The organism is Comamonas sp. FG99 (genome assembly GCF_057808605.1).
This window is the reverse complement of sequence record NZ_JBMDII010000002.1, coordinates 1-57,266: the sequence shown is the minus strand read 5'-3', so window position 1 is coordinate 57,266 and position 57,266 is coordinate 1. Positions and strand designations below refer to the sequence as shown.

The 57,266-nt window shown below is 67.1% G+C and carries 46 protein-coding genes, 1 pseudogene, 1 CRISPR repeat array and 1 riboswitch; of the genes and pseudogenes, 32 read left to right on the top strand and 15 right to left on the bottom strand.

Annotated elements, in window-relative coordinates:
• Nucleotides 1–22 precede the first annotated feature (22 nt).
• The 21 genes from cysE (at nucleotide 23) to ACODRX_RS01595 (ending at nucleotide 27,005) form a co-directional block, all read left to right on the top strand.
• Nucleotides 23–805 carry a serine O-acetyltransferase gene (gene cysE, locus ACODRX_RS01695; RefSeq protein WP_488869304.1) on the top strand — a complete coding sequence of 261 codons (783 nt, stop codon included), beginning with the start codon at nucleotides 23–25 and terminating at the stop codon, nucleotides 803–805.
• Between the two features lie 29 nt (nucleotides 806–834).
• Nucleotides 835–962, top strand: a riboswitch (TPP riboswitch).
• 235 nt (nucleotides 963–1,197) lie between these two features.
• Nucleotides 1,198–3,132, top strand: coding sequence for a phosphomethylpyrimidine synthase ThiC (thiC, locus tag ACODRX_RS01690; protein WP_488869303.1), 1,935 nt, complete (start codon nucleotides 1,198–1,200; stop codon nucleotides 3,130–3,132).
• Between the two features lie 171 nt (nucleotides 3,133–3,303).
• A complete protein-coding gene (cas3, locus tag ACODRX_RS01685; RefSeq protein WP_488869302.1) occupies nucleotides 3,304–5,550 on the top strand; it encodes a CRISPR-associated helicase Cas3' in 2,247 nt (748 codons plus the stop codon).
• A 75-nt stretch (nucleotides 5,551–5,625) separates the two neighbouring features.
• Complete coding sequence (locus ACODRX_RS01680; RefSeq protein ID WP_336694555.1) at nucleotides 5,626–5,790, top strand: hypothetical protein; 165 nt, start codon at nucleotides 5,626–5,628, stop codon at nucleotides 5,788–5,790.
• A gap of 83 nt (nucleotides 5,791–5,873) precedes the next feature.
• Complete coding sequence (cas5c, locus tag ACODRX_RS01675) at nucleotides 5,874–6,548, top strand: type I-C CRISPR-associated protein Cas5c (protein WP_488869301.1); 675 nt, start codon at nucleotides 5,874–5,876, stop codon at nucleotides 6,546–6,548.
• A complete protein-coding gene (gene cas8c, locus ACODRX_RS01670; RefSeq protein WP_488869300.1) occupies nucleotides 6,545–8,374 on the top strand; it encodes a type I-C CRISPR-associated protein Cas8c/Csd1 in 1,830 nt (609 codons plus the stop codon). Before cas5c ends, cas8c begins: the two co-directional genes overlap by 4 nt.
• The gene (gene cas7c / locus ACODRX_RS01665) at nucleotides 8,371–9,246 is read left to right on the top strand and encodes a type I-C CRISPR-associated protein Cas7/Csd2 (protein ID WP_488869299.1); all 876 of its coding nucleotides are present in this window, start codon (nucleotides 8,371–8,373) and stop codon (nucleotides 9,244–9,246) included. Before cas8c ends, cas7c begins: the two co-directional genes overlap by 4 nt.
• Nucleotides 9,247–9,313: 67 nt before the next feature.
• Entirely contained in the window at nucleotides 9,314–9,976 is a 663-nt protein-coding gene (gene cas4 / locus ACODRX_RS01660; protein ID WP_488869298.1) for a CRISPR-associated protein Cas4, read from the top strand.
• Nucleotides 9,961–11,001, top strand: coding sequence for a type I-C CRISPR-associated endonuclease Cas1c (cas1c, locus tag ACODRX_RS01655; RefSeq protein ID WP_488869297.1), 1,041 nt, complete (start codon nucleotides 9,961–9,963; stop codon nucleotides 10,999–11,001). Before cas4 ends, cas1c begins: the two co-directional genes overlap by 16 nt.
• 9 nt (nucleotides 11,002–11,010) lie before the next feature.
• Complete coding sequence (cas2, locus tag ACODRX_RS01650) at nucleotides 11,011–11,301, top strand: CRISPR-associated endonuclease Cas2 (protein ID WP_488869296.1); 291 nt, start codon at nucleotides 11,011–11,013, stop codon at nucleotides 11,299–11,301.
• Between the two features lie 180 nt (nucleotides 11,302–11,481).
• A CRISPR array of direct repeats spans nucleotides 11,482–12,776; the repeat unit is 32 nt; unit sequence GGTCGCGCCTTCACGGGCGCGTGGATTGAAAC.
• Between the two features lie 296 nt (nucleotides 12,777–13,072).
• A complete protein-coding gene (locus ACODRX_RS01645; RefSeq protein ID WP_488869295.1) occupies nucleotides 13,073–14,728 on the top strand; it encodes a DUF7933 domain-containing protein in 1,656 nt (551 codons plus the stop codon).
• A 112-nt stretch (nucleotides 14,729–14,840) separates the two neighbouring features.
• Nucleotides 14,841–15,506 (top strand): nitroreductase, encoded by a 666-nt coding sequence (locus ACODRX_RS01640; RefSeq protein WP_488869294.1) that lies wholly within the window; start codon nucleotides 14,841–14,843, stop codon nucleotides 15,504–15,506.
• Nucleotides 15,507–15,791: 285 nt separating this feature from the next.
• Complete coding sequence (locus ACODRX_RS01635) at nucleotides 15,792–16,448, top strand: RNA polymerase sigma factor (protein ID WP_488869293.1); 657 nt, start codon at nucleotides 15,792–15,794, stop codon at nucleotides 16,446–16,448.
• A gap of 23 nt (nucleotides 16,449–16,471) precedes the next feature.
• Nucleotides 16,472–17,521 (top strand): FecR family protein, encoded by a 1,050-nt coding sequence (locus ACODRX_RS01630; RefSeq protein ID WP_488869292.1) that lies wholly within the window; start codon nucleotides 16,472–16,474, stop codon nucleotides 17,519–17,521.
• A 275-nt stretch (nucleotides 17,522–17,796) separates the two neighbouring features.
• On the top strand, nucleotides 17,797–20,298 hold the full coding sequence (locus tag ACODRX_RS01625; protein WP_488869291.1) for a TonB-dependent siderophore receptor: 2,502 nt from the start codon (nucleotides 17,797–17,799) through the stop codon (nucleotides 20,296–20,298).
• A gap of 252 nt (nucleotides 20,299–20,550) precedes the next feature.
• Nucleotides 20,551–22,206 (top strand): PepSY-associated TM helix domain-containing protein, encoded by a 1,656-nt coding sequence (locus tag ACODRX_RS01620; RefSeq protein ID WP_488869290.1) that lies wholly within the window; start codon nucleotides 20,551–20,553, stop codon nucleotides 22,204–22,206.
• Complete coding sequence (locus ACODRX_RS01615) at nucleotides 22,203–22,505, top strand: iron transporter (RefSeq protein ID WP_488869289.1); 303 nt, start codon at nucleotides 22,203–22,205, stop codon at nucleotides 22,503–22,505. The genes ACODRX_RS01620 and ACODRX_RS01615 overlap by 4 nt, the downstream gene beginning before the upstream one ends.
• Complete coding sequence (locus ACODRX_RS01610) at nucleotides 22,502–23,344, top strand: DUF3325 domain-containing protein (RefSeq protein WP_488869288.1); 843 nt, start codon at nucleotides 22,502–22,504, stop codon at nucleotides 23,342–23,344. The genes ACODRX_RS01615 and ACODRX_RS01610 overlap by 4 nt, the downstream gene beginning before the upstream one ends.
• Entirely contained in the window at nucleotides 23,331–23,708 is a 378-nt protein-coding gene (locus ACODRX_RS01605) for a hypothetical protein (RefSeq protein WP_488869287.1), read from the top strand. The genes ACODRX_RS01610 and ACODRX_RS01605 overlap by 14 nt, the downstream gene beginning before the upstream one ends.
• Before the next feature lie 121 nt (nucleotides 23,709–23,829).
• Nucleotides 23,830–25,044 carry an efflux RND transporter periplasmic adaptor subunit gene (locus ACODRX_RS01600; RefSeq protein WP_488869286.1) on the top strand — a complete coding sequence of 405 codons (1,215 nt, stop codon included), beginning with the start codon at nucleotides 23,830–23,832 and terminating at the stop codon, nucleotides 25,042–25,044.
• Nucleotides 25,041–27,005, top strand: coding sequence for an ABC transporter permease (locus ACODRX_RS01595; protein ID WP_488869285.1), 1,965 nt, complete (start codon nucleotides 25,041–25,043; stop codon nucleotides 27,003–27,005). Before ACODRX_RS01600 ends, ACODRX_RS01595 begins: the two co-directional genes overlap by 4 nt.
• A gap of 45 nt (nucleotides 27,006–27,050) precedes the next feature.
• Here ACODRX_RS01595 and ACODRX_RS01590 read toward each other — a convergent pair whose 3' ends face one another.
• The 4 genes from ACODRX_RS01590 to imuA form a co-directional block, all read right to left on the bottom strand.
• On the bottom strand, nucleotides 27,051–28,253 hold the full coding sequence (locus ACODRX_RS01590) for an ABC transporter substrate-binding protein (protein WP_488869284.1): 1,203 nt from the start codon (nucleotides 28,251–28,253) through the stop codon (nucleotides 27,051–27,053).
• 137 nt (nucleotides 28,254–28,390) lie between these two features.
• On the bottom strand, nucleotides 28,391–31,510 hold the full coding sequence (locus tag ACODRX_RS01585) for an error-prone DNA polymerase (RefSeq protein WP_488869283.1): 3,120 nt from the start codon (nucleotides 31,508–31,510) through the stop codon (nucleotides 28,391–28,393).
• 9 nt (nucleotides 31,511–31,519) lie between these two features.
• Nucleotides 31,520–32,860 carry a Y-family DNA polymerase gene (locus tag ACODRX_RS01580; protein WP_488869282.1) on the bottom strand — a complete coding sequence of 447 codons (1,341 nt, stop codon included), beginning with the start codon at nucleotides 32,858–32,860 and terminating at the stop codon, nucleotides 31,520–31,522.
• Nucleotides 32,802–33,602 carry a translesion DNA synthesis-associated protein ImuA gene (gene imuA / locus ACODRX_RS01575; protein WP_488869281.1) on the bottom strand — a complete coding sequence of 267 codons (801 nt, stop codon included), beginning with the start codon at nucleotides 33,600–33,602 and terminating at the stop codon, nucleotides 32,802–32,804. Before imuA ends, ACODRX_RS01580 begins: the two co-directional genes overlap by 59 nt.
• Nucleotides 33,603–33,800: 198 nt before the next feature.
• On the opposite strand from imuA, the gene ACODRX_RS01570 reads away from it, so the two are divergent.
• Both ACODRX_RS01570 and ACODRX_RS01565 read left to right on the top strand, forming a co-directional pair.
• Entirely contained in the window at nucleotides 33,801–34,247 is a 447-nt protein-coding gene (locus tag ACODRX_RS01570; RefSeq protein WP_488869280.1) for a (2Fe-2S)-binding protein, read from the top strand.
• Between the two features lie 13 nt (nucleotides 34,248–34,260).
• Nucleotides 34,261–36,405: a xanthine dehydrogenase family protein molybdopterin-binding subunit gene (locus ACODRX_RS01565; RefSeq protein ID WP_488869279.1), complete on the top strand. Its 2,145-nt coding sequence runs from the start codon at nucleotides 34,261–34,263 to the stop codon at nucleotides 36,403–36,405.
• Between the two features lie 12 nt (nucleotides 36,406–36,417).
• Here the strand turns inward: ACODRX_RS01565 and trpB are convergent, their stop codons facing one another.
• From trpB to ACODRX_RS01545, 4 genes are all read right to left on the bottom strand, one after another.
• The gene (gene trpB / locus ACODRX_RS01560) at nucleotides 36,418–37,626 is read right to left on the bottom strand and encodes a tryptophan synthase subunit beta (RefSeq protein WP_488869278.1); all 1,209 of its coding nucleotides are present in this window, start codon (nucleotides 37,624–37,626) and stop codon (nucleotides 36,418–36,420) included.
• An 86-nt stretch (nucleotides 37,627–37,712) separates the two neighbouring features.
• Complete coding sequence (locus tag ACODRX_RS01555; RefSeq protein WP_488869277.1) at nucleotides 37,713–38,108, bottom strand: DUF3224 domain-containing protein; 396 nt, start codon at nucleotides 38,106–38,108, stop codon at nucleotides 37,713–37,715.
• Nucleotides 38,109–38,254: 146 nt separating this feature from the next.
• Nucleotides 38,255–39,127 (bottom strand): LysR substrate-binding domain-containing protein, encoded by an 873-nt coding sequence (locus ACODRX_RS01550; RefSeq protein ID WP_488869276.1) that lies wholly within the window; start codon nucleotides 39,125–39,127, stop codon nucleotides 38,255–38,257.
• A 3-nt stretch (nucleotides 39,128–39,130) separates the two neighbouring features.
• Nucleotides 39,131–39,271 (bottom strand): hypothetical protein, encoded by a 141-nt coding sequence (locus tag ACODRX_RS01545; RefSeq protein ID WP_488869275.1) that lies wholly within the window; start codon nucleotides 39,269–39,271, stop codon nucleotides 39,131–39,133.
• On the opposite strand from ACODRX_RS01545, the gene ACODRX_RS01540 reads away from it, so the two are divergent.
• The 3 genes and pseudogenes from ACODRX_RS01540 to ACODRX_RS01530 form a co-directional block, all read left to right on the top strand.
• A complete protein-coding gene (locus ACODRX_RS01540; RefSeq protein ID WP_488869274.1) occupies nucleotides 39,270–40,823 on the top strand; it encodes an MFS transporter in 1,554 nt (517 codons plus the stop codon). The genes ACODRX_RS01545 and ACODRX_RS01540 overlap by 2 nt on opposite strands.
• A 7-nt stretch (nucleotides 40,824–40,830) precedes the next feature.
• A complete protein-coding gene (locus ACODRX_RS01535) occupies nucleotides 40,831–41,523 on the top strand; it encodes an NADPH-dependent F420 reductase (protein ID WP_488869273.1) in 693 nt (230 codons plus the stop codon).
• 11 nt (nucleotides 41,524–41,534) lie between these two features.
• Nucleotides 41,535–41,645, top strand: a pseudogene (locus ACODRX_RS01530) (LysR family transcriptional regulator); the annotation flags it as partial.
• Nucleotides 41,646–41,647: 2 nt separating this feature from the next.
• Here the strand turns inward: ACODRX_RS01530 and mmsB are convergent.
• From mmsB to ACODRX_RS01500, 6 genes are read right to left on the bottom strand one after another with little or no spacing between them, the layout of a single operon-like run.
• Nucleotides 41,648–42,544 carry a 3-hydroxyisobutyrate dehydrogenase gene (gene mmsB, locus ACODRX_RS01525; RefSeq protein WP_488869272.1) on the bottom strand — a complete coding sequence of 299 codons (897 nt, stop codon included), beginning with the start codon at nucleotides 42,542–42,544 and terminating at the stop codon, nucleotides 41,648–41,650.
• Between the two features lie 31 nt (nucleotides 42,545–42,575).
• Nucleotides 42,576–42,995: a DUF488 domain-containing protein gene (locus ACODRX_RS01520; RefSeq protein WP_488869271.1), complete on the bottom strand. Its 420-nt coding sequence runs from the start codon at nucleotides 42,993–42,995 to the stop codon at nucleotides 42,576–42,578.
• 13 nt (nucleotides 42,996–43,008) lie between these two features.
• A complete protein-coding gene (locus tag ACODRX_RS01515) occupies nucleotides 43,009–43,452 on the bottom strand; it encodes a TfoX/Sxy family protein (RefSeq protein WP_488869270.1) in 444 nt (147 codons plus the stop codon).
• A gap of 7 nt (nucleotides 43,453–43,459) precedes the next feature.
• A complete protein-coding gene (locus ACODRX_RS01510) occupies nucleotides 43,460–44,626 on the bottom strand; it encodes an acyl-CoA dehydrogenase family protein (RefSeq protein WP_488869269.1) in 1,167 nt (388 codons plus the stop codon).
• Nucleotides 44,623–45,030, bottom strand: coding sequence for a lysozyme inhibitor LprI family protein (locus ACODRX_RS01505; protein WP_488869268.1), 408 nt, complete (start codon nucleotides 45,028–45,030; stop codon nucleotides 44,623–44,625). The genes ACODRX_RS01510 and ACODRX_RS01505 overlap by 4 nt, the downstream gene beginning before the upstream one ends.
• Complete coding sequence (locus ACODRX_RS01500) at nucleotides 45,027–46,550, bottom strand: CoA-acylating methylmalonate-semialdehyde dehydrogenase (RefSeq protein ID WP_488869267.1); 1,524 nt, start codon at nucleotides 46,548–46,550, stop codon at nucleotides 45,027–45,029. Before ACODRX_RS01500 ends, ACODRX_RS01505 begins: the two co-directional genes overlap by 4 nt.
• 129 nt (nucleotides 46,551–46,679) lie before the next feature.
• Here ACODRX_RS01500 and ACODRX_RS01495 point away from each other — a divergent pair, with 129 nt between their 5' ends.
• From ACODRX_RS01495 to ligA, 5 genes are all read left to right on the top strand, one after another.
• Nucleotides 46,680–47,567 (top strand): LysR family transcriptional regulator, encoded by an 888-nt coding sequence (locus ACODRX_RS01495; RefSeq protein WP_488869266.1) that lies wholly within the window; start codon nucleotides 46,680–46,682, stop codon nucleotides 47,565–47,567.
• Complete coding sequence (locus tag ACODRX_RS01490; RefSeq protein ID WP_488869265.1) at nucleotides 47,564–48,022, top strand: GNAT family N-acetyltransferase; 459 nt, start codon at nucleotides 47,564–47,566, stop codon at nucleotides 48,020–48,022. Before ACODRX_RS01495 ends, ACODRX_RS01490 begins: the two co-directional genes overlap by 4 nt.
• A gap of 185 nt (nucleotides 48,023–48,207) precedes the next feature.
• Entirely contained in the window at nucleotides 48,208–51,735 is a 3,528-nt protein-coding gene (gene smc, locus ACODRX_RS01485; protein WP_488869264.1) for a chromosome segregation protein SMC, read from the top strand.
• 33 nt (nucleotides 51,736–51,768) lie between these two features.
• Nucleotides 51,769–52,926 (top strand): cell division protein FtsZ, encoded by a 1,158-nt coding sequence (locus ACODRX_RS01480; RefSeq protein ID WP_488869263.1) that lies wholly within the window; start codon nucleotides 51,769–51,771, stop codon nucleotides 52,924–52,926.
• 71 nt (nucleotides 52,927–52,997) lie between these two features.
• Complete coding sequence (gene ligA, locus ACODRX_RS01475) at nucleotides 52,998–55,067, top strand: NAD-dependent DNA ligase LigA (protein WP_488869262.1); 2,070 nt, start codon at nucleotides 52,998–53,000, stop codon at nucleotides 55,065–55,067.
• Nucleotides 55,068–55,074: 7 nt separating this feature from the next.
• Here ligA and ACODRX_RS01470 read toward each other — a convergent pair whose 3' ends face one another.
• Nucleotides 55,075–56,304, bottom strand: coding sequence for an MFS transporter (locus ACODRX_RS01470; RefSeq protein WP_488869261.1), 1,230 nt, complete (start codon nucleotides 56,302–56,304; stop codon nucleotides 55,075–55,077).
• Between the two features lie 102 nt (nucleotides 56,305–56,406).
• On the opposite strand from ACODRX_RS01470, the gene ACODRX_RS01465 reads away from it, so the two are divergent.
• Nucleotides 56,407–57,186: an AraC family transcriptional regulator gene (locus tag ACODRX_RS01465; protein WP_488869260.1), complete on the top strand. Its 780-nt coding sequence runs from the start codon at nucleotides 56,407–56,409 to the stop codon at nucleotides 57,184–57,186.
• The last annotated feature ends 80 nt before the right edge of the window (nucleotides 57,187–57,266 follow it).

Genomic DNA, 57,266 nt, shown 5'->3' with positions numbered 1-57,266 from the left:
CTAGAACGGAAACTGCAGCCCCATGCTTGACCGCCTGCGCTCTGACATTCAGTGCATCCTGGACCGCGACCCCGCGGCCCGCAGCCGCTGGGAGGTCATCACCTGTTATCCCGGGCTGCATGCGATCTGGCTGCAGCGGCCCGCCCACTGGTGCTGGAACCATGGCTTCAAGTGGCTGGGGCGCTTTGTCTCGCACCTGGGGCGCTGGCTCACCGGCATAGAGATCCACCCCGGCGCCAAGATCGGCCGCAACGTCTTCATCGACCACGGCATGGGCGTGGTGATCGGCGAAACCGCCGAGGTCGGCGACGGCTGCACCATCTACCACGGCGTGACCCTGGGCGGCACCTCGCTGTACAAGGGCGCCAAGCGCCATCCCACGCTGGGGCGCGACGTGGTCGTGGCCGCGGGCGCCAAGGTGCTGGGCGGCTTCGTGGTGGGCGATGGCGCCAAGATCGGCAGCAATGCGGTGGTCATCAAGCCGGTGCCCGCCGGCGCCACCGCGGTGGGCATACCGGCGCGCATCATCCCGTCCAAGGCTGGGCACAGCGCCGATGTGACCGAAACCGGCCCGGGCGAGAGGAAGTTCACCGCCTACGGCGTCACCCAGGAGGACGACCCGCTGTCCAAGGCCATGCATGGCCTGATCGACAACGCCGCCGGCCACGAGCGCCAGATCGCGCTGCTGTGGGAGGCGATAGAGAAGCTGTCGGTGCAGGGCAAGGTGGGCGACTGCGTGCCTTGCGATGCGGCGCGCGAGGAACAGTTCGAGGCCGCCAGGCTGAACGATCTGGTGGGCAAATAGAGCGGCGGCGCCAGAACTGCCCTATACTTGCCAACGCTCCGGGGTGTGCTTATGCGCTGAGATGTGAGCGGCCTGGCGATGGAAATCGCCGTGGCCCCACGAACCCGACGAACTTGATCCGGATCATACCGGCGGAAGAAGAGCGGAACTTGATGCAGGAAACCCTGCGGTGAATGCAAGGCCCCAGGCAAGAGGGCGCGCAAACAGCACCGGCCAGGGCATCTCCTGCCACCACGGGCCGGCTCGCGCACCGTGGTGCGCGTACCTCATCGTGATGGCTGGTGATGGCAAAGTGGGCAGGCCCTGGTCTCCAGGCCTCTGACCAGCATCAGGCCCAGCCAGGCTTCTCGGAGCAACCACCTGTTGTGTGTTGACCTTCCAAGGAGCCATTCATGAACGCCCCCGAATCCATCTTCATCCCGGCCGCCGGCCATGCGCCCGACGCTCAGCGCTTCGCCGAGCTGCTGGCCCAGTCGCGCCAGCCTTTCCCGGCCTCGCAAAAGAGCTACCTCGCTGGCAGCCTGCACCCCGAGCTGCGCGTGCCGGTGCGCGACATCCAGCTTACCAACGGCGAGCAGGTCAGCGTCTACGACACCTCGGGGCCGTACACCGATCCGGCGGCGGCCATCGACGTGCGCAGTGGCCTGCCCAGCGTGCGCGGCGGCTGGATTGAGGCGCGCGGCGACAGCGAATACTACGCCGGCCGCCTGCGCGTGGCGCTGGACGATGGCGGCAAGCGCGGCGAGCAAGATACCCGCCTGGCCCAGCTGCGTGCCGAGGCCGCATCGCTGCAGCGCCAGCCGCGCCGCGCAAAGAGCGGTGGCAACGTCACCCAGATGTACTACGCGCGCAAGGGCATCATCACGCCCGAGATGGAATACGTGGCCCTGCGCGAGAACGGCCGCCGCGAATGGATGGCCGAGTACCAGCAGGACGCCGCGCGCGAGCTGCGCCTGGCCGGCAACAGCCTGGGCGCCGCCATCCCGAAGATCATCACCCCCGAGTTCGTGCGCGACGAAGTGGCGCGCGGCCGCGCCATCATCCCGGCCAACATCAACCACCCCGAGATCGAGCCCATGGCCATCGGGCGCAATTTCAAGGTCAAGATCAACGCCAACATCGGCAACTCGGCCGTCACCTCCAGCATCGAGGAAGAGGTCGAGAAACTGGTCTGGGCCATCCGCTGGGGCGCGGACAACGTCATGGACCTGTCCACCGGCAAGAACATCCACACCACGCGCGACTGGATCATCCGCAACTCGCCCGTGCCCATCGGCACCGTGCCCATCTACCAGGCGCTGGAAAAAGTGGGCGGCATCGCGGAGGACCTGAGCTGGGAGATCTTCCGCGACACGCTGGTCGAGCAGGCCGAGCAGGGCGTGGACTACTTTACCATCCATGCCGGCGTGCGCCTGGCCTACATCCACCTCACGGCCCAGCGCCGCACGGGCATCGTCTCGCGCGGCGGCTCCATCATGGCCAAGTGGTGCATGGCCCACCACCGCGAAAGCTTCCTGTACGAGCATTTCGAGGACATCTGCGACATCATGAAGCAGTACGACGTCAGCTTCTCGCTGGGCGACGGCCTGCGCCCCGGCTGCGCCTCGGATGCCAATGACGAAGCCCAGTTCGCCGAGCTCAAGACCCTGGGCGAGCTGACCCAGATCGCCTGGAAGCACGACGTGCAGACCATGATCGAAGGCCCCGGCCACGTGCCCATGCACATGATCCAGGCCAACATGACCGAGCAGCTCAAGCACTGCCACGAGGCGCCGTTCTACACCCTGGGCCCGCTGACCATCGACATCGCCCCCGGCTACGACCACATCGCCAGCGCCATCGGCGCGGCCATGATCGGCTGGTTCGGCACCGCCATGCTGTGCTATGTGACGCCCAAGGAACACCTGGGCCTGCCCGACCGCGACGACGTCAAGCAGGGCATCATCGCGTACAAGATCGCGGCCCACGCCGCCGACGTGGCCAAGGGCCACCCGGGAGCCCGCGCGCGCGATGACGCGCTCAGCCAGGCCCGTTTCGACTTCCGCTGGGAGGACCAGTTTAACCTGGGCCTGGACCCCGACACCGCGCGCGAGTTCCACGATGAAACCCTGCCCAAGGACAGCGCCAAGGTGGCCCACTTCTGTAGCATGTGCGGGCCCAAGTTCTGCTCGATGAAGATCACCCAGGAAGTGCGCGACTTCGCCAAGTCGCAAGGCGTGGCGGCAGAGCAGGGCATAGCCGCCGGCATGCAGGCCAAGGCCCAGGAGTTCAACCGCGCGGGTGGGGAGTTCTATATTCCGATAGCCAGCGATACGACGGCGCGCTGAAAGACTGCCCGATTCAGGCAGGAAATGCCGACAAAGGCTGGTGTTTCTTCTATAGTCGATCCAGCCTTGGATTGATTCCCGGACACCGCAGGCGTTGATGCGCCTGCGGTGTTTCTGCCTGGGGCAAGTCCGAGATTTCGAGGAAATACAACAAAAAATCAGACCAGTCCTATGGGAGACTTCTTCGCGCATTCCACGCCAGACGCCTCGAAGGCAGATTGGCAAAGCTTGCCGGATCACCTGAAAGGTGTGGGCGCGCTAGCCCGGCAGTTCGCCGACGTCTTTGGCGCAGGCGCGCTGGCCGAGGTGCAGGGGTGGTTGCATGATCTGGGCAAATACACGCAGCCCTATCAGCTGCGCCTGCAAGGCAGCGCCCTGCGCGTGGATCATTCCACCTGGGGGGCGCGCATTGCAGCCAGACACTATCCCGGCATAGGACATCTGCTGGCTTACGGCATTGCGGGGCACCATGCGGGCCTGGCCAATGGGGATGGAGAGGGCGAGCGCACGGCATTGCGCCAGCGCCTGGATGCGGGTTTTGAATTGCCTGCGCTCGACTCAGCCTGGAAGGCGGACATCCCGTTGCCGGGGAGTCTTGCCATGCCGGACCTGAAGATCCACAGTCGCGAGCGCAAGAATTTCCAGTTGGCATTCGCCACGCGCATGCTGTTTTCCTGCCTGGTCGATGCAGACTTCCTGGATACCGAACACTTCTATGTGAAGACCGAAGGCCGTGCCGATCACCGACATGCTGGGGAGCCAGCGCCAAGCCTGGAGGCGCTGCGGTCCCAGCTGAACCCGTACCTGGCAGGCTTGCCAGCTGGTGGGGACGTCAATACCATCCGCGCAAGCATCCTGCGGCATGTGCGTGCGCAGGCGGAGCAGGCGCCGGGGCTGTTTTCCCTGACGGTGCCCACGGGCGGGGGCAAGACGCTGGCCTCGCTGGCCTTCGCGCTGGACCACGCGATACGCCATGGCCTGAGCCGCGTGATCTTCGTGATTCCGTTCACCAGCATCGTCGAGCAGAACGCCGCCGTATTTCGCAGGGCCCTGGGCCCGCTGGGCGACGCCGCCGTGCTGGAGCACCACAGCGCCTTCGTGCAGACCGAGCCGCCGCGCGACGACCCCGAAAAATACCAGGCGCAAAAGAAGCTGCAGCTGGCCATGGAGAACTGGGATGCGCCCATCGTCGTCACCACGGCCGTGCAGTTCTTCGAAAGCCTGTTTGCCGCCCGGCCCTCGCAATGCCGCAAGCTGCACCGCATCGCGGGCAGCGTGGTGGTGCTGGACGAGGCCCAGACCATGCCCCTCAAGCTGCTGCGGCCCTGCGTGGCGGCCATCGACGAACTGGCGCGCAATTACCGCACGAGCGTGGTGCTGTGTACAGCGACGCAGCCGGCGCTGGCGGCGCCTGCGTTCGAGGGTGGACTGCCGCCCCTTCACGAACTGGCTCCGGAGCCGGCCTTGCTGTTCAAGCAACTGGAGCGAGTGCGTGTGCGGCATCTGGGAATCCAGGACGATGCAGCGCTGGCCGAACACATGCGCTCGCGCGAGCAGGTGCTGTGCATCGTCAACAACCGCCGCCACGCGCGTGCCGTCTACCAGGCCATGGCCGATCTGCCTGGGGCACGGCACCTGACGACACTGATGTGCGCAAAGCACCGCAGCGAGGTGCTGGCCGAGGTGCGGCAGATGCTCAAGGACGGCAAGCCCTGCCGGCTGGTGTCGACGAGCTTGATCGAGGCTGGTGTGGACGTGAATTTTCCCACCGTGCTGCGTGCCGAGGCGGGCCTGGACTCCATCGCCCAGGCCGCTGGCCGCTGCAACCGGGAGGGGCGGCGCGCAAGGGATGCCAGCGAGGTGCTGGTGTTTCTGCCGGGCAATCCGGATTGGGCGCCGCCGCCTGAATTGTTGCAGTACGCCCAGGCTGCGCGCGAGGTGCTCAGGCAGGAGGAGGGCGCCGATCCGCTGTCACCCCAGGCCATGGAGCGCTATTTTTCGCGGCTGTACTGGCAAAAGGGATCGCAGGCCCTGGATGTGCCGGATCTGCTGGGACAGCTGACGGCAAGCCGCTTCGATAGCCTGCCGATGGAAACCCTGGCGGCGAAGTTCCGGCTCATCGACAGCGTGCAGATGCCGGTGATCGTGCCGTATGACGACAAGGCCAGGGACGCGCTGCGGGCGTTGGAGCATGCGCAAGGTAGCGTGGGCCTGGCGCGCAGCCTGCAGCCCTATCTGGTGCAGTTGCCGCGGCAGGGCTTTGATGCGCTGCGCAAGGCCGGGGCCATTACGCCTGTGAACCCGGATAAGTGGGGTGAGCAGTTCATGGTTCTGACTCATGGCGACCTGTACAACAAACGCTACGGCCTGACATGGGGTGACCCGACTTTCATGGAGGTGTCTAGTACGATCATTTGAGTGAGGTAGGTACAGTCTTTTTTTGTAGAAGATTTGATGTTATGCTTCGCTCCACCAACATGGCAGGAACGTGCAATGGATGATCACGGCAAGCAACAAAACGATTTCGCTCTGGAGCTCAAGCTGCGCATCCGGCGTCGCAGGGCCTTATTGCCATGGGTGGTGGTCGCTGGGTTGGCGCTAGTCAATTCGTCCAAATTTTGGGATGTGCTTGAAAAGCTTCTGCTTAGCGTGGGTTGAAACTACAAGAAAAGTCTGTCGGTTAGTCAGAGTAGGTGCCTCGAAGGTTCGCCTTCGGGGCATCCATTTGGGAGGATTTACCTATGGCTTTTGGTATTCGTCTGTTTGTGAAAGGCGAGCGCGCCTGCTTCACCAGGCCAGAAATGAAGGGGGAGCGTGTCAGCTACGACGTCATCACGCCTTCTGCCGCGCGCGGCATCCTGGAGGCCATCCACTGGAAGCCCGCAATACGCTGGAGCGTAGACCGCATCCATGTTCTGAAGCCGATCCGCTTCGAATCGATACGGCGCAACGAGGTCGGCGGCAAGATCTCTCCGGCCAGTGTGTCCAAGGCGATGAAGGCCGGCTCCACGGAAGGCTTGGTCACGCATGTGGACCAGGACCGCCAGCAGCGTGCGGCCACGGTGCTGCGCGACGTGGCCTATGTGATCGAGGCGCATTTCGAGCTCACGCCCAAGGCGGGCGCCGAGGACTCGGTGGGCAAGCACCTTGACATCTTCAACCGCCGCGCGCGCAAGGGGCAGTGCTTTCAGATGCCCTGCATGGGCGTGCGTGAGTTTCCGGCGGACTTCGGCCTGCTCGAAGACGGCGAGGCATTGCCCACGCCGCATGAAAGCCTGCTGGCAGAGCGGGACCTGGGCTGGATGCTCCATGACATCGACTTCACCCATGGCATGGCCCCGCGCTTTTTCCGCGCCAGCATGGCGGGCGGCGTGATCGAGGTGCCGCCCTGGCACAGCGAGGGGGTCAAGTCATGATTCTCCAGGCGCTTGCCGCCTATTACCAGCGGCTGCTGGAACGCCGTGAAGAGGGTCTGGCGCCCTTTGGCTACAGCCCCGAGAAGATCAGTTATGAGATTCTGCTGGCCGCCGATGGCAGCGTGGTGCAGGTCAACGACATCCGCGACACCAGCGGCAAGAAGCCGCTGCCGCGCGTGATGAACGTGCCCCAGCCGGAGATAAGGACGGTGGGCATCAAGTCCAATTTTCTCTGGGACAAGACCAGCTATGTGCTGGGCGTGAGTGGCACCAGCAAGCGCGCGGACAAGGAGCATGAAGCCTTCAAGGCCTTGCACCGCGAGCATCTGGCCGGTACGCAGGATGCGGGCCTCAAGGCCCTGCTGGCCTTTCTTGATGCCTGGACACCCGAGCGTTTCGAGGAGGCTGCGTCTCACTTCAAGCCGGACATGCTCGATGCCAACATGGTGTTCCGCATGGATGGCGAAAAGACCTGTCTCCACGAGCGCCCGGCTGCACAGGCCTTGCGCGCACGGCTGCTGGCCAGTGACGACAGTGAAGAAAGCGGCCAGGAATCGGTGGCGACCTGCCTGGTGAGCGGCGAAAGCCTGCCCGTGGCACGCCTGCATCCGGTCATCAAGGGCGTCAGTGGCGCGCAGAGTTCAGGCGCCTCCATCGTCTCCTTCAACCAGGAGTCCTTCACCTCCTACGGCAAAAGCCAGGGCGACAACGCCCCTGTCTCCGAGCAGGCCGCATTTGCCTACACCACCGTGCTCAACCACCTGCTGCGGCGCGGTGAGCACAACCGCCAGCGCCTGCAGATCGGCGATACCAGCATCGTCTTCTGGGCCGAGGCCGCCGATGGCGAGGAGGCCGAGCAGGCAGAGTCGCTGCTGGCCGACCTGCTCGATGACCGGCCCTCGGACGAGCAGGAGGCCGCGCGCATCCGCATCGAACTGGCGAAGGTGCAGAAAGGCCGGCCGCTCAGCGACATCGACCCCAGGCTCCAGGAAGACACACGCATGTACGTGCTGGGCCTGGCGCCCAATGCCTCGCGCATCTCCATCCGTTTCTGGGAGGTCGGCACGCTGGGCCTGTTTGCGCGCCGCCTGGCGGAGCATGCCGATGACTTCGCGCTGGAACCACAGCCCTGGAAGACGGCGCCCTCGGCCTACCGCGTGGTGCTGGCCACGGCGCCGCACCGGGAGGGCAGCGCGCCCAAGATGGACGACGCCATGAGCAATCTCGTGGGCGAGTTCATGCGCGCGGTGCTCACCGGCCGCCCCTATCCACGCAGCCTGCTGGCCAACGTGCTGATGCGCATGCGCAGCGACGGCCATCTGTCGGGGCTGCGGGTGGGCATCTGCAAAGGCATTCTGGCGCGCGAGCGCCGCCTGGGTATCAACAGTGACAAGGAGGAGATCCCCGTGAGTCTAGACAAGGAATCCACCAACCCGGCCTACCGGCTGGGCCGCCTGTTCGCCGTGCTGGAAAGCGCGCAGCGCCAGGCATTGGGCGGGCAGGTCAATGCGACCATCCGCGATCGCTATTACGGTGCGGCTTCGGCCACACCGGCATCGGTTTTCCCCATGCTGCTGCGCAATGCGCAAAACCATCTGGGGCGCCTGCGCAAGGACAGGCCGGGCGCCGCCGTGGGCCTGGAAAAGGACATCGGCGAGATTGTCGGAGGCCTGTCCGACAGCTTCCCGCGCAGCCTGCGCATCGAAGACCAGGGCCGTTTCGCCATCGGCTACTACCACCAGTCGCAAAGCCGCTTCAACAAGTCGGTCGTCAACGACGACAGCATCGATTCCACCGCAGACACCTCCGAGGAAGCCTCCGCATGACCGCCATCGCCCACCGCTACGAATTCGTCTACCTGTTCGACATCACCAATGGCAACCCCAATGGCGACCCCGATGCCGGCAACCTGCCGCGCCTGGACCCCGAGACCAATCGGGGCCTGGTCACCGATGTCTGCCTCAAGCGCAAGATCCGCAACTTCGTGAGCCTGGACAAGGAAGATGCGCCCGGCCATGCGATCTACATGCAGGAAAAGGCCATCCTGAACCAGCAGCACCGCAGGGCCTACGAGGCCATCGGCCTGAAGCCCGAGGACAAGAAGCTGCCCAAGGACGAAGCCAAGGCCCGCGAGATCACGGCCTGGATGTGCGCCAACTTCTTCGACATCCGGACCTTCGGCGCTGTCATGACCACCGGCATCAATGCCGGCCAGGTGCGCGGCCCCATACAGATGGCCTTCGCCACCTCCATCGACCCTGTGGTGCCACTGGAAATCTCCATCACGCGCATGGCCGTCACCACGGAAAAAGAGGCCGAAGCCCAGAGTGGCGACAACCGCACCATGGGCCGCAAGCACATCATTCCCTACGGCCTGTACCGCGCCCATGGCTTCATCTCGGCCAAGCTGGCCGAGCGCACCGGGTTTTCCAACGAGGACCTGGACCTGTTCTGGCGCGCGCTGATCAACATGTTCGAGCATGACCGCTCCGCCGCGCGCGGCGAGATGGCGGCACGCAAGCTCATCGTCTTTGAGCATGAAAGCGCCATGGGCAATGCGCCTGCGCATGTGCTGTTCGATGCCGTCAAGGTGCAGGCCGGCAATGCGGCTGCCGCACCGCGGTCCTACGCAGACTACCGGGTCAGCATCGATCAGGCTGTCATCCCCGCTGGCGTAACGGTGCGCGAGTTGATCTGATCTTTGCCCGGGCGCAAGTCTTGCACTTGCTGTTCGGGTAGTGGAGGAAAAACTGGAGTGAAGCCGTATGGATGACGATGCCATTGCCCTGTCTGCGCTGCAGCACTATTTGTATTGTCCGCGGCAATGCGCGCTCATCCATGTGGAGCAGTTGTGGGCCGAAAGCCGGCACACGGCCGAAGGCCGGCTGCTGCACGAGAAGGCCGACAAGCCCAAGGCCGAGCGGCGCAAGGGCGTGCGCACCGTCATGGCCATGCCGCTGGCTGCTCCCGAGTGGGGCATCACGGGCATAGCAGACGTGGTGGAGTTCCACCATACGGATCGGGGTGAGCGAGCCTTTCCCGTCGAATACAAGCGCGGCCGGCCAAAGGCGCATCGAGCCGATGAAGTGCAACTCTGCGCGCAGGCGCTGTGCCTGGAATCCATGCTGGGGCAGGAGATTCCAATGGGGGCGCTCTTCTATGGGCAGACCCGCCACAGAACCGATGTGCAGTTCGATGCGCAACTGCGCCGTTTGACCATCGACACCATTGCTGCCGTGCGTGCCATGCTGGCTGCGGGCATTACTCCCACTGCCGAATACAGCGCCCGGCGCTGCGATGCATGCTCGTTGCTGGACCTGTGCCAGCCCAGGCTGCTGGGGCGTGCACGCAGCGTTAACGATTGGCTGGCTGCGCAGTGGCACAAGGATTCGACCCCACTGGAAAACGGATCATGCGAAGACAACTGAATACCTTGTATGTGACGACCGAAGGTGCCTGGTTGCATAAGGACGGAGCCAACATCGTAATGAATGTGGAGCAAAAGGAGCGTGCGAGGCTGCCTGTGCACATGCTCGAAAGCCTGGTCTGCTTCGGGCGTGTGCTGGTGTCGCCACCTTTGCTTGGGTATTGTGCGGAGCAAGGCATCTGCACCAGCTTTTTCACGCCTAACGGGCGATTTCTGGCGCGTGTGGAAGGGCCTGTTTCTGGCAATGTGCTATTGCGTCGTCAGCAATACAGGTCCAGCGACGATCCGCAGCTTTGCGCGGCCATTGTGCGCAATATGTTGCTGGGCAAGTTGCATAACCAAAGAGCGGTGCTGGGCCGTGCATTGCGTGACCACGGCAGCAAGCTCCTGGCAGAGGACGAAACCGGGCTGACCCACGCCCACAAGCGCTTGGACCGGATTGCAAGCAAACTCATGCATGAAACGGACCTCAATTTGCTGCGTGGATATGAAGGCGAAGCAGCGCAAGCCTATTTTGGTGTATTTGACCACCTGATCCGCGTTGGCAGCCAGGCCATGCGCTTCAAAGGCCGTAGCCGGCGCCCGCCGCGTGATGCAGCCAATGCGCTGTTGTCGTTTCTCTATACCCTGGTCACGCATGACTGCCGCTCGGCGCTGGAGAGCGTAGGCCTTGATCCTGCCGTCGGTTTCCTGCACCGTGACCGACCCGGTCGACCAAGCCTGGCTCTGGACTTGCTCGAAGAGTTCCGCCCGCTGCTCGCCGATCGACTGGCACTTTCGCTGATCAATCGCAAACAAGTGAGCGAGCGTGATTTTCAGTATTTGGACAATGGGGCAGTGTTGCTCTCGGAAGCTTCGCGCAAGATCGTGCTGACGGCTTATCAGGAACGCAAACGTGAGGAGCTGCGCCATGCATTCCTTGAGGAAAAGGCAGCCATTGGGCTTTTCCCATTCATTCAGGCGCAGTTGCTGGCCCGACATCTACGTGGGGATCTGGATGCATATCCACCATTCCTATGGAAGTGAGGTCAGGCGATGATGGTACTGGTCAGCTACGATGTCAGCACCCAGGACAAGGCGGGTGCGCGCCGCCTGCGGCAGATCGCCAAGGCATGCCTGGACTTTGGGCAGCGTGTGCAGTTTTCCGTTTTTGAGATTGAGGTTGATCCTGCACAGTGGGTGACGCTGAAGGCCAGATTGACCCAAATCATCGATCCCACTCAGGATAGCCTGCGCTTTTACCATCTGGGTCGGCAGTGGCAGAGCAAGGTTGAGCACATTGGGGCCAAGCCAGTTCTCGACTTGAATGCTCCTCTGGTGTTTTGAACGGTTTGCGAACCTGAAGTGATTGCTCTGGCGCTATATGCTTCGCGGCACGATAGATGCTTGTTTTTCAATAATATTTTCTGAAGCCGAATAGTGCCGTCTCTTGCCGCCGCTGTCTGCTCGACGGTTCGCAAAAGGAGGAAGATTTCTCCTTGGATGGAAACGCGTTATAACGGCCCCGGTCGCGCCTTCACGGGCGCGTGGATTGAAACAACACGAAGGCCTTTTCTTTTTTCGGGTGGTTCTGTCGCGCCTTCACGGGCGCGTGGATTGAAACTGCTACTGCTGCCCTGCCCAGATGAACAGGGCATGGTCGCGCCTTCACGGGCGCGTGGATTGAAACTTCCCGGTGGCCACCGTCCAGATGTTGCCCTCACGGTCGCGCCTTCACGGGCGCGTGGATTGAAACATCGTGGGAGAACAGGTTGCGGCAGCGGTTGGCAAGGGTCGCGCCTTCACGGGCGCGTGGATTGAAACGTGGGCGGTATCACCGCGCGGAGGGCCTGAGCATGGGTCGCGCCTTCACGGGCGCGTGGATTGAAACAATGACTGCCATTACGCCTCCCCCATCGAGACATGGGTCGCGCCTTCACGGGCGCGTGGATTGAAACATCGAAACGACGGAGGACGACGAGAGCTTCGACGGTCGCGCCTTCACGGGCGCGTGGATTGAAACGAACACGAAGACGGCCGCTACGCAGTCAATCCCAGGTCGCGCCTTCACGGGCGCGTGGATTGAAACGGTATCGGCATTGATGCTGTGCGCCGGCAGTATCCCGGTCGCGCCTTCACGGGCGCGTGGATTGAAACAGAACGCATGGGAACGGTGGCAGGCCCGCGCCAGGTCGCGCCTTCACGGGCGCGTGGATTGAAACGGCAGATCAGATGCGCGAGTTCGCAGACGCTACGGGTCGCGCCTTCACGGGCGCGTGGATTGAAACGTTACAGCGAAGCTGCGCACTTCGCCCATCGCCGGTCGCGCCTTCACGGGCGCGTGGATTGAAACACGCCTTTGCGCATCGTTCCGTGGCCCACTGTCACGGTCGCGCCTTCACGGGCGCGTGGATTGAAACATGCAACAGCTCGCCCTGGCCGGAGGCGGGGACGTGCGCGGTCGCGCCTTCACGGGCGCGTGGATTGAAACGCATCCTCTAGCGCGTAGACCTGCTCCAGGATGGGGTCGCGCCTTCACGGGCGCGTGGATTGAAACGACGGCACCAAGGTAGCACCTGGGATCAGCGTGGGTCGCGCCTTCACGGGCGCGTGGATTGAAACCAAATTGAGCATAACGGGTACCAATAAATGGCTAGGTCGCGCCTTCACGGGCGCGTGGATTGAAACCGAGAGTATCAAGTCAAAGAGCCGGATGTGCAGGAGGTCGCACCTTCACGGGCGCGTGGATTGAAACCCGATGAATGCGATTTGCATGTGCTTGTCTGCTGTGGTCGCGCCTTCACGGGCCCGTGGATTGAAACACCGACGGGGTGCCGCAACCAATTGTCTTGACGGCGCGCGTGCCCATTGGTTGGTCAGTATGCTGCCATTCTCTTGGTCTTGCAGGCTCGATACTGCGCACTGGCAATACAACAACAACCCCAATCCAGAACGCCTATCGGCAGGGTCCGGTTTGATTTAGCATGGCTACCTGCCTGCCGCGCGACCCCGCGGCCAGTTGATGGCTGCCATGGGCGCCGCAACGGATGCCGCCTGCGGCAGGCGAACATGCCGGGAGACAGCCTTGCCGTTCAATGCCATTGCTTCCATTGCCCGCATGAGGCTGCCTGCGGCGGCCCGCCATTGGGGCTGCGCCGCGCTGTTCGCCATGGCGCTGGCGGCCTGGGGCGGGGCGCTGGCGGCGCCCGCGGTGTTTTCTTCAAGCACCACGCCGGTGACGCTGGATGGCGTGCCGCTGGGCAGCCAGACCACGGGCAGCGGGCTGCGCAATACCGTGGTGCGCGGCGGCGACGGGCTCTACCACCTGTGGCTGGTCAAGAATGGCACCGATTCGGTCATTAGCCGCATGGTGCATGCGACTTCGCCGAATGGCATCGCTTTCACCACGCAGGGCGTGCTGCAGCCGCCCGCCAACTATTGGGCCATCGCCTGCGGCTCCCAGCCCATGGCTGCGGCAGAGCCTGTCGCGACATTCGTACGGGTGTCGCAGGTGTCGGGCGAGTGGTTCATGGCGGTATGGCATCAGAATCAGAGCGGGCAGAACTGGTTCAGCTACAACACCAGCGTCTGGCGCATAGGCGCCGATCCCAATGCGCTGGCGGTGGTGCCGCTCGGGCCGCTGCCGAGCACCCTGTGCGGCACCAGCGCTGCGCCGGGCCGTTTTCACATTGGTGTCTTCGGCATGGACGATGGCCCGTTCATCTACCTGCGGCATACGCCGCAGGCCGGGGCGCTGCCCGGCTCGCTGGGCGGCAACCTGGGGCGCTACGGCATCAACCTCGCAGCGTCGCCGCTCACCACCACGCCGCGCCCTGCGGCCGATGCCGGCAATCCCAAGCAGACGCTGGAGGCGGATCTCTTCGCCGGCACCGGGTTTGCCGAAACCACGCCGCTGCCGTCCGGCGCCACGCGTGCCCTGGTCTTCAACGCAGGCCGCAGCTTGCGCAGCGGCAGCGTGCTGGGCACGTACTACAACTTTGCAGACTACAACACCACGGCGGCCCTGGAGAAGGACTTGTGGTATGTCGAATCCGCCGATGGCGGCGCAAGCTGGACGGCGCCGGCGCGCATCTACGGCGCGCAGGGCAGCGCCGTGCTGGTGGGGGGGCTGCCCAACAACGGGAATTTCAGCGCACCAGAAGTCACGTCGGATGGCCGCAGCTATTTCTTAACGCGCGACGCCTGCAACAACAGCGTGATGGTCACACCGGCAGATGCCGCGAACGACCCTCGGCTGGGTATTTCCATGCAGTTCAGCCCCAGCAATATCACCGCTGGACAGACGGCGCAGTTGACGATCAGCGTGCAGGCACCGGCGGGCTGCACGCCTGCGCCCGCAACGCCGGTGGTCTCTGACCTGGCCTACACCCATTCGCTGCCGGCGAACTTGCAGCTGACCGGCACGGTCATCAGCAACAGCTGCGCGGGCTCGGTGGCGGCTGCAGCCGGCGGGCAGCTGAACCTGTCTGGGGTTGCGCTGGCGGCAGGGCAGAGCTGCAGCACGGTGCTGGAGGTGCGCGCCACCGCCGCCGGCGTGTACAGCGACCGGATCGCCGCCGCGGATGTGAGCGATGCGCAGAATCTTGCGCCGGCGCAGGATGCCCAGGCCACGCTGACGGTGTCGGCCGCGCCGGTGGATGGCGGCAAGCCCGCCCCGGTTCCTCTGGCCGGCTGGGCAGCGCTGGCCGTGCTGGCGGGCATGCTGGGCGCGCTGGGTGCTTGGGGGGCCGGCCTGGGCCGCAGGCGCGGCTAGCTTGGCGGGTGGTGGCTTGGCCTGCCGCCCAGGCGTCAGGCGGGTGGGCGGCTTTGCCCTACACTGCGGCGCAGCCAGATTCTGTGTCCGATACCGTGGAGTACTGCCAGCCATGAATGTTTCCGAAGCCATGCGCGCGCGCCGTTCGGTGCGCGCTTTTCTTCCCCGTGTGCCCAGCCAGGAGCAGGTGCGCAGCCTGATGGCCGAGGCGGCGCAGGCGGCGGCGTCTGGCGGCAATGTGCAGCCGTGGCGCGTGGTGGCGCTGGCGGGCGAGCCGCTCAAGGAGTTCATCGAGGCGGTGGCGCAGTCGACGCCGGGCGACGATCTGCCGGCCAGCGCATCCTATCCGCCCAGCCTGTGGGATCCGTACCGCAGCCGCCGCTACAAGAATGGCGAGGATCTGTACCGCACCATCGACATCCCGCGCGACAACCGGGCCGCACGCCTGGAGCAGGTGGCGAAGAACGGCCGCTTTTTCGGCGCGCCGGTGGGGCTGATCGTGCTGGTGGACGAGCGCATGGTGCATCCGCAGTGGGTGGATCTGGGCATCTACCTGCAGTCGTTCATGCTGCTGGCCACCGAGCGCGGCATGGCCACCTGCGCGCAGGGCTACTGGCGCCGCTTTGGCGATGCGGTGGAGCGGGTGCTGAAGGTGCCCGAGCCGTACCGCGTGGCCTTTGGCATTGCGCTGGGCTACGAGGATGCCGAGGCGCCGATCAATGCGCTGCGCTCCGACCGCGCACCCTGGGACGAGTGGGCCCAGATGCGCGGGTTTTGATTCCAAGGGAACCAGCAAAAGGCAGGGTCGCGGCGCTGCGGGCCGCCGCAGCAGGCGCTGGCGGCGTTAAACTTGAACAAGTTTCATTCAGCCATTCGATATCCGCCCATAGCCAGGCCCGCCTGTTCCTCGTTGTTCATCGAGGCATGGGGCTGCGCCACTTCGGATCGGCGGCGTATCTGTGTGCATCGTGGCCATCTTCCTGACTTTCTCCGCTGGCGAATTCACCGCCCTGGCATGTCCACGGGTGTGGATCACGTGTGCGTTGGGCTCAGGGGCCAGGCCATGAAGCGCGACCCGCTTGCCGCCGCCCAACAGCCCGAGGAAGGGCCGCTGGCCTCGCTGTACGAACGCTGGCGCACCCCCGTCATGCGCATGCTGCGCCGCCATTTCGCAAGCAGCGCCAGCGTCGAGGACGGGATGCAGGAGGTGTTCGTGCGCGTTGCCGCCACGCGCAGGGTGCTGGCGCCAGAGGAGGAGCAACCCTATCTGCGGCAGACGGTGCGCAGCGTGGTGGCGCGTGACTGGCACAAAGGCCCGCAGGCGCACGGGCTCCGGAACCTCTCTTACGACGAATGCCAGGAGGAACTGCTTGCCGTCGCGGCACAGGGCGACGGCGACACCGAGCACCAGGCCGAGCACCGCCAGCGCCTGATGCGGTTGCAGGCGGCGATTCAGGAGCTGCCGGCCCGGCAGCGCGAAGCCTTTGTGCTTCACCGCATCGAAGGCCATACCATCGAGGAGACCGCCGACCGCATGGGCATCGGCGCACGGATGGTCGTGAAGCACCTGGGCCGGGCCGTCGGCTATTGCGAGACGCGCGTGCTGTTCGCCAGTGCCGAGCAGATGAGGCGCCTGCAGGCCCTGCAGGGCGCGCTGAGCGCCGAGGAAGACAACGACGATGAAAGCACCGCCCCACCGGTGCGGGGCGAAAGAACATGAGCGCAGAGCCAGGCCGATCCCTGTTGCAGAGACTTCCGCCCGAGCAGGTGCTGCGGCTGAACCACCGCGCGGGCGAGTGGTGTGTGCGCCGACAGCAGCCCGGCTGGTCGGGCGCCGACGAACGGGCGCTGGACGAATGGCTGGCGCAGGACCCGGCCCACCGCGAAGCGATGGATGGCGTCAGCCGCACCTGGCGGGAAGCGGAGCAGCTCAAGGCCATGTTTCCCGCCGCCTATGGCCAAGCCCGGGCAGCGGCAGCCCCCCAAGCGGCTCCCGGCACCGGGCGGCCTGCGGCGGTGCAAGGCAATGCCGCAGGCCGCGTCGTCGGCTGGTCGCGCAGGCCCGCCCTGGCGTCTGCCTTCGCGGTCGCGCTGCTCGTCGTGGCCGCTGCCGGTTATGGCTGGCACCGCTGGGACAACACCGCCCGCTATTCGGTGGACATCGCCACTGCCCCCGGCGAGCTGCGCGACATCGACCTGCCCGATGGCTCGCATGTGGCGCTGAATGCGAACAGCCGCCTGCAGGTGCGCTACTACCCGCGCCGGCGCGAGACCGTGCTCGACAAGGGCGAGGCATTCTTCAAGGTCGCCACGGATGCCGGCAAACCCTTCACCGTGGACAGCAGCACCAGCCAGGTGCGCGTTGTCGGCACGGCCTTCAATGTGCGGGCCGGGCCGCCAGAATTCGCGGTGCAGGTGCTGGAGGGCCGCGTCGAAGTGCGCTCCAGGATACGCTCCGGCGCGCCCATGCTCACCCTGGGGCCGGGCACGGGCGTTGCCATCGATCCCGCCAGCGGGCGGCACCGCGACCTGCTGGTGGTGCCCGAGTCCATCGCGCAATGGCGAACCGGCCAGATCTACTTCAAGCGCGCAGCGCTTCGGCAGGTGGCGGATGAACTGTCCCGCTACCTCGGCCAGCCCGTGGAGATCGAAGGCGCGGCGCTCCAGAATCTGCCGGTCTCGGGCCTGCTGGCGCTGAAGGAGCCGCAGCGCTTCCTGCTGGCCTTGCCCAGCGTGGCCAACGTGCGCGTGCAGCGGCGCGCCGAGGGCGGCTGGCTGATCAGTCAGCGTTGAGTTGCAAATTGTTTCATTTGATCGGGTTCCATGAATTGCCCCTTTCCTGCTTCTTCCTAGGTATGGGCGAGGAATTTTCGAGCCCTGGGCTGCCAGCCACGGAAAAGAGCGACCACTGCTTGCTGATTCCTAGCCAACGGCCGTAAGCAAGCGGCACTCCCGCGCAAGTAGGCTGTCTTTCGCGCCGCCCGCCCGATCTGGCGTGCGTGCGTTCCTGCCTTCCTGCCCTGGGCCTGCCGCTGTCATACGCGCAAGGAATTCAGGAGCTATAGGCCATGTACCCAGGTCGGTTGAGGGAGCGGTTCGAGAACAACAACGCGAAGCTGTGCGCACAACGTGCGCGGCTTGTCCACGCGCAAGGCGGCGGCCTTGCGCTGCGGCCCAGCCTGGTGGCGCTGCTGGTGTCGGCAGCGGTGGCCGTGATGGCCGCCAGCCCCGGCGATGCGCTGGCCCAGCCGGCAGCGGCATCGGAAACGCGCCAGTCCTTCAGCATCGCAGCACAGCCTCTGATCAATGCCCTCAAGGCATTTGGCCGCCAGACGCAGACGCAGGTGCTCTTTGACGATGCACTGGTCGGAGGCCGCCAGGCGGCGGCGGTCAGCGGCAATCTCACTGCGCGCCAAGCCTTGGCGCGGTTGCTGGCCGGCACGGGCTTGGTCGCTGTCAGCACGCAGCCTGGCACCTTCACCATCCGGGCCGCGCCGGTTGAGGCTTCGGCGGCGACGTCGCTGATGGCGGAGGTGACGGTGACCGCCCAGGCCGACCGCGAAACCGCAACCGGCCCGGTCCGCGGCCTTGTCGCCAAACGCAGCGCGACCGCCTCCAAGACGGATACACCACTCATCGAGACGCCGCAATCGATCTCAGTGATTCCCGCCGAGCAGATCGAGTTGCTCAAACCGCGCGATGTCTTTGAATCGTTGGGCTATACGGCTGGCGTCGCCCGCGCCGCCTGGGTGGACCGGGTGGCCGATCAATTCGTGGTACGCGGCTTCACCAGCACCCAGCCGTACCTGGATGGCATGCGCTACCAGGTGGGCATCTACGACGGCCAGATGGAGCCATATGGACTGGAGCGTATCGAGGTGCTCAAGGGCGCCGCCTCCACGCTGTATGGCGCCTTGCCTCCGGGCGGGCTGATCAATGCCGTGAGCAAGCAACCGACTACGGAGCCCCTGCGCGAGATTACAGCCGATCTTGGCAACTTCAAGCGCAAGCAAGTGGCGGCAGACTTTGGCGGGGCGCTGAACGAAGACAAAACCCTGTCGTACCGGCTGACCACTGTGCTGCGCAGAAGCGACGCACCGCAGGACTACACCAACGACGACCGCAACTACATCGCCGGCGCGCTGCGCTGGCGCCCCAATGCTGCCACCAGCCTGACCCTGCGTGCGGAATATCAGCGCGATGCCACCATCTACCCTGCAGGGTATCCGCTCTATGGCACGCTGCTACCTAGCCCTTACGGCGAGGTTCCCACCAGCCGCTTCATTGGCGAGCCTGGCTTTGACGCCTTCAAAGTCAACCGCAAGGTAGCCGGTTATTTGCTGGAGCACGATTTTAACGACAGCCTCAAACTGCGCCACGGCTTGCGCTACTACGAAGGCCAGATTGACCGGCGCGAAGCCCAGGCCCGCAATTACTACGGCTTTGCCCCCACCCAACGCACCTTTACGCGCCGTGGGCATGACCGACACCAGACGTCCAAGGGCGTGACCATGGATACGTCGCTGCAGTACAAATTCGAGACCGGTGCGGTCCAGCACACGGCACTCATGGGGCTAGACTACTCCACCACCAAATGGACCGATGAGTACTACTTCCATACCATGCCGGACCAGGACCTGTTCGCCCCGGTCTATGGAAGCGGCGTGGGTCCAAAGCAACGGCTTGATGATAGCTGGGGCCAGCGCAACATCAAGCAAACAGGCTTGTATGTTCAGGACCAGATGAAGCTCGGCGAGCGCTGGGTCTTGCTCGCCGGTGGCCGGCAGGACCATGTGCGCTATGACGACTACAACCCGCTGACGGGTGATGTGTCCGCCGACAACGAAAAATCCAGCCAGTTCAGCGGGCGCCTGGGTGCCGTGTACCTGGCCGATAACGGCTTGGCACCGTTCGTCGGCTTCAGCCAGTCGTTCCAACCACAGGCCGGTGTGAACCGCCTGGGTGGGCGCTTCAAGCCGACGCAAGGCGAGCAGTATGAGGCTGGTGTGCGCTACCAGCCAGCGGGCTCGGACACCCTGATCACTGCAGCGGTCTACCAGCTCACACAGCAAAACGTGACGGTCTCGGACCCGATCGACACCAACTTCAGCATCCAGCAGGGCGAGGTGCGCTCGCGCGGCTTTGAGCTGGAGGCGCGCACGCGGCTGGGCAAAAACGCCAACCTGATTGCCGCCTACGCCTACACCGATGCGCGCACTACCAAGAGCAGTCCACTAACGCCCGGCGAAGAGGGCAAGCGATCCGCGTACACGCCACTGCACCAGTTTTCGGTCTGGGCCGACTATGGCTTTGGTGCGTTCGACCTGCCTGGCCTGCGCATTGGCGCCGGCGCACGCTACACGGGAACCACGCGCGAACAGGGCTCCACGCAGTCGTTGCCAGCCTATGTGCTGCTGGACGCCATGGTCAGCTACAGCACCGGACCATGGAAACTGGCACTCAACATGAAGAACCTGGCCAACAAGCGCTACGTGAGCTCATGTTCGTACCACACCTGTTTCCTCGGCGAGCCGCGCACGGTCATCCTATCCGCCGCCTACCGGTGGTAACGAGTACGTAACGGCTAGTGCAGCGCGTCTTGCGCCTGCGCTATGAGCCGTCGTGTCGCGATGCATTGCACGCCGGCGGCCACACACGAGAGCAGACGACTGTTTGGGCTGATCGGCTTGAGGTGAGTAAGCGAAAGCGAGAGCCCCGCACATCATGCAAGACCGATCGGTTCATGCTCGCAGTCAAGTCATGGATATAGACATGCGGTGGGCGACAAGGCAAGTGCAATTCGACCTAAGGCAGGACTATCAGTGGGAAGTTCTTTAAGAAAATCAGCCGCCTGGCTGCACACCTGGAGCGGCCTGGTCGTCGGCTGGCTGCTGTTCTTCGTGTTCGTCACGGGAACAGCCGGCTATTTCCAGTACGAAATCACCCGCTGGATGCGGCCGGAGCAGGCAGTTGTACAGCCCCAGGCGCATGCGTTGCAAGACCTGCGGCGCATGACGGCGCTGGGGCTGGCGCGCCTGGAGCAGATGGCCCCCGAGGCGGCGAGCTGGCAGATCACGCTGCCGCACGCGGCTCTGGCAGGCCGCACTTGGCAAGAGTTCGGCGTGCGCTGGCAGCAGGTGCCCGAGCCCGGCCACGAGTTTGGCGCCTTCGTCACCGAGAAACTCGACCCTGGGACCGGCTCACTGCGGCCCCCTGAACCGGAGCCGCGAGCCACCACGGGCGGTAATGGGCTGTACCGCATGCACTATCTGCTGCACTACATGCCCTATGCATGGGGCATGCGCATCGTGGGCGTGTGCACCATGCTCATGCTGATTGCCATCGTCGCCGGCGTCATCACGCACAAGAAGATCTTCCAGGATTTCTTTACCTTCCGTCCCGGCAAGGGGCAGCGCTCGTGGCTGGATGCGCACAACGCCATCAGCGTCATGGCGCTGCCGTTCTTCCTGATGATCACCTACAGCGGGCTGGTGTTCTTCATGTTCACCTACATGCCTGCCGGGCGCGACATCCTCTACGGCACAGACAAGCAGAAAAGCTCAGCCTTCTACGAGGAGTTGTACGAAGAGCACGAACACAAGCATGCCGCCATCGGCATGCCAGCAACTCCGCCGGCACCCTTGGTTGCGCGGGCCTTTGGGGAATGGGGCGCAGGGCAATTGGCTTCCATCACCATTGAACGCCACGAAGGAGAGCCGCCTGAGATCATCCTGACTCGCGCGCCTCAGCAACGTCTGGATATCTGGACGGCCGACACCCTTCGCTTCAACGCCGATACAGGTGAACAACTGCATGCGGAGCCGCGTGCCGGTGGCAGCGCCGTGCTGACCCAGAGTGTGATGTTGAATCTGCACGAAGGCAACTTCGCCAGCATCTGGGGCCGCTGGCTGTACTTCATCGCCGGCCTGTTGGGTTGCGCCATGATCGGCACGGGCCTGGTTCTGTGGACGGTCAAGCGCCGCAGGTTTCACCTGAGTTCGGGCCGTGAGGAAGCCGAGGAGTTCGGCGTACGGCTGGTCGAGAATCTCAACGTTGCCACCATCGCCGGCCTGCCACTCGCTGTCGCAGGCTACTTCTGGGCCAACCGCCTGCTGCCATTGGACATGGCTGACAGGGCTGCCTGGGAGTCGCACAGCCTGTTCGCCCTGTGGTTGGGAACGCTGTTCTTTGCCTTGGCGCGGCCACTTGCACGTGCCTGGATCGAACTGCTCTGGGCCACCTGCGCGGCCTATGCGCTGGTGCCGGTAGTCAATGCGCTGACCACGGATCGGCACCTGGGCCGCAGCCTTCCCGATGCGTTGCATGGCAGCGACTGGGTGTTCGCGGGCTTTGACCTCACCATGCTGGGACTGGCTGGGGTCTTCGCCATCATGGCGCGCAAGGTACAGCGCCGTCTAGCACCTAAACCAGCTTTGGTTGGTTCGGGTACGGTTGCTTCGGCGGGAGGTGCGGCATGAGCAAGGCCGCCACGCTCACCCCCGCCTGCCGCTGGGCCGTGGCCTCGCGGGTGGCCGCGGCAGCCTTTGGCGGCTATGCCCTCGCATCGGCCGCGACAGTTCTCATGGCCTTGCTCTGGCCGGCCCCCAAGGCCCAGGGCGTGCTCTGGGCCACCATGCTGAGCTTCGCCGTCTACACGGTGGCGGTCATTGGGGTCTTCACCGCCAGAACAGCGGCGCGTGCCTGGCTTGGCATGCTTGTGGGCACTGCCGTGTGCAGCGGCCTGGCCTGGCTGCTGTGGCTCGGAGGTCGCGCATGACGGCTGCATTGACCGGAACCCATCTGGGCATCCTGGCCGTGAGCCTGCTGGCCTTCTTCGCGCTGGCGCTGGCAACCGAACGCCATGCCGAGCATTTGCTGGGCAGGCTTCCTGCACCGCACTGGCGGATGTTTGCCCGTGCCGCAGGCTGGCTGCTGCTGGCGGTGTCATTGTCCTGGGGCATTGCAGTTCTCGATGTCGGTGTCGGCATCACCTTCTGGCTCGGCTGGCTCACGGTGGCCGCACTGGCCTGGGTGTTTACCTTCCCGCGCTGGCCTTGGCAGCCACCCGTGCGCGAGAAGTTTGTACGGCCACCCAAGGCTGGCGCGGCAGAACCGGCAGTGCCTCGGAAGCGCAAGCGCAGAGCCCTCGCCATCGGGCTGCTGTTGGCCACCGTGGTCGTCTTCTCCATCGGCTTGGCCCGTGTGGAGAAGCAGCCACTCAAACGGCCAGATGCCATCCAAGGACAAGTCGGCCCCTGGCGATTCACTTTTGCCGAAGCGCATCGCGAGCCGCCAGAGCTCATGGAGATGGATGTCCCCATGAAGGAATACCGCCTGCGCTTTTGCGAGACCTGCGACAGCGGCATCCGCCAGGCCTATCTGAAGGTCAACCAACCGCGCTCGGCGCGAGCGGTTGGCATGGCCTTCATGGGCCAGCGCTGGGAGCGGCGGGTGGAAATACCGCTGCCGTCCACAACCCAGGCAGACAGCGAGCTGTGGCTGACCGTGGTGGGCAAGGATGGCTCCATCCACCAGACCGCATTGCGCATGGATCGTGCATCGCTGGCCAGCGTGGCGTGGTTCGCTGAAGAAAGGAAAGCCCATGCTCCGCGCTGAACGCATCACCGCCCGCTGGCTGCTTGCTTGGCTCCTGGCGCTGGGCAGCACCGCGGTGTACGCGCACGAGCCCGTGGCCCGCTGCTTCCTGCTGGATGAGGCCACCGTGCGCTGCCGGGGCGCGAGCAACGACGGCGACGAGATGCCGGGCGCGGGCATGGAGGTCTTTGCGCTGGATGGCACGCTGCTGATCGGCGGCAAGCTGGGAGCCGACTCCACCTGGACCTTCAGGAAACCCGCGCAGCCGTTCTATGTGCTGTTCGACACCGGGCCAGGCCTGCAGGTCACGGTCGAGCAGCAAGAGATCACCGCGCCGCCGCCCGGCCGCACGCCGCGCTGGATGCGAACATCCGTAAGCCGATAGAAGGAGAGGCCATGCTGCAGTTCCATTCATCACGACAGTCCGCGCAGCGGCGGATCGACGCAGGCCTGGCCGTCGCGGCGGGGCTGCTTGCCGCCACGCTGAGTTTCGAGGTGCTCCGCTAATGCGGTCGCACTCCACGCGGCGCCGGTGGCGGCCCGGCGGGGGCGGGCTCGCCCTGGTGGTCCTGATTCTGGCGACCGCTGCCGTGGGATGGCGCGCGCTGCGGCCTGATCCATCGCCGCAATGGCAGATCGCCACGGTCGGGCGCGGCGACATCGAATCCAGCGTCGCGGCCATCGGCACGCTGCAACCCCTGCGCTCGGTGGACGTGGGAGCGCAGGTATCGGGCCAGATCACCCGCATCCACGTGCAGGCGGGCGATACGGTCAGGAAGGGCCAACTGCTGGCCGAGATCGACGCCAGCGTGCTGGCGGCCACGGTGGAGGCCGGGCAGGCCCAGATCGCCGCACTGCGCGCCCAGCTGGACGATGCACAGGCCCAGGCGGAGCTGGCCGGGCAGCAGCACCGCCGCCAGCAGCAGTTGGTGCGCTATGAAGCCACCCGGCTGGAGGACGTGCAGACGGCCGCCGCCACGCTGCGCTCGGCGCGGGCCAAGGTGGCGCAGTACGAAGCCACGATCCGCCAGACGGCGGCCAGCCTGCGCGCCGACGAGGCGCGGCTGGGCTATACGCGCATCTACGCGCCCATCGCGGGCGTGGTGACGGGCATCGACGTGAAGGAAGGCCAGACACTCAACGCCACCTACCAGACGCCGACGGTGCTGCGCATCGCCGATCTCTCGCGCATGACGGTGTGGACCGATGTGTCCGAAGCCGACATTCGCCACGTCAAGGCGGGCCTGGCCGCCTACTTCACCACGCTTGGAGGGGACAGGCGCCGCTGGGGCGGAGCGGTGCGGCAGGTGCTGCCGGCGCCCCCCGTGCAGCCCGGTGCGAATGCCGCCAGCGCCGCCGCCGCTGCGGCGCCCGCCATGAAGGCCGTGCAGTACACCGTGCTGTTCGACGTGGACAATCCCGACGGCGCCCTGATGCCGCAGATGACCGCGCAGGTCACCGTGGTGGCTGCGGCGGCCCAGGGCGTGCTCACCGCCCCGCTGGCGGCATTCAAACCCGCCGACGACCCCAATGCCGACGATACCCACGAGGTCCGCCTGCTTGCCGAGCAGTCGCCCGACCAGGTGGTGGAAGTCCGCCGCGTGCGCCTGGGTGTGCGCGACCGGCTGCAGGCCGAAGTGCTGCAAGGGCTGAAGGAAGGCGATCGGATCATCACCGGCGAGGCGGTGCCGGCCGCCAGCCCCAGGAGGTTTCGCTGGTGACGTCGCTCATCGAGCTGCAGGGCATCCGCAAGCGCTACGGCGGCGGCGCCACGGGGCGGCCCGGGGTGGAGGTGCTGCGCGGCATCGATCTCACCATCCATGCCGGGGAATTCGTCGCCATCGTCGGCCAGTCCGGCTCGGGCAAGTCCACGCTGATGAATCTGCTCGGCTGCCTGGACAGGCCGAGCGAAGGCCGGTATCGCTTCAACGGCCGGGACGTGGCTGGGCTGGATGCGGACGAGCTGGCCTGGCTGCGCCGCGAGGCCTTCGGCTTCGTCTTCCAGGGCTACCACCTGATCGCCACCGACTCGGCGCGAGAGAACGTGGAGATGCCGGCGATCTATGCCGGCACCGGGGAGCAAGCCCGTGCGCTTCGTGCCAGCGCGCTCCTGGCCCGGTTGGGCTTGGCTGGCAAGCAGGAGCTGCGGCCCAATCAGCTGTCCGGCGGGCAGCAGCAGCGGGTGTCCATCGCACGGGCGCTGATGAACGGCGGGCGCATCATCCTGGCCGACGAGCCCACGGGCGCGCTGGATAGCGAAAGCGGCGCGGAAGTCATGGCGCTGCTGCACGAGCTGGCCGATGCGGGCCACACCATCATCCTGATCACGCACGACCGCGGGGTGGCGGCGCAGGCCCGGCGTGTCATCGAGATCCGCGACGGGCGCATCGTCGGCGACAGCCTGAAGGGCCAGGCCATGCCAGACCGCGCGCTCGCTGCCATCCCCGCTCCGAACACGGCACAGGCGCGGCTGGACCGGGGCATGCCGCTGCTGGCGGACCTGCGCGAGGCGCTGCGCTCGGCCTGGCGCTCCATGCGCACCCGCCGCTCGCGCACGGCCTTGACGCTGCTGGGCATCGTCATCGGGGTGGCCTCGGTCATCGTGATGCTGGCCGTGGGCATGGGGGCGCGCGAAGAAGTCGTGGCGCGCCTGGGCGCCATGGGCTCGACCGTCATGTACATCAATAATCGCACCCCGCCGCAAGGCGGCCCGGAAGGTGTGACGACCCTGGCCGATCTGGCCGAGATCGAGAAGCTGCCGCAGGTGGCGCATGCCATGCCCGTGGCGCGCGACCCGGCCATGGTGCGCCACGGCAACGTGGCCTGGCAGGCCGACACCATCGCGGCTACCCATGCGTGGCCAGCCATCCACCACTGGCCGGTGGCCGAAGGCCGCTTCTTCACCGCGGCGGAAGACGACGAACTGGCGCCGGTGGTGGTCATCGGGCAGAAGGTGCGCGAACGGTTCTTTGGGAATGAATCCCCGCTGGGCCGGCAGCTTCTGATAGGCAACACGCCGTTCCAGGTGGTCGGCGTGGTGGTGGAGAAGGGCGCGGGCGAAGGCGGCCGCTCCCAGGATGACCTGGTGGTGGTTCCCTACCGCTCGGGCATCTTGCGTGTCTTCCCGAACGGCCGCAGCTTCGATCCGCACTACACGGTGGTCCAGGCGCGGGATGCGGCCAATGTGCTGCCGGCGCAGGCGGCCATCGAGGCACTGCTGCGCCTGCGCCATGGGCGCGAGGATTTCTTCGTTGCCAATGCCGCCGCGCGCTTGCAGGCCGAGGCGCAGGCCAAGGATTCGATGACGACGATGCTCAGCCTGATTGCCGCCGTCTCGCTGCTGGTTGGGGGCATTGGCGTCATGAACGTGATGCTCATGGCGGTCAAGGAGCGCACGCGCGAGATCGGCATCCGCATGGCGACCGGGGCGCGGCAGCGGGACATCCAGCGGCAGTTCATGACGGAGGCGGTGCTGGTGACCATGGTCGGCGGTGCGGTGGGCGTGGCCGTGGGCCTGGGGATTGGCGCGGGGCTGATTTTCTGGGGCTCAGCCGTGGTGTTCTCGATCAGCGCCATGCTGCTGGCCTTTGGCTGCGCGGTGGTGACGGGGCTGGTGTTCGGCTTCATGCCGGCGCGGCAGGCGGCCAGGCTCGATCCGGTCGTGGCGCTGGCGGGCGAGTGACCAGGCTTGCAGGCCGCCTTCTCCCTTAGGGAGAAGGCGCCAGGCCTACTTCCACAGCGGGCACTGGGCTTCGGCCTTGGTGGCGAAGACCTGGTCGCCGGGCAGGGCCTTCACCAGCTTGAAGAAGTCGTGCCGGCCCTTGGATTCCTGCGGTGTCTTGACCTGCAGCAGGTACATGTCGTGCACATAGCGGCCGTTGGGCTGGATCGTGCCCTTGCCGAACATGTCGTCGAGCGGCTGCGACTTGAGCGCGGCCATGACCTTGTCCGGATCCAGGCTCTGGATGCGCTCGGCGGTCTTGAGGTAGGTCATGACCGATGAGTAATCTGACGCATGCAGCGAGGTGGGCATCTTCTTGGTGCGGGCGTAGTAGCGGTCGGTCCACTTGCGGGCCTCGGGCGTGCGGTCCCAGTACCAGCTGTCGGTGAACATCAGCCCGCCGGCCTGCTTGAGGCCCAGGCTTTCCACTTCGTTGGCGAACACCATCAGCGCCACCGGCTTCATCTTGGGGGTGACGCCGAATTCCTTCGCCGCCTTGAGCGAATTCATGAAGTCGCCGCCCGCATTGGCCAGGCCCAGGATCTGGGCCTTGGTGGCCTGCACCTGTACCAGGTAGGACGAGAAATCGTTGGCATGGAAGGGCGCGCGGATGGACTTGATGACCTGGCCGCCGCCCGCGGTGACGACCTTGGTCAGGTCGGCCTCCAGCGTGTGGCCGAAGGTGTAGTCGGCGGTGAGCAGGGCCCAGGTCTTGCCGCCTTGCTCCAGCACGGCGCGGCCGGTGCCGCGCGCGATGGCGGTGGTGTCGGAGTTGTAGTGCACCCAGTAGGGCGAGCATTTATCGCCGGTCAGCCCCGATGAGTAGGCGCCGTTGATGAGCAGCACGCGCTTTTTCTCGTTGGCCACCTGGCCCATGGCCAGCGCGGTGGCGGTGTTGGTGCCGGCGACCAGCAGCTGCACGTCCTGCTGGTCCACCCATTCGCGCGACTTGGTCGAGGCGATGTCGGCCTTGTTCTGGTGGTCGGCGCTCAGCAGCTCGATGGGGCGGCCCATGAGCTTGCCGCCAAAGTCCTCGATCGCCATCTGGATGGCGACCACGCCGCCCTTGCCGTCGCCGTCGGAATACTGGCTGGACATGTCGGTCAGAAAGCCGATGCGCACGGGGTCTTGCGCATGGGCCAGGCCGGCGGCGCCGGATGCGGCCAGCGCGATGGCGGCGAAAGAGGTCGGGGTGAGGGAAAAACGCATGCCGCAGGCTCCTTGTGGTGTGTTGTGTATGCAGGCCCAAAGGGTAGCGCTAAAAAAATCTATAGCGCAAGAGAGAAAACCTGCAAGCATGTCCCCGTGGTTTTTCGGAGGTTTTCCGGTGGTTTCATCGCGGCCTGTCAATGGAAGTCCCGGCTTTGCGTCCACAGGCCGGCCAGCCAGGGGCTCAGGTCGGTGAGCCGCCGGGCGATCAGGTTCTTGGCATGGCCTGCGCGCTGCCAGAGGCCATCGACCAGCAGCAGCCTGGACTGCACCAGCGCGGCGCGCTGCGTGTCGCGTATCCGGGGCCAGCAGATGACCTGCACCACGCCGGTCTCGTCTTCCAGGCTGACGAAGACCGTGCCCTTGGCGGTGCCGGGCTGCTGGCGCAGCGTGACGATGCCGCAGTGGCGCACCCAGTGGCCGTTGGGCACCTGGTGCAGGCTGGCGGCGGTGTGCACCTGGCGCAGTGCGAGCCGGGGCCGCAGCAGCGCCAGTGGATGGCGGCGCAGCGTGAGGCCGAGGGCGGCGTAGTCCCAGTGGATGTCTTCGCCCTCGGGCGCGGGCGGCAGCTCGAACAGATCTTCCTCAATGGGCGCGGATTGCAGCAGCGCGGGCGCCCGCATATGGCCGGCCGCCTGCCAGAGCTGGTTGCGGCGGTGGCCTTCGAGGCTGGCCAGCGCATCGGCGGCGGCCAGCAGCTTGAGCTCGCGCTGCGGCAGCCGGGCGCGCAGCGCCAGGTCTTGCGCGCTGTCGAAAGGCATGGCCGCCCGCGCCTGCACGATGCGCCGCGCGGCCGCCTGGGGCAATTGATCCACCAGGCGCAGGCCCAGGCGCACCGCGGGCATGGAGTGCTTGGCTTGCGGCTCTTCCAGCGTGCAGTCGATGCCGCTGTAGAGCACGTCGGCCGGCCGCACCTCGACGCCATGGCGGCGCGCATCCTGCACCAGCTGGCTGGCGCTGTAGAAGCCCAGCGGCTGGCTGTTGAGCATGGCGGCCAGGAACTCGGCCGGATGGTGGCGCTTGAGCCAGCAGCTGTAGTAGACCAGGATGGCGAAGCTGGCCGCATGGCTTTCGGGGAAGCCGTAGTTGGCGAAGCCCTTGATCTGCTCGAAGATGGCTTCGGCAAATTCGGGCTGGTAGCCGCGCTCCTGCATGCCGTCGATGAGCTTGCGGCGAAACGGGGCGAGGTCGCCGTGGCGCTTCCAGGCGGCCATGGCGCGGCGCAGCTGGTCGGCCTCGCCGGGCGTGAAGCCGGCCGCCAGCATGGCGATCTGCATCACCTGTTCCTGGAAGATCGGCACGCCGAGCGTGCGCTCCAAGGCCGGCCTGAGGTCGTCGTTTTCATACCGGACGGGCTCCAGCTGCTGGCGCCGGCGCAGGTAGGGGTGGACCATGCCGCCCTGGATGGGGCCGGGCCGCACGATGGCCACCTGCACCACCAGATCGTAGTAGCTGCGGGGCTTGAGGCGCGGCAGCATGCTCATCTGCGCGCGGCTTTCGATCTGGAACACGCCGATGGTGTCGGCCGCGCAGATCATGTCGTAGGTGGCTTCGTCGCCCGGCGGTATGTGCTCCAGCGCCAGCGCTTCGCCGCGGCTTTGGCCCACCAGGGCCAGCGCCTTGCGCAGCGCGGTCAGCATGCCCAGCGAGAGCACGTCGACCTTGAGCAGGCCCATGGCGTCGAGGTCGTCCTTGTCCCATTCGATGACGGTGCGCTTGTCCATCGCGGCGCGCTCCACCGGCACCATGCGCGACAGCGGCCCGCGCGTGAGCACGAAGCCTCCCACATGCTGCGACAGGTGGCGCGGAAAGCCGATGAGCGCCTGCGTCAGCTCCTGCAGCTGGCGCACCGCCAGGTCTTCGGGGTGCAGGCCGGCGCCGGCCAGCGCCTCGGGGCTGATGGCGTCGCCGTCCCACCAGTAGCGGCTCTTGCACAGCTGGTCGATGGCGGCAGGCGCGAAGCCCAGGGCCTTGCCCACGTCGCGGATGGCGGATTTGCTGCGGTAGCTGATGACCACCGCAGTGAGCGCCGCGCGGTGGCGGCCGTACTTGCTGTAGAGGTACTGGATGACTTCCTCGCGCCGCTCGTGCTCGAAGTCGATGTCGATGTCGGGCGGCTCGTTGCGCTCCTTGCTGATGAAGCGCGCGAACAGCAGCGTGGTCTGCTCGGGGCTGACCTCGGTCACCCCCAGGCAGTAGCAGACCACCGAGTTCGCGGCCGAACCCCGGCCCTGGCACAGGATGCCCTGGCTGCGCGCAAAGTGCACGATGTCGTACACCGTCAGAAAGTAGTGCTCGTAGCGCAGCTCGGTGATCAGCGCAAGCTCCTGTTCGAGGCGCTGCTGCATATCGGCGCCTATGCCGCCGCGAAAGCGCCGGGCCGCGCCCTCGTAGGTGACGCGGCGCAGGTAGGCGGCGGGCGTCTCGCCCGCGGGCACTACCTCGTCGGGGTACTGGTAGCGCAGCTCGTCCAGCGAAAAGCGGCAATGGCTGGCCACCCGCAGGGTCTCGGCCAGCAGCTCGGGCGGGTACAGCTGCGCCAGCCGCAGCCGGTGGCGCAGGTGCCGCTCGGCATTGGGCTGCAGCGCATGGCCGCAGGCCGTGAGGGGCCGGCCGGTGCGCGTGGCGCTGAGCACGTCCTGCAGCGGCTTGCGCGAGCGTACATGCATGTGCACGTCGCCCGCCGCCACGAGGGGAATGGCTGCGCCCGCGCCCATGCGCTGCAATCGGGCCAGCCACATCTCGTCGTCGAGCCGGCAGGCCTGGTGCACCGCGATCCAGCAGCGCTCGCCGAACAGCGCGCGCATCCAGCGGGCCAGGGCCTGCAGCTGGGCATCGCCGGCGTCGCGCTCTGGCGCCACCAGCACCACGCAATCCTCGAACGATCTTTTCTGCACGGCGGCCTGCGCCAGCAGGTATTGGCCCTTGGGCGACTTTCTGCGCAGCTTGGTGATCAGCGCGCACAGGTTGCCATAGCCGCGCAGGTTGCAGGCCAGCGCCACCAGCGTGAAGGGCGCGCCGCCGGGCACGGGCCGCACCGCGAACTGCGTGCCCACCAGCAGCGGCAGGCCGTGCTCGCGCGCGGCCACATGGGCGCGCACCATGCCGGCCATCGAGCATTCGTCGGCCAGCGCCAGCGCGCTGTAGCCCAGCTGCGCGGCGCGCGCCACCAGCTCGTGCGGATGGCTGGCGCCGCGCAGAAAGCTGAAGTTGCTCAGGCACCAGAGTTCGGCGTAGGGGGGGAGGATGTCGGCCATGGTGGGCGCTCAGGCGAAGATGCCGTGCAGGAACCAGGCGCCTTGCTCGCCCTCCAGCCGGGTCTGGTAGATCCACAGCATGCCGGCATGCGCGCTGGCGGCGATCCAGTAGTCGCGCACCGCGTTGTGCGCGGTTTGCTCCGCTGCTGTGCCGGGCTGGGCAAAGTCCGGGCTGCGGTGCCACCAGCCGCCCTCCAGCCGTTGCGGGCCCACCACCAGCTGCAGCGGGCCTTGGTACAGCGGGGCACCCTGGCTGTCGTGCGGCAGCGCCAGCGGTTGCTCCAGCAGGAAGCTGGGCTGGGGCAGGGCAGGCAGCGCCGCCTCGGCGGCCGGCAGCGGCTCGCCCGCCGGCTGCCAGTGCTGCTGCCATTCGGGGCGGTGGTCGTCGCGCAGCACCGGGCGCAGCACCTGGCCGGCACCCAGCCGCGCGGCAATGCGCTCCAGCACCTGGGGCAGGTGCTCGTGGCGCCGGGCGGGGTCGGGTAGCAGGTCGGCGGCGCTTTCCTGCAGCGGCTGCGGCTCGGGGGCGAGCAGCTCCAGCTCGACCACCGGGGCCTGCAGCACCACATGGGCCAGGTGCTCCTGCAGCAGGCGCTGCAGGTGATCGAGCTGCCGGGTGGAGGCGGCGGTGCGGATGCCCAGTTCGCCGCCGGCCGCGGCGGCGCTGCTGCGCAGCGCATCGTGGCGCCAGCGCAGCGTGAAATGGGTGATGCCCGCGCGCTGCGCTGCCAGCCAGCCGCACATCTGGCGCAGCAGCACCGCGGCGCCGTGCACGATGTGCGCGCTGCTGTCGGCGCGGTGCGCCAGCTCCAGCCGCGCCTGGAACTGCGCGGGCAGCTCGATCCAGGCGTGGGCCTCGGGCTGCAGGCCATAGGCCTGGTCCAGCGCCGCCAGCAGCTCCTTGCCGAAGCGGCGCACCACGCCGCCGCGCGGCAGCGCGCGCACCTGGCCCAGCGTGGCGCAGCCCAGGCGGGCCAGCGTAGGCGCATGGGCCTGAGCGGCATCGAGCGCCGCCAGGGGCAGGGCATCCAGCAGCTGCGGCAGCGGCTGGGCAAAGCCGTTGCGCTGGCCGCAGCGCGCCAGCGCCAGCGCCGCGAGGCTGGTGGGTGCCCAGGCCAGCGCCTGCACGCCCAGCAGCCCGCTTTCGCCGCGAATGCGGGCCGCCAGCGCCCGGGTGCCGCCAAACAGCCGCGCCGACGCGGACAGCTCCATCAGCACCGCGCCGGCAAGCATGGCGACGCGCGGCGTGAACTGCAGGCACCACCAGGCCAGGCCCTGTGGGGCCGCAGCCTCAGTGCCAGGCGGGCTCGGCGGTGGCGGGAGCAGGGCTGCCCAGAGCGGGGTCGGCATGCGAAACCTTGCGGGGGAAAGTGTCGGGCGGCGCCAGGCGGCCGCTGTAATGCAGCATGCGGGGCGTGAGCAGGCCGGCCAGCGCTGGCGGCACGGCGGGCAGCCGCAAGGCATCTGCCAGCGCCGGGCCGCGGCGCTTGAGGATGCGCAGCTGCAAAGCCCAGTCTGGCGCATGCGCCACCTGCAGGCGCAGGGGCGCGGCCGTGGCCATATGCAGGGCCGTGGCGGGGCGCACCAGGAACACCAGCCCGTCGAAGCGGTGCGCGGCGATCTGCAGGCGGCGTATCTGCTCGGGCCGCGCCTCGCGCAGCCAGGCGATGACGGTGCCCGCCGCGTTGGCGCTGATGAGCTGCTCGGTGGCCCAGAGCAGGTCTGGCGCCGAGGCATGGGCCACCCATACCAGCTGGCGGGGCGCGATGCCCGACTGCGCCAGGCCGGCGGCATGCGGTGGGTGCGGCGCGCCCAGCACGGCTACCGGCAGGCCCTGGGCGCTGCAGGCCCGCAGCGCATGCGCGGTCAGGCGCCATTCCACCGTGCCCCATTGCGGCGGCAGCAGCTCGGTCAGCCCATGGGTGGGCCAGCCGCCGCCGGGCAGCGCCCGGTCCAGCTCGGCCCAGCCCGTGGCCACCGCTGCCGCCCGCGACTGCGCCATGTCCGCGCCCGGCCACACGGCGGCGGCCACCGAGGGCGGCAGCCGGGCATGGGCTTGGGCGGCAGGAGAGTGGGGGCTGTGGCGAGGCATGATGAATACTGTTTATTTGTACAGTATGCACCAAAAGATCCAATAACACCAATACGGCAACCCTGGGCTGGGTTATTTCCCGGTTTTGACAGATCTGCGCCGCCGCCCTAAATTGCGCGGCGTGTGCTTCATTGGTGTTCAATGCGAGGCGCCCCACTGGGAGAGCGGCAAACGCTCCCACAATCCGTCGAGGATTGCATGATTACCTTGAACGTAAATGGGCGCTCGCGCCGTCTGGATGTGGCGGCGGACACGCCGCTGCTGTGGGTTTTGAGGGACTACCTGGGTTTTACCGGCACCAAGTTCGGTTGCGGAGCGGGCCTGTGCGGCGCCTGCACGGTGCATGTGGATGGCAAGGCCCTGCGCTCGTGCATCACCCCGGTGTCGGCCGTGGCCAAGGCGCGCATCACCACCATCGAAGGCCTGTCCAGCGACAACTCCCACCCGGTGCAGCAGGCCTGGATCGCCGAGCAGGTGCCGCAGTGCGGCTACTGCCAGTCGGGCATGCTCATGGCCGCGGCCGCGCTGCTCAAGGACAAGCCCCAGCCCACCAAGGCCGAGATCGCCGAGGCCATGACCAACGTGTGCCGCTGCGGCACCTATCCCCGGGTGGAGCGTGCTATCTTGCGCGCCGCCAAGGCTTGAGGAGGGCGCCGCCATGCAAGCAATGCAAGTGAATCGCCGCGACTTCCTCAAGACCGGCGGCGCGGCCGCCAGCCTGGTGCTGGGCTTCAGGCTGCCGGTTGCCGCGGCCCAGGGCCAGCCGGCCCGCGACCCGGACGATGTCAACGCCTGGCTGCGCATAGCGCCCGACGGCACGGTCACCATCATGGTGCCCTCGGCCGAGATCGGGCAGGGCGTGTACACCTCGGCGCCGATGCTGATCGCCGAGGAGCTGGAATGCGACTGGCGCCAGGTGCGCGCGCAGATCGCGCCCACCGACCCGGTCTATGCCAACCGCATGTTCAAGGTGCAGGCCACGGCCAGCAGCACCTCGTCGCGCTGGTCCTTCGAGCCGCTGCGCCGCATAGGCGCGGCCGCGCGCCTGATGCTGGTGGAGGCCGCCGCGCGCGAATGGAAGGTGAGCGCCGCCGAATGCACCGCGGTGCGCGGCCGCGTGCTGCATGCGGCCAGCGGGCGCATGCTGGGCTATAGCGAGCTGGCGCCCAAGGCGGCGCTGCTGCCGCGGCCCGACGTGGCCAGGATCGCGCTCAAGCCCAGGCCCGAGTGGCAGCTCATCGGCCAGCCGGTGCAGCGGCTGGACATTCCGCTCAAGACCAACGGCAGCGCAGTCTTTGGCGTGGATGTGAAGGTGCGCGGCATGCTCATCGGCACCGTGGCGGCCAGCCCGGTGCGCGGTGGCAGGCTCAAGCCCTTCGACGACAAGCCAGCGCTGGCGGTCAAGGGCGTGCACCAGGTCGTGCCGCTGACCGGCAGCGCCGTGGCCGTGCTGGGCGAGAGCTACTGGCCGGCGAAGCAGGGCCTGTCCAAGCTGCAGCTTGACTGGCAAGCGCCCGAGGGCCCGCTGGTGGACAGCAAGGCCATGCTGGCCCAACTGCGCAGCGCCGCGGCGCAGACCGACACCGTGGCCAGGCGCATTGGCGATCCTGAAACCGCGCTGCGCCAGAGCGCCCAGCGCGTGGAGGCCGAATACGAGGTGCCGTACCTGGCCCATGCGACCATGGAGCCGATCAACGCCACCGCCGATGTGCGCGCCGACCGGGCCGAGATCTGGGGCCCGACCCAGGTCTGCGGCGAGATCGCCGCGCGCCTGGCGCCGCACCTGGGCCTGCCGGCCGAGCGCATCACGGTGCACTCCACCTTCGTGGGCGGGGGCTTCGGGCGGCGCGAGGAGTTCGACATCTTCATCCAGGCGGCGCTGGCCTCGCAGGCGGCCAGGCGCCCGGTCAAGCTGATCTGGTCGCGCGAGGAGGACATTCAGCAGGACTTCTACCGCCCGGCGGCAGCCGCGCGCTTTGCGGCGGTGCTGGGCGAGGGCGGCGGCGTGCTGGCGCTGGAGGCCCGGCTGGCCTGCTCGTCCATCTATATCCGCAACTTCCCCGAGCGGGTGAAGAACGGCGTCGACCCGAAATCGGTGGAGGGCGTGGTGGACGTGCCCTATGCGCTGCCGCATTTCGGCGTGCGCTATGCGATGGTCAACAGCGCGATACCGGCGGGCTTCTGGCGCGGCGTGGGCTATACGCAGAATTGCTTCTTCTTCGAGAGCTTCATCGACGAGCTGGCCCACCAGGCCCGGCGCGATCCGCTGGACTTTCGCCTGGCATTGCTCAAGGAGCAGCCCCGCCACGCCGAGCTGCTGCGGCGCCTGGCCAGCCGCGCGGGCTGGGGCAAGGCTGCCTCGGGCCGCTACCTGGGCCTGGCGCTGTCCGAGGCCTGGGGCTCGATCTGCGGCACCGCGGTGGAGCTGTCGGTGCAGGACAAGCGCATCACCATCCACCGCGTGGTCTGCGCCGTGGACTGCGGCACCGTGATCAATCCGGCCACGGTGCAGCGCCAGTTGGAGGGCGCCACCATCTGGGGCCTGACGGCCGCGGCCTTCGGCGAGATCAGCATCGAGCAAGGCAAGGTGCTGCAGTCCAACTTCCACGACTACCCCATGCTGCACCTGGCGCAGACGCCGCCGATAGAGACCGAGCTGATCGAGAGCGGGGCAAAAATAGGCGGCGTGGGCGAATCGGGCGTGCCGCCGCTGGCGCCGGCGCTGGCCAATGCGCTGTTCGCCGCCACCGGCGAGCGGCTGCGCTCGCTGCCGCTGTCGCGCCATGGCTATGCGCTGGCATAGGCCAGCCGGGGCTCAAAGCCCCAGCACGCGGGCCACGTAGTCGGCATCCTTGTCGCCGCGGCCCGAGAGGTTGACGAGGATGTGCCGGTCCTTGGCCTGCGTGGGCGCTACCCGCATGGCCCAGGCCACGGCGTGGGCGCTCTCCAGTGCCGGGATGATGCCTTCCACGCGCGACAGCTGCATGAAGGCGTCCAGGCATTCCTTGTCGCTGACGGCCTCGTACTGCACGCGGCCCAGATCCTTGAGGTAGCTGTGCTGCGGGCCCACGCCGGGATAGTCCAGACCCGAGGCAATGCTGTGCACCGCGGCCGGCGTGCCGTCGGCGTTCTCCAGCACGTAGCACTTCATGCCGTGGATTTCGCCGGGCTTGCCCATGCTCAGCGTGGCCGCATGGCGGCCGGGCTTGTCCACGCCTTCGCCCGAGGGCTCCACGCCCACCAGCTTCACCTCCGCATCGTTCAGGAAGGCGGTGAACATGCCCATGGCATTGCTGCCGCCGCCCACGCAGGCCGCCACATGGTCGGGCAGCTTGCCGTGCTTGGCCAGGAACTGCTCGCGCGCCTCGCGGCCGACGATGGACTGGAAGTCGCGCACCATCATCGGGAACGGGTGCGGGCCCACCACCGAGCCGATGGCGTAGAGGTAGTCGCTGGGGTTGGTGAGGTATTCCTCGAAGGCGCTGTCCACGGCTTCCTTGAGCGTGGCCGCGCCGCGCGTGACGGGAACGAGCTTGCAGCCCAGGATGCGCATCTTGGTGACGTTGGGGTGTTCCTTCTCGATGTCCACCTGGCCCATGTGGATCTCGCAGGGAATGCCCACCAGGGCGCAGGCAGTGGCCAGGGCCACGCCGTGCTGGCCGGCGCCGGTTTCGGCGATGACCTTTTTCTTGCCCATGAACCTGGCCAGCAGCGCCTCGCCCAGGCAATGGTTGATCTTGTGCGCGCCGGTGTGGTTCAGGTCCTCGCGCTTGAGGTGGATCTGCGCGCCGCCGAGCTGCGCCGACAGGCGCCGGGCGTGGAAGATGGGGCTGGGCCGGCCCACGTAGTCGGCGAACAGCTGGGCCAGCTCTTGCTGGAAGTCTTCGCGCTGGGTGATCTCGGCATAGGCGGCGTTGATGTCGTCCATGGCCTGCTTGAGGTGCGGCGGCACCAACTGGCCGCCGTAGGGGCCGAAGAAGCCGTCGGCATCGGGCATGGGGGCGAAGGCGAGGGTGGTGGTCATGTCTGGGTTGTCTCTATGCGTAGTTGATATTGGGGCGCCAGAGGCGTGCGGGCAATGTAGTCGAAGTGCAGGCGGCGGAAGGCCCCTCAGGCCAGCCCATACTCGAAGTCGTAGAAATGCTGGCCGCCCTCGATGCGGATGGCCATCTGGCCAGACAGGCCGGCCAGCTCGCCGGTGCCAGAGTCTGGCACCACTTCGAGCACGAGCCGGGGCTGGCCCTTGTCCATGGTGCCGAAGTGCTGCAGCACAAAGCTGCCGCGCCGGCCGGCGAGCGTGCCGTGCACCTGCTCCACGGCCACATAGCCGGCAGAGCCCTTCACCGGCGTGCCGGCGCTGAGCATCTCGCCCTGGCTGGCGGCCTGCAATTCGCCATGGAATTGCTTGTCGATGGACATGCGGCCGAGGCTGATGCCATCGCTGCCCTGTGCATGGGCGGCCAGCGGGCGTAGCTGTACTTCAAAGGTTCCGGTGATACTGAGCATGTCGGACTCCGATGGAATGCGTGAAAAAGGTGCATGGTAAGCCATGCACCGGGTGTGGCCGCAGGCAGTGGCTGGGCAGCGATTTTGCAGGCTTTGGATGGTGCTGGAGAAATCCAGTGCGCCGTTGCCGCAGGCGATTTTGCCGGTCAACCCGCATGCGCCTTAACAGTTCGATGCTCTCTATACGCCGCAGCCAACGTCCGCAGGGCTTCACGAGAACGCCGATCCGTGAGCGTCGAATGCAGCACGATCCGTGACGACGGCAGTTCTGGCAGGCCCAAGCGCTGACCGACCTCGACGGTATCGACCGGCGCCAACCGGCAGGAGAACGCGGCCACTGCCAAACCTGCGGAAACAGCGGCCATGACGGCGGCATGGCCACCCCCGACAAACACCTCGCTCCATTCGATACCAGCGGACGTAAGGGCCTGGGTTGCAATGTCGCGCACACCGCAGCAAGGGGCCAGCGCCGCCAAGCGCAACGGCTGGCCAGGCTGTTGATGAAAGCCCGGCGCCGCAAACCAGCCAAAGTGCTCCGGCCCCAAGTCTTCACCATCACGGCGATGGTCTTCCTGGCGAACGATCACCGCATCCAGCTCGCCGCCATCGAAGGCACTGAGCAGGCTGTGCGAGTTTTCCAGCCGAACTTCGATGGTCAAGGCCGGGTCGCGCTCGTTCAGCCGGGCCAGCAATGTAGGAACTTCGGGCCCAGCGACGTGTTCAGCAATGCCCAGGCGGAACCGACGGCATTCGCAGGACAGGGCCGCCATCGCGCGGTCGTGCGCGGCAATGAACTCACGTGCAGGGTTGACGAACGATGCCCCCTGTGCTGACAGGCGAACCAGCCGGGGCGTGCGCTCGATCAGCTTGTGGCCGAGGCGTTCTTCCAGGCGCTTGAGCTTGACGCTGATGGCGCCTTGGGTCGTCCCCAAGGCTTCGGCGGCTTTGGTGAAGCTCTGAAAGTCGGCGATGGCGACGAACGCTTGCATCGACTCCACATCCAAGGCTGAGCGGCTCATTAATCATCCAAATTTGTTGTCTCTGATATGTTCAATCATACCGTTGTCAAATAGATGATGGCTTCCTAGCATTCTTCCTGAGATGCCGCGCGTGCATTTTTCGCGTTGGCAGGCTTTTACATAGGTCTCTTGGAAGGTATTCATGACTCCCTCAACTTCGCGCCAGGGTGTGTTTGCTCTGGCTGCCGTCTGCCTGTCCGCATTGATGCTGGGCCTGGAAATCTCCAGCGTGCCGCCCATCCTGTCCACCATCGAGCAGGTCATGGGGGCGAGCTTTCGGCAGCTTCAATGGGTCATGGCGGCCTACACCATCGCCATGACCACGATCCTGATGGCCGTCGGAACCCTGGCCGACCGTTATGGCCGCAAGCGCGTCTTCACCATCGGCATCGTCGCCTTCGGTATGACCTCGCTGGTGTGTGGCCTGACGCAAAGCGCCGCCGTGCTGATCGTGGCCCGGTTTTTCCAGGGCCTGAGCGCGGCCATGATGCTGATCTGCCAGATCGCCATCTTGTCCACCCAGTTCCGGGATGGTGAGCAGCGCGGCAAAGCCTTCGCCTGGTGGGGCATCGTCTTCGGCGCCGGCCTGGGATTCGGCCCCATCGTGGGCGGTGCGATCCTGGCGCTGGCGAATTGGGAATGGGTGTTTCTGATCCACGTCGCCCTGGCCGTCGTGACCTTGCTGCTGACTCGGGCTGGTGTCCAGGAATCGCGTGATCCGCACGCGACGCGCCTGGACATCGCCGGCATCGTCACGCTGTCGGTGGCCGTGTTCTGCCTCGTGCTGTTCGTCACCCAAGGGCCGGTGCTCGGCTTCGGCAGCCCTGCGGCATTGGGCATCATCGGCTTGTCCGCCTTGAGCCTGGTCGGCTTCATCGTGGCCGAGCGCGTCAGTGCCAGGCCAATGATCGAGTTCTCGGTATTCCGCGTGCGCAACTTCTCGGGTGCGCTGCTGGGCTCGATGGGGCAGAACTTCAGCTTCTGGCCCTTCATCATCTACCTGCCGATCTACTTCCACGTGGGCTTGGGGTATGACAGTGTGCAGACGGGACTGGCGCTGCTGGCCTACACCCTGCCCACGCTGTTCGTTCCGCCGCTGGCCGAGCGCCTGGCGGAGCGCTGGCAGCCCGGCATCGTGATCCCGCTGGGCATGTCCACCATCGGCCTGGGCTTCGTGCTGATGAAGATCGGCAGCGTATCCGCGCAGCCGGGCTGGCTGATCCTGCCGGGCTGCGTGCTGGCCGGCATCGGCCTGGGCCTGACCAACACGACCGCCACCAACACCATCACCGCTTCCGTCGCGGCGGAGCGGGTCGGGATGGCGTCCGGCGCGGACACCAGCGCGCGGATGATCTCGCTGGCCTTCAATATCGCCGTGATGGGCTTCGTGCTGGTGCAGGGCGTCATGGCCCATCTGCGCGAAGCGCTGGGCCTGGGGGAAACGACCGAGCTGCGCCACTTCGCGGAAAAGATCGCGGCGGGCGACGTGACGCTCGCGCAGCAGAACGCGGGATGGCTGGTGAACGTCGCTTCGCCTCAGGACGCGATCAATACCGCACTGGTGGCGGGATCCGGCTGGGTGATGGTGTATGGCGCCATCAGCGTCTTCGTGCTGGCGCTCGCCAGCTGCTTCGTCTTCTCACCGGGCAAGGCCGCGCGGCGCGATGGCAGCGCCACACAGGGCCAATCGGCATAGGGGCGACATGATGAATATCGGAATCATCGGTGCCGGCCCTATGGCGCAGGCCGTGGGTTGGCTGGCCGTCAAGGCGGGCCATCGCGTCATGATGAGCAACTCACGCGGGCCACATACCCTTGCGGGGTTGCGCGATGCAATGGGTTGCGAGACAGGAAGCGTGGCCGAGGCGGCAGAGTTCGGGGATATCGCCTTTGCCGCCATCCCGCTGCAAGCCTGGCGGGCCATTCCGGCAGAATCGCTGGAGGGAAAGGTCGTCCTCAATCCGCAGAACTACTTTCCTCAGTTTGGGCGCATTCCAGAGCTGGAGCGTGGGGAGCTGACGACGGCGGAGCTTTTGGCCAGGCATCTTCCGAAGTCGCACGTGGTCAAGACGTTGAATTCGATTCTCGTCGAAGAAATCGTGTCCGATGCGCGGCCGGCTGGAGCAAAGGATCGCCGTGCGCTCCCTGTCGCTGGCGACGACTTGAGTGCGAAGAAAACGGCCATCGAATTCCTTGACCAGATCGGCTATGACGCCATCGATGCCGGGATGCTTGCAGATGGTTGGAAATTCGAGCGGCGCAGGCCTGTCTATTGTGTGCCCCTGAATAGGGCGATGCTGATAGAGGGGTTGGCTGCGACGACAAGGGACGGGCTTATGCCCGAGGGACATTGGCGCCATCAACGAGGCATCCGCGCCCGATGGCGTGATGCGTAGGAGGATGGTGTGTGGAACTGCGCCATCTTCCATCCCTTTTAGCCGTCGCCGAAGAGCTTCACTTCGCCCGCGTCGCCGAGCGATTGCCTGTTGAGCGATCGCTGCTCTCCGGCTCCATCAAGAATCATGCTTTTTTCTGCAGCATCTTGATCACGCTCGAAAAGTCCTCGCCGCCATGGCCGGCGATGCTGTGCGCCGCATACAGCGCCCGCGCCATGCCGCCCAGCGGCGTGCTGGCCTTCACGGCCATGGCGCTTTCCTGCGACAGGCCCAGGTCCTTGAGCATCAGGTCGGTGCCGAAGCCGCCGGTGTAGCCGCGCGTGGCGGCGGAGTTTTCCTGCACGCCGGGGCAGGGGTTATAGACCTCCAGCGCCCAGTTGCCGCCCGAGCTGCGGCGCATGATCTCGGACAGCACCTTGGGGTCGAGCCCGTTGGCCACGCCCAGCGCGATCGCCTCGCTGGTGCCGATCATCAGGATGCCCAGCAGCATGTTGTTGCAGATCTTGGCGGTCTGGCCCGCGCCCACGTCGCCGGCGTGGAAGATGTTCTTGCCCATCTTCTCGAGCAGCGGGCGGGCGCGCTCCAGGTCGGCCGCCTTGCCGCCCACCATGAAGGTGAGGGTGCCGGCAATCGCGCCGCCGGTGCCGCCGGAGACCGGCGCATCGATGAAGGCGATGCCGGTGGGATCGGCCGCGCGGGCCACCATCTGGCTGGCCGCGGCGGCAATCGTCGAGCAGTCGATCACCAGCGCGCCCTCGGCGATGTTGGCCAGCAGGCCGGTCTGGCTGGCGGTGCCCAGGTACAGGTCCTTCACATGCTGGCTCGCGGGCAGCATGGAGATGACGACCTCGGCGTCCTGCACCGCATCCTGGGCGCTGGCGGCGATCTGCGCGCCCTCGGCGGCCACCTTGGCGCAGGCGTCCTTGGACAGGTCGAAGGCCTTGACCTGGTGGCCGGCCTTTTGCAGGTTGATGGCCATGGGCGCGCCCATGTTGCCCAGGCCGATGAATGCGATTTGCATGTGCTTGTCTCCTGTCTATGTTGAAAAGAATTCAGTCCTTGATCTCTGCGCCCCTGTCTGCAAGCAGGCTGCGCAGGATGCTGCGGTGGCAGCGCGCCTCGTCTTCGCAATAGCAGCCCAGCGAGAACGCGGCATGGCGCGACAGCGCGGCCAGCAGGTCGAGCGTGCGGCTGGCGGGCGCCTCGGCCAGCTGCTTGCGAAACAGCTTGTCGAACTGCTGCCACAGCTTGCCGGCCTCGGCGGCCTGGCCCTGGTCCTGCAGGTGGTGCGACTGCAGCGCGAGCTGCATGGTGTCGGGCTCGGGCGAGAGTTCGGGATACCACACGTCGTAGTAGTCGCGGCTGGCGAACTCGGCCTTGGGCACGCCGCGCGGCGGGCGGCGCACGCTGCCTATGCGCAGGCCTTCGCCCGGGCTGCGCGGGGTGCCGAGTCGAACGATGCGGATGGGCATGGCGGTGGGGCTCCTACAAGTCGCTGTCGAACACGCTGTGGCGCTTGCGGCCGGCGGCGGTTTTGGATGGGGCCGCAGCCTTGGCGGCGGTCTTGCGCCGTGGCGAGGCCTTGGCGCGCGGGTTGTAGGCCAGCGCTGCGTCGAGCCAGAACTGCCAGTGCTCGCGTGTGGCAAAGCCGTTGGGCTCCACCCAGAAGTAGCCCAGCATGCCGCCACCGGGCGACAGCTCGCGGGTGTTCTGCATCTCCAGAAACTCTGCATGCCGCTCGGGCGGCAGGCGCACCAGCAGCTCGCCATGCTTCACGCCCAGGCACAGCTTGCCGTCCACAAAGAAGCAGTAGCTGCCGAACAGCGTGCGCTCCTGCACATCGCCGCCGTGCTGGGCTCGGGTGGCCAGCGCCTCGCGCAGCGCATCGATGAGCAGCAGGGTGTCGGGGGAGAGGGGCTTGGCGGGCATGGCTGGTTCAGCGGATGGCTTCGGGGGCGTCGCCCTCCAGCATACGCCGCGCGATGATCACGCGCATGATCTCGTTCGTGCCTTCGAGGATCTGGTGCACGCGCGCGTCGCGCATCAGCCGCTCCAGCGGGTACTCGCGGATGTAGCCGTAGCCGCCGTGCAGTTGCAGCGCCTCGTTGCAGACCATGAAGCCGGCGTCGGTGGCAAAGCGCTTGGCCATGGCGCAGTAGGTGGAGGCGTCGCGCGCGCCGGCGTCGAGCTTGGTGGCGGCGAGGCGCACCATCTGGCGCGCGGCGACCAGCTCGGTCGCCATGTCGGCCAGCTTGAACTGCAGCGCCTGGAAGCTGGCGATGGCCTTGCCGAACTGCTTGCGCTCGTGCATGTACTGCTGGGCCTGGGTGAGCGCGCCCTGGGCGGCGCCGACCGAGCAGGTGGCGATGTTGATGCGCCCGCCGTCCAGCCCCTTCATCGCGATCTTGAAGCCTTCGCCCTCGCGGCCCAGCAGGTTGCGGGCGGGAATGCGCACGTTGTCGAAGTTGATCACGCGCGTGGGCTGGCTGTTCCAGCCCATCTTTTCTTCCTTCTTGCCGTAGCTCACGCCTTCGGCATCGGCCGGCACGGCAAAGGCGCTGATGCCGCCGGCGCCCGAGCCGGCGTCGCCGGTGCGGGCCATCAGCACCAGCACGTCGGTGCTGCCGGCGCCGCTGATGAACGCCTTGGCGCCGTTGACCACGTATTCGTGGCCCACCAGCTCGGCTCGGGTCTTGAGCGAGGCGGCGTCCGAGCCCGCGCCGGGCTCGGTCAGGCAGTAGCTGGCGAGCTTGCGCCCGCTGGTGAGTTGCTCACCCCATTCGGCGCGCAGCTCGTCGCCGCCCCAGCTGCCCAGCATCCAGGTGGCCATGTTGTGGATGGTGATGAAGGCCGTGGTGCTGGGGTCGACCGCGGCCATTTCCTCGAAGACCAGGGTGGCGTCGAGCCGGGGCAGCTGCAGGCCGCCTATGCTTTCGGGCGCATACAGGCCGCAAAAGCCCAGCTCGCCGGCCTTGGCGATGGCTTCGCGGGGGAAGATGCCGGCGCGGTCCCATTCGGCGGCATGCGGCGCCAGCTGGTCCTGGGCAAAGGCGCGGGCGGTGTCGGCGAAGGCGCGTTGCTCTTCGGAGAGTTCGAAATTCATGGTTGCCCTCCCTTCCAGCGGTCAAGTTCGGCAGTTCTTTTGCGGGTTGATTTTTCCAGGCATTGGTGAAACACCAGCGGCCAGATGGAGCCGCCTTCGTAGGCCTTGGCCGCACGGGTGCAGGCCGGATCGCGGCCGCGCAGCCAGGCACGCTGCTGCGTGCGCAGCGCAACCCGCTGCTGCGGCGACAGCGCAGCCATCACCTCGCCGTAGCGGATATTGAGCTCGGCATCGGCGGCGCGAAAATCGCGCGCCGCGCAGGCGTTCATCTCCTGCTGGTTGCCGTTGGGCTTGCATTCGGCCGCATCGGCGCCCGCCGCCACGTTGGCCGCCTGGGCAGCGCCGGCCAGCAAGCCAGCGAGCAGGGCGGTATGGAGGGCGGCTGCGTGGAGCCGGCGCTTCACTTCAGGCTGATGGTGGTGTTCACGCCATGGCTGGTGGTGCTGTCGTCGAACCAGCGCTCGGTCACCGTCTTGGTCTGGGTATAGAACAGCACCACCTGCTTGCCGTAGGGGCCCAGGTCGCCGAGCTTGGAGGCGCGGCTGCCGGTGAACGAGAACAGCGGCACCGGCACCGGGATCGGCACGTTGATGCCGACCTGGCCCACGTCGATGTCTTCCTGGAACTTGCGCGCCGCCGCGCCCGACTGCGTGAACAGCGCCGTGCCGTTGCCGTTGGGGTTGGCGTTGATGAACGCGATGGCCTGGTCCAGGTCGTCGGCGGCCACCAGGCATAGCACGGGGCCGAAGATTTCCTGCTCGTAGATGCTCATGCCGGGCTTGACGCCGCTGAACACCGTGGGGCCCACGAAGTTGCCCTTCTCGTAGCCGGCCACCTGGGGCTTGCGGCCGTCGAGCTCCAGCGTGGCGCCTTCGGCCAGGCCGCGCTCGATCAGGCTCTCGACGCGCGACAGCGCCGCGCACGAGACCAGCGGGCCCACGTCGGTGCCGGGCTCGGTGCCGCCGCTGACCTTGAGCGTCTTGGACTTTTCCACCAGCTCGGGAATCCACTTCTGCGCATCGCCCACGAGCACCGCCACGGACACCGCCATGCAGCGCTGGCCCGCCGCGCCGAAGGCCGCGCCCAGCAGGGCGTTGAGCGTCTGCTCCTGGTTGGCGTCGGGCATGACGATGGCATGGTTCTTGGCGCCCATCATGCACTGCACGCGCTTGCCGGCCAGGCTGGCGCGGTTGTACACATGGGTGCCGACGCGGGTGCTGCCCACGAAGCTGATGGCCTTGATGTCGGGGTGGTCGCAGATGGCGTTGACCACGTCCTCACCGCCGTGCACCACGTTGAGCACGCCGGGCGGCACGCCCGCTTCGAGGGCCAGCTCGCACAGGCGCATGGTGACCATCGGGTCCTGCTCGGAGGGCTTGAGCACGAAGGTGTTGCCGGTGGCGATCGCCATGGGGAACATCCACAGCGGGATCATCGCCGGGAAGTTGAAGGGCGTGATGCCCGCGCACACGCCCAGCGGCTGCAGCACCGAGTAGGTGTCCACGCCGTTGGCCACGTTGTTGGCCAGCTCGCCCAGCTGCAGGTTGCCGATACCGGCGGCATGCTCCACTACCTCCAGGCCGCGGAACACGTCGCCCTCGGCGTCGGGCAGGGTCTTGCCCTGTTCGGCCGTCAGGATCGCGGCCAGCTCCTTCATGTTCTCGCGGATCAGCTGCTGCAGCTTCAGGAAGATGCGCGCGCGCTGGCCGATGGGCGTCTTGCGCCAGGTCTTGAATGCCTCCTTGGCATTGGCGACGGCGGCATTCACCTCGGCGGGCGTGGCAAAGGGCACGCGGGCCAGCACCTGCTGCGTGGCCGGGTTGACCACGTCGCGCCATTGCGTGGTCTCGGATTCGACCAGCTTGCCGTTGATCAGCAGCTTGACGGTGGGGGCGAGTACGCCGGCGGGGGTGGTAGCGTTCATGGGTGTCTCCTGGTGTCTTGAGCGGATTGGAGCATGGTATTTGTGCAAAAACGCCGTGACAATAGACAATGCTGCAGAAAATATCTGCATATTTGCACAACGAAACGCCTGCAAGGCGAGGAGACTCGATTGGATTGGGATCATCTGCGTTATTTCTGGGCCCTGGTGCAGGCCGGCACCCTGGTGGGGGCGGCCAAGCGCCTGGGGGTGGAGCACACCACCGTGTCGCGGCGCATCCAGGCGCTGGAAAAGCAGATGGGCGCCACGCTGTTCACCCGCGAGGGCAGCGGCTATAAGCTCACCGACGCGGGCCGCCAGCTGCAGCCGCAGGCCGAGGCCATGGATGCCATCGTGCGCGGCGTGGTCTGCGCCGCGCCGCAAGACCCGGGCCAGCCCAGCGGCGTGGTGCGCATCGGCGTGACGGAAGGCTTCGGCACGCAGATCCTGGCGCCGCAGCTGGCGCAGCTGGCCATGCGCCATCCGCAGCTCACCATCGATTTGCTGGCGGTGCCGCGCATGTTCCACCTGTCGCGGCGCGAGGCGGACATCGTGATCTCGCTGGACCGGCCCGCGCGCGACACGGTGGTCACCAGCAAGCTCGCCGACTACCACCTGTTTCTCTATGGCCAGCGCGAATACCTGGCCAGGAAGCCGCTGGTGCAGACCCTGGCCGACCTGGTGCCGCACAGCTTCGTCAACTATGTGGACGACCAGCTCTTCACCCGCGAGCTGCAGCTGCTGGAGACGCTGTGCAGCCCGCAGCGCTACAGTTTTCGCAGCACCAGCATCCTCGCGCAGTACACCGCCGTGCGCGCCGGCGCCGGCCTGGGCGTGCTGCCGGCCTTCCTGGCCGACAAGGACCCGCTGCTGCAGCGCGTGCTGCCCGAGCAGGCGCGCTTCACCCGCACCTTCTGGATGTCGATGCCACCCGAGCTGCGCTCCGCCGGCCGCGTGCAGGCGGTCTGGCGCTCGATCCAGGCGGTGGTGCAGGCGCAGGTGGGGGACTTGCTGAGATGAGCCGCGCCGCAGCATCGCCTGCCTACCAGGTCCGCAGCATGTCCATCGCCGACTACGACGCGGTGCTGGATCTGATGCGGCAAACCCCGGGTGTATCGCTGCGCGACGCCGACGGGCGGGAGGCGACCGCGCGCTATCTGGCGCGCAACCCGGGGCTGAGCTTCGTGGCCGTGGCCGAAGGCCGCATCGTGGGCTGCGTCATGTGCGGGCACGATGGGCGGCGCGGGTATCTGCAGCACCTGGCGGTGCTGCCGCCCTGGCGCCGCCAGGGCATCGCCGGCGCGCTGGTGCGGGCCTGCCTCGATGCGCTGGAGCCACTGGGCATTCTCAAGACCCATATCGATGTCTTGCGCAGCAACACCGCGGCGCAGGCCTACTGGGCGCGCCGGGGCTGGCGCCTGCGCACGGATATCGAGCGCTATTCGCTGGTGCGGGGTGGTGGCGAGAATGCCTGAGATCGTAAACACGTTCTGAGGGTGCGGAGTCAGCTTGGGTGTGCCGCCTGATCTTCTGCACTGCAACATAAGTTAACCAAAGCCGCGCCGCGCCCCGGTGTTTCCGGGCTGGCCATGTGGCGGGCACGGTATCATTGCCCGCTGTTTTCTTCCCCGGGTGGACCGCCACCCCATGCTGAAGCACTGTGCGCCTCAACTCCATCAAGCTTGCGGGTTTCAAATCCTTCGCGGAACCGACCAACTTCCTGCTGCCGGGCCAGCTGGTGGGGGTGGTGGGCCCCAACGGCTGCGGCAAGTCCAACATCATGGACGCCGTGCGCTGGGTGCTGGGCGAATCCAAGGCCAGCGAGCTGCGCGGCGAGTCCATGCAGGACGTGATCTTCAACGGCACCACCAGCCGCAAGCCGGCCAGCCGCGCCAGCGTGGAGCTGACTTTCGACAATGCCGACCACCGCGCCGGCGGCCAGTGGAGCCAGTACACCGAGATCGCGGTCAAGCGCGTGCTCACCCGCGACGGCAACAGCAGCTACTTCATCAACAACCAGCCGGTGCGCCGCCGCGACGTGCAGGACGTGTTCCTGGGCACGGGCCTGGGGCCGCGCGCCTACGCCATCATCGGCCAGGGCACCATCAGCCGCATCATCGAGTCGCGCCCCGAAGAGTTGCGCCTGTTCCTCGAAGAGGCGGCGGGCGTCTCCAAGTACAAGGAGCGGCGCCGCGAGACCGAGAACCGCCTGACCGATACGCGCGAGAACCTGACCCGGGTCGAGGACATCCTGCGCGAGCTCAACGCCAACCTCGAAAAGCTCGAAAAGCAGGCCGAGATCGCGGCCCGCTACAACGCGCTCAACGCCAGCGCCACGCTCAAGCAGCACCAGCTGTGGTTCCTGAAGCGGCAGGACGCCGAGGCCGACCAGGAAAAGGTGCGCGCCGAGGGGCTCAAGGCCGTGAACGACCTGGAGGCGCGCATGGCCGACCTGCGCCATGTGGAGGCCGATCTCGAATCCATCCGCCAGGCGCACTACGCCGCCGGCGACCAGGTCAACCAGGCGCAGGGCCGTTTGTACGAGGCCACCGCCGAGGTGGGCCGGCTCGAGGCCGAGATCCGCTACGTGGTCGAGGGCCGCCAGCGCGTGGAGCAGCGCCTGGCCCAGCTGACCGAGCAGATCGCGCAGTGGACGGTGCGCAAGGACGAATCCGAGGCCGAGCTGGAAACCCTGGCCGGCCAGGGCATGGATGCCGAGGAAAAGACCGAGCTGCTGGCCGCCCAGCTCGAAGAGCAGCACCAGCAGCTGCCCGATATGGAAGAGACGCTGCGCCAGGCCCAGCAGCGCGCCAATGAGCAGCGCGGCACGGTCACCCAGGTGCAGCAGCAGATCCAGGTGCTCGCGGCCGAGCAGCGCAGCCTGGACGAGCAGACCCGCCAGCTCGATACGCGCCATGAGCGCCTGCGTACCGACCGCAACGCCATGGCCGCGCCCGACGAGGCGCGCCTGGCCAACCTGCGCCAGCAAAACAACGAGGCCGCCGAGAGCGCCGAAATCACCGAGGCCCGCCTGGCCGAGCTGCAAGAGAGCCTGCCCCTGCTCGACGAGGCGCGGCGCGAAAAGCAGCAGCAGGTCAACCACGAGGGCGCCCGCCAGGCCGAGCTCGCCGCGCGCATGGACGCGCTCAAGGCGCTGCAGGAAAAGGTCAAGACCGACGGCAAGCTGCAGCCCTGGCTGGCCAAGCATGGGCTCGACAGCCTGCAAGGGCTGTGGAGCCGCATCCATATCCAGCCGGGCTGGGAAAACGCGCTCGAGGCCGCGCTGCGCGAGCGCCTGGCGGCGCTTGAGGTCAGCCGCCTCGACATGGTGCGCGGCTTTCTCGGCGCCGGCGCGCAGGATGCGCCGCCCGCGCGCCTGGCCTTCTACAGCCCGCCGGCGGCGCCGGGCGCGGCATCGAGCGCGCGGCTGCCGCAGCTCTCCGACCTGCTGCGCCTGCACGACGCCGGCTTGCGCGCGGTGCTGGTGGACTGGCTGCACGGCTGCTACACCGCGCCCTCGCTCGACGAGGCGCTGGGCCAGCGCGCCCAGCTGCAGGCCGGCGAGGCCATCTTCGTGCCCAGCGGCCACGCGGTCAGCAGCCACAGCGTGAGCTTTTACGCGCAGGACTCCGAGCAGTCGGGCATGCTGGCCCGGGCGCAGGAGATCGAGCACCTCGAAAAAGAGCTGCGCGCCCAGGCGCTGATCGGCGAAGAGGCCCGCAATGCGCTGGTGCGGGCCGAGGCCGCCTATGCCGAGGCCTCGAGCCATCTGGCCTCGGCCCGCCGCGAAGCCGGCGAGGCCAAGAACCGCGCGCACGAGCTGCAGGTGGAGCTCTTGCGCCAGACGCAGCTGGCCGAGCAGGCGCGCGCACGCAGTGCGCAGATCGACGCCGACCTGTCGGAAGTCGCTGGGCAGCTCGAAGAGATCCAGGAGCGGCGCGTGGCCGCCGAGGCCCGCTTCGAAGAGCTGGACATGCAGCTGGCCGACAGCCAGGAGCGCCATGCCCAGCTGGACGAGCAGGCCTACGAGGCCGAGCGCAAGCTCAATGCCGCCCGCGAGCAGCTGCGCAGCCTGGAGCGCCAGGCGCAGGAGGCCACCTTCTCGCAGCGCAGCCTCGATGCGCGCCGCGCCGAGCTCAACCGCACCATGGAGACCGCGCTGCAGCAGACCCGCGCGCTGGCCGGCGAGCAAGAGCGCGCCCAGGCCGAGCAGCTGCGCCTGAACGACGCGGCCGCGCAGGGCGGCCTGCAGGACGCGCTGGCGGTGAAGATGGAGCGCGAGAAGGAATTGGCCGCGCGCCGCAGCGAATACGACGACCTCACCGCCCGGCTGCGCGGCAGCGACGACCGGCGCGTGCAGTTCGAGCGCGAACTCGAGCCGCTGCGCCAGCGCATCACCGAATTCCAGCTCAAGGAACAGGCCGCGCGCCTGGGCCTGGAGCAGTACACCACGCTGCTGGCCGAGGCCGAGGCCGATCTCGAAGCCGTGGCGCAGTCGATCACCGAGGGCAATGTGCGCCTGTCGGGCCTGCAAGGCGAGATCGACCGGCTGCACCGCGAGATCCAGGCGCTGGGCGCGGTGAACCTGGCCGCGCTCGACGAACTCAACGCCGCGCGCGAGCGCAAGACCTTCCTCGACGCGCAGACCGCCGACCTGACCGAGGCGATGAACACGCTGGAGGACGCGATCCGCAAGATCGACGCCGAGACGCGCGAGCTGCTGTCGGGCACCTTCGACACGGTGAACGGCCATTTCGGCCGCATGTTCCCCGAGCTGTTCGGCGGCGGGCAGGCCAAGCTCATCATCACCGGCGACGAGATCCTGGACTCGGGCGTGCAGGTGATGGCGCAGCCGCCCGGCAAGAAGAACCAGACCATCCACCTGCTGTCTGGTGGCGAGAAGGCGCTGACCGCGATCGCGCTGGTGTTCGCCATCTTCCAGCTCAACCCCGCGCCGTTCTGCCTGCTCGACGAGGTGGATGCGCCGCTGGACGACGCCAACACCGAGCGCTATGCCAAGCTGGTGGCCGCGATGAGCAGCGGCACCCAATTCCTGTTCATCAGCCACAACAAGATCGCGATGGAAATGGCCAAGCAACTGATTGGTGTAACAATGCAGGAGCAAGGCGTTTCGCGCATCGTGGCGGTGGACATGGAGTCCGCGCTATCCATGGCGGAAGCCGCCTGACACCGCCTGACACCGTTTTAGCAACAAGAATCTATGAGCAATTTCCAACTGGGTCTGGCCATCACCTTCGGGGTGATCCTGGTGCTGTACGTGGGCTACACCACCTGGTCGTCGCGCCGCAACGCGCCGCGCAAGCCGCGGCAGGACTTCGCCGAGGCGCCGGCGGCCGCGCCCGCGCCCAGCCGGTTCGACCCGGTGCTCGACGGCAGCGCCGGCACGCGCGAGGGCGCGGAGGCAGCGGCGGCAGACCCGCTGTTCGGCGCCGAGCCGGCCTGGGACGGCGACGCGGGCGTGGCTGCTGCACCGGCCGCGCCGGCGGGCGCGCGCGGCACCGCCCCCGGCACACCGCCCGCGTACTTCCTGGGCGACCGCCAGCAGATCCTCGATGTGCTCACCGATGCCATTGCCACCTTGCACACCGATGGCGTGGTCTCGGGCGACGCCGCGCTGGCGGCCATGCCCAGCAGCTTTCGCGCCGGCAACAAGGCCTTCAACGTAGAAGGCATGAACGAAGCCGGCAAGCAGTGGGAGATGCCGCAGGCCGGCCAGCGCTACGTGGGCTTTCAGGCCGGCATCCAGCTGGCCAACCGCCACGGCCCCATGAACGAGATCGAGTTCTCCGAATTCGTCAACAAGGTGCAGCGCTTTGCCGATGCCATCGGCGCCTCGCCCGACCTGCCCGACATGCTGCAGGAAGTGGCCCGCGCCCGCGAGCTCGACCAGTTCGCCAGCGAGCACGATGCCCAGCTCGCCTTCATGCTGCGCGCCAAGCGCGCCACCTGGAGCCCCGGCTACGTGATGCAGATCGCCGCCAAGCACGGTTTCGTGCAGGCCGGCCCGGGCCGCATGGTGATGGCGTCGAGCATCGCGCAGATGCCGCCGATCCTGGCGCTTTCCTTCGATGCCCAGGCGGCGCTCGCCGACGACCCCGAGCAGACCCCGCTGCGCGAAGTGCTGCTGAGCCTGGACGTGCCGCATGTGAGCCGCGACGAAAAGCCCTTCGAGAAGATGCGCGCCGCCGCCGAGGCCCTGTGCGGCGAGATGGACGGCGTGATCTGCGACCAGAACGGCACGCCGCTGCCGGTGATGGTGGTGGACCCGATAGCGCAGGATCTGGAGAACCTGTACGACCAGCTCGAAGAGCGCGATCTCGCGGCCGGCTCGCTGGCGGCGCGGCGCCTGTTCAGCTAGAAGACAATGCAGTGCAGGCCAAGGCTGCCACCGGGCAGCCTTTGTTTTTGGCCTTTCCGGAGTAAAGCCCCATGGCTGAGAATTTTGACCTTTTCCCGGCCCCAGCGCCCGACGACAAAGCGCAGGCGGCCAGCAAGATGAAAGCGCTGCGCGCCCAGCTCAACCAGTGGGCGCACGAATACTATGTGCTGGATGCGCCCAGCGTGCCCGATGGCGAGTACGACCGCGTCTACCAGCAGCTCGAAGCGCTGGAGCAGGCCCACCCCGAGCTCATCACCCCCGACTCGCCCACGCAGCGCGTGATCGGCGCGGTGCTCGACGGCCTCACGCCGGTGCGCCATGCGGTGCCCATGCTCAGCATCCGCACCGAGACCGACAACCAGGCCAGCGGCGCCGAGGCCTTCGATGCGCGCATCCGCAAGGAGCTGGGCCTGGATGAAGCGGACGCGCCGCTCGAATACGCGGCCGAGCCCAAGTTCGACGGCCTGGCCATGAACCTGCGCTACCAGGGCGGCCGCCTGCTGCAGGCCACCACGCGCGGCGACGGCGAGATCGGCGAGGACGTGACGCACAACATCCGCACCATCCGCCAGATTCCGCTGCTCTTGCCCGAGGGCGTGCCCCAGGTGCTTGAAGTGCGCGGCGAGGTCTACATGCGCCGCGCCGATTTCGCGGCGCTCAACGCGCGCCAGGAGGCCACGGGCGGCAAGACCTTCGTCAATCCGCGCAATGCCGCGGCCGGTGCGGTGCGCCAGCTCGACTCGGGCATCACCGCGCAGCGGCCGCTGTCGTTCTTCGCCTATGGCGTGGGCGAGGTGTCGGCGCCGAACTGGGATACGCACTACGGCATGCTGATGCAGCTCAAGGCCTGGGGTTTTCCGGTGGCGCCGCAGGTCTGCATTGCGCACGGCGCGGCCGAGCTGGTGGCCTTTCACGAGCGCATGGGCGCCGAGCGCGCCGGCCTGCCGTACGAGATCGACGGCGTGGTCTACAAGGTCAACCGCCTGGATCTGCAGCGCGCGCTGGGCTTCGTCTCGCGCGAGCCGCGCTGGGCGGTGGCGCACAAGTACCCGGCGCAGGAGATGGCCACCCGGCTCGAAGGCATAGACGTGCAGGTGGGCCGCACCGGCAAGCTCACGCCGGTGGCGCGGCTGGCGCCGGTGTTCGTCGGCGGCGTCACCGTGACCAATGCCACCTTGCACAACATCTTCGAGATCCGCAAGAAGCGCGTGCGTGTCGGCGACACGGTCATCGTGCGCCGCGCGGGCGATGTGATCCCCGAGGTGGTGGGCAAGGTCGAGGCCGCGGGCGAGGGTGCGGCCTATGTACCCAACTTCCATATGCCCGAGGCCTGCCCCATCTGCGGCAGCGCCGTGGTGCGCGAGAAGGGCGAGGCCAACCACCGCTGCAGCGGCGGCCTGTTCTGCCCGGCGCAGCGCAAGGAGGCCATACTGCATTTCGCGCAGCGCCGCGCGATGGACATCGAGGGCCTGGGTGAAAAGCTGGTTGACCAGCTGGTGGACGGCCAGGTGGTGCGCGCGCTGCCCGACCTGTACAAGCTCGGCATCGCCACGCTGTCGGGCCTGGAGCGCATGGCCGAGAAATCGGCCCAGAACGTGCTCGCGGCGCTGGAGCATTCCAAGCAGGCCACGCTGCCGCGCTTTCTGTTCGGCCTGGGCATTCGCCACGTGGGCGAGACCACCGCCAAGGACCTGGCCAAGCACTTCGGCAAGCTCGACGCGATCATGGACGCGACCGAGGAGGAGCTGCTGCAGGTGCACGACGTGGGCCCGGTGGTGGCGCAGAGCCTGCACACCTTCTTCGCCCAGCCGCACAACCGCGAGGTGGTCGAGCAGCTGCGCGCCGCTGGCGTGCACTGGCCCGAGGGCGAGCCCGCCGAGCGGCCGGCGCAGCCGCTGGCCGGCATGACGGTGGTGCTGACCGGCACCCTGCCCACCATGGGCCGCGACGAGGCCAAGGACCTGCTCGAAGCCGCCGGCGCCAAGGTGGCGGGCTCGGTCAGCAAGAAGACCAGCTACGTGGTGGCCGGCGCCGATGCCGGCAGCAAGCTCGCCAAGGCCGAGGAGCTGGGCGTGCCGGTGCTCGACGAGGCCGGCATGCGCAAGCTGCTGGCCGGCTGATCGAGGCTCAGGCCTTCTTCACCTTCGGTAGCAGGGCCGCCACCACGCCCAGCAGCGGCAGGTAGGCGATCACCTGGTACACATAGTCGATGCTGGTGCGGTCGGCCAGCAGGCCGAGCACCGCGGCGCCCAGGCCGCCCATGCCGAAGGCGAAGCCGAAGAACAGGCCCGAGACCATGCCCACCTTGCCCGGGATCAGCTCCTGCGCATAGACCAGGATGGCCGAGAACGCGGACGACAGCACCAGCCCGATCAGCACCGTGAGCGCCACCGTCCAGAACAGGTTGGCATGCGGCAGCAGCAGCGCGAATGGCGCCACGCCCAGGATCGAGGCCCAGATCACCGGCTTGCGGCCGATGCGGTCGCCCAGCGGGCCGCCGCCCAGCGTGCCCAGCGCCGAGGCGAACAGGAACACGAACAGCAGCAGCTGCGAGTTCTGCACCGACACGCCGAAATGGTGGATCAGGTAGAAGGTGTAGAAGCTGGAGATGCCGGCGATGTAGAAATACTTCGAGAAGATCAGCACCAGCAGCACCGCTATCGCGCCCAGCACCGTGCTGCGCGGCAGCGTGGCCAGCACTTTGGGCGCCGCCTTGGCCGCGCGGCGCTGGCCGGCATACCAGCGGCTCACCCGCGTCAGCAGCACGATGCCCGCCAGTGCCGCCAGCGCGAACCAGGCCGCGCTGTGCTGGCCGAAGGGCACGACCACCGCGGCCGCCAGCAGCGGCCCCAGCGCGCTGCCGGTGTTGCCGCCCACCTGGAACAGCGACTGCGCCAGCCCGTGCCTGCCGCCCGAGGCCATGCGCGCCACGCGCGACGACTCGGGGTGGAAGATGGCCGAGCCGGTGCCCACCAGCGATGCCGCCACCAGCACCATGCCAAAGCTCGACGCAAAGGCCAGCAGCAGCAGGCCGCACAGCGTGAAGCACATACCCACCGGCAGCGAGTAGGGCGTGCTGCGCCGGTCGGTGTACAGCCCCACCAGCGGCTGGAACACCGAGGCGGTGAGCTGGTAGGTGAGCGTGATCAGCCCGATCTGCCCGAAGCTCAGCTGGAAATTGCCCTGCAGCACCGGGTACATGGCCAGGATCAGCGACTGCATCATGTCGTTGATTAGGTGCGAGGCGCTGATGGCGCCCAGCACGCCGAAGGCGGCCCTGGGCGCGGCGCCGGGCTGCGGCTGGGGCAGGGTGGAGGAGGCGGCCGCGGAAGCCGCGGCGGGAAGGACGGTGGACATGGTGGCAGGACTCACATCAGTAGATTCCCGCGCATGTTAGGCTGTCGCCCGCGACCTGTCTTGCGCCATTTGGCCGCAAGTCTTCGCGAAAAGGACATCGCCATGCCCACGCTCCCCACCCCGTTCTCGCAGGCCGAACTCGACCGCAGCCTGCTGCCGGTCACCTGCCGTGCCACCGACTACGCCGCCGGCAGCACCACCGGTGACCATGTGCATGCGCTGCACCACCAGCTCATCCATGCGGTGCAGGGCGTGATGGTGGTGGTGGCCGAGGGCGGGCAGTGGATCGTGCCGCCCACGCGCGGCATCTGGATGCCGGCGGGCATGGTGCACCAGGTGCGCCATGTGGGCGAGGTGCACATGCGCAGCCTGTACGTGCGGCCCGACGCCGCCCCCGCGCTGGCCACGCAGGCGCAGGTGGTGGGCATCTCGCCGCTGCTGCGCGAGCTGATCCGCGCGGCGATGGCCGTGGCCACGCCCTATGCGGCCGATTCGCGCGACGGCCGCCTGATGCGCCTGCTGCTCGACGAGCTGCAGGCTCTGCCGGTGCTGCCCATGCACCTGCCCAAGCCGGCCGATGCCCGGCTGCAGCGCATCTGCACGCAGCTGCAGCGCTGCCCCGACGACGCCGCCACGCTGCACGACTGGGCCGCGCGCCTGCAGCTCAATCCCAAGACCCTGCAGCGCCTGTTCGCGCGCGACACCGGCATGAGCTTTGGCCGCTGGCGCCAGCAGGCGCGCCTGCTGCAGGCGCTGGAGCGGCTGGCGCAGGGCGAGAAGGTGATCGAGGTCGCGCTGGCCCTGGGCTACGACAGCCCCGGCGCCTTCGCCACCATGTTCAAGCGCCAGTTCGGACAGACGCCGAGTGGATTTTTTCGCTGATATTTGATTTTTTGATAGCTGCTAGGGAAGGTCTGCAAAACCTCTCGTCAATCCGACTGGTGTGCAACCTGAGGAGCAAG

What these genes read in the sequence shown, in the direction of transcription:
- cysE (WP_488869304.1), top strand. Translation starts at nt 23, where the DNA reads ATGCTTGACCGCCTGCGCTCTGACATTCAGTGCATCCTGGACCGCGAC.
- thiC (WP_488869303.1), top strand. Translation starts at nt 1,198, where the DNA reads ATGAACGCCCCCGAATCCATCTTCATCCCGGCCGCCGGCCATGCGCCC.
- cas3 (WP_488869302.1), top strand. Translation starts at nt 3,304, where the DNA reads ATGGGAGACTTCTTCGCGCATTCCACGCCAGACGCCTCGAAGGCAGAT.
- ACODRX_RS01680 (WP_336694555.1), top strand. Translation starts at nt 5,626, where the DNA reads ATGGATGATCACGGCAAGCAACAAAACGATTTCGCTCTGGAGCTCAAG.
- cas5c (WP_488869301.1), top strand. Translation starts at nt 5,874, where the DNA reads ATGGCTTTTGGTATTCGTCTGTTTGTGAAAGGCGAGCGCGCCTGCTTC.
- cas8c (WP_488869300.1), top strand. Translation starts at nt 6,545, where the DNA reads ATGATTCTCCAGGCGCTTGCCGCCTATTACCAGCGGCTGCTGGAACGC.
- cas7c (WP_488869299.1), top strand. Translation starts at nt 8,371, where the DNA reads ATGACCGCCATCGCCCACCGCTACGAATTCGTCTACCTGTTCGACATC.
- cas4 (WP_488869298.1), top strand. Translation starts at nt 9,314, where the DNA reads ATGGATGACGATGCCATTGCCCTGTCTGCGCTGCAGCACTATTTGTAT.
- cas1c (WP_488869297.1), top strand. Translation starts at nt 9,961, where the DNA reads ATGCGAAGACAACTGAATACCTTGTATGTGACGACCGAAGGTGCCTGG.
- cas2 (WP_488869296.1), top strand. Translation starts at nt 11,011, where the DNA reads ATGATGGTACTGGTCAGCTACGATGTCAGCACCCAGGACAAGGCGGGT.
- ACODRX_RS01645 (WP_488869295.1), top strand. Translation starts at nt 13,073, where the DNA reads ATGAGGCTGCCTGCGGCGGCCCGCCATTGGGGCTGCGCCGCGCTGTTC.
- ACODRX_RS01640 (WP_488869294.1), top strand. Translation starts at nt 14,841, where the DNA reads ATGAATGTTTCCGAAGCCATGCGCGCGCGCCGTTCGGTGCGCGCTTTT.
- ACODRX_RS01635 (WP_488869293.1), top strand. Translation starts at nt 15,792, where the DNA reads ATGAAGCGCGACCCGCTTGCCGCCGCCCAACAGCCCGAGGAAGGGCCG.
- ACODRX_RS01625 (WP_488869291.1), top strand. Translation starts at nt 17,797, where the DNA reads ATGTACCCAGGTCGGTTGAGGGAGCGGTTCGAGAACAACAACGCGAAG.
- ACODRX_RS01615 (WP_488869289.1), top strand. Translation starts at nt 22,203, where the DNA reads ATGAGCAAGGCCGCCACGCTCACCCCCGCCTGCCGCTGGGCCGTGGCC.
- ACODRX_RS01610 (WP_488869288.1), top strand. Translation starts at nt 22,502, where the DNA reads ATGACGGCTGCATTGACCGGAACCCATCTGGGCATCCTGGCCGTGAGC.
- ACODRX_RS01605 (WP_488869287.1), top strand. Translation starts at nt 23,331, where the DNA reads ATGCTCCGCGCTGAACGCATCACCGCCCGCTGGCTGCTTGCTTGGCTC.
- ACODRX_RS01600 (WP_488869286.1), top strand. Translation starts at nt 23,830, where the DNA reads ATGCGGTCGCACTCCACGCGGCGCCGGTGGCGGCCCGGCGGGGGCGGG.
- ACODRX_RS01590 (WP_488869284.1), bottom strand. Translation starts at nt 28,253, where the DNA reads ATGCGTTTTTCCCTCACCCCGACCTCTTTCGCCGCCATCGCGCTGGCC.
- ACODRX_RS01585 (WP_488869283.1), bottom strand. Translation starts at nt 31,510, where the DNA reads ATGGCCGACATCCTCCCCCCCTACGCCGAACTCTGGTGCCTGAGCAAC.
- ACODRX_RS01580 (WP_488869282.1), bottom strand. Translation starts at nt 32,860, where the DNA reads ATGCCGACCCCGCTCTGGGCAGCCCTGCTCCCGCCACCGCCGAGCCCG.
- imuA (WP_488869281.1), bottom strand. Translation starts at nt 33,602, where the DNA reads ATGCCTCGCCACAGCCCCCACTCTCCTGCCGCCCAAGCCCATGCCCGG.
- ACODRX_RS01570 (WP_488869280.1), top strand. Translation starts at nt 33,801, where the DNA reads ATGATTACCTTGAACGTAAATGGGCGCTCGCGCCGTCTGGATGTGGCG.
- ACODRX_RS01565 (WP_488869279.1), top strand. Translation starts at nt 34,261, where the DNA reads ATGCAAGCAATGCAAGTGAATCGCCGCGACTTCCTCAAGACCGGCGGC.
- trpB (WP_488869278.1), bottom strand. Translation starts at nt 37,626, where the DNA reads ATGACCACCACCCTCGCCTTCGCCCCCATGCCCGATGCCGACGGCTTC.
- ACODRX_RS01555 (WP_488869277.1), bottom strand. Translation starts at nt 38,108, where the DNA reads ATGCTCAGTATCACCGGAACCTTTGAAGTACAGCTACGCCCGCTGGCC.
- ACODRX_RS01550 (WP_488869276.1), bottom strand. Translation starts at nt 39,127, where the DNA reads ATGAGCCGCTCAGCCTTGGATGTGGAGTCGATGCAAGCGTTCGTCGCC.
- ACODRX_RS01540 (WP_488869274.1), top strand. Translation starts at nt 39,270, where the DNA reads ATGACTCCCTCAACTTCGCGCCAGGGTGTGTTTGCTCTGGCTGCCGTC.
- ACODRX_RS01545 (WP_488869275.1), bottom strand. Translation starts at nt 39,271, where the DNA reads ATGAATACCTTCCAAGAGACCTATGTAAAAGCCTGCCAACGCGAAAAA.
- ACODRX_RS01535 (WP_488869273.1), top strand. Translation starts at nt 40,831, where the DNA reads ATGATGAATATCGGAATCATCGGTGCCGGCCCTATGGCGCAGGCCGTG.
- mmsB (WP_488869272.1), bottom strand. Translation starts at nt 42,544, where the DNA reads ATGCAAATCGCATTCATCGGCCTGGGCAACATGGGCGCGCCCATGGCC.
- ACODRX_RS01520 (WP_488869271.1), bottom strand. Translation starts at nt 42,995, where the DNA reads ATGCCCATCCGCATCGTTCGACTCGGCACCCCGCGCAGCCCGGGCGAA.
- ACODRX_RS01515 (WP_488869270.1), bottom strand. Translation starts at nt 43,452, where the DNA reads ATGCCCGCCAAGCCCCTCTCCCCCGACACCCTGCTGCTCATCGATGCG.
- ACODRX_RS01510 (WP_488869269.1), bottom strand. Translation starts at nt 44,626, where the DNA reads ATGAATTTCGAACTCTCCGAAGAGCAACGCGCCTTCGCCGACACCGCC.
- ACODRX_RS01500 (WP_488869267.1), bottom strand. Translation starts at nt 46,550, where the DNA reads ATGAACGCTACCACCCCCGCCGGCGTACTCGCCCCCACCGTCAAGCTG.
- ACODRX_RS01490 (WP_488869265.1), top strand. Translation starts at nt 47,564, where the DNA reads ATGAGCCGCGCCGCAGCATCGCCTGCCTACCAGGTCCGCAGCATGTCC.
- ACODRX_RS01480 (WP_488869263.1), top strand. Translation starts at nt 51,769, where the DNA reads ATGAGCAATTTCCAACTGGGTCTGGCCATCACCTTCGGGGTGATCCTG.
- ligA (WP_488869262.1), top strand. Translation starts at nt 52,998, where the DNA reads ATGGCTGAGAATTTTGACCTTTTCCCGGCCCCAGCGCCCGACGACAAA.
- ACODRX_RS01470 (WP_488869261.1), bottom strand. Translation starts at nt 56,304, where the DNA reads ATGTCCACCGTCCTTCCCGCCGCGGCTTCCGCGGCCGCCTCCTCCACC.
- ACODRX_RS01465 (WP_488869260.1), top strand. Translation starts at nt 56,407, where the DNA reads ATGCCCACGCTCCCCACCCCGTTCTCGCAGGCCGAACTCGACCGCAGC.